Raw genomic sequence first — 57671 nt, 5'->3', positions numbered from 1 at the left:
TGCCGATAATTTCTTCAATTTCAGCACTCACACGAACAGGATCCGCTTGTGGCAAATCAATTTTGTTCAACACGGCCATCACTTCAAGCCCTTGCTCGATTGCCGTATAACAGTTAGCAACCGACTGAGCCTCTACACCTTGCGCGGCATCAACCACCAGCAAAGCACCTTCACAGGCAGCCAACGAACGAGATACTTCATAAGAAAAATCCACGTGTCCCGGCGTATCGATAAAATTCAACTGGTAAGTTTGGCCGTCTTTCGCGTGATAATCCAGCGTCACACTTTGAGCCTTGATAGTAATGCCACGCTCACGTTCGATGTCCATGGAATCGAGAACCTGTGCAGACATTTCTCGCTCACTCAAACCTTCACAAGTTTGAATAAAACGGTCTGCTAAAGTCGATTTACCGTGGTCGATATGAGCGATGATACTGAAATTGCGTATATGCTTGAGATTGTTAGACATTTTTTACTCTGATAAAGGATTTCATTCAAAATCTGTACTTTTTTGAATGCAATGCTAAGAAAACGATGAAACGAATGCGAGGCATTATACAGAGTGTCTAGGGGAGTTGATAGTATTCTAGGCCAGCTTACAATCGTATTGCCTTAGACATAAAACATGGCGGTTTGATGTCTACTTATTCTTAATAACCAAACCGTTTAACCATATTTAAGGTAAAACGATTCCTCTTTCTTTTAAAATACGTTCAACTGTATCAACCGTAGCTTGCGTGTGGGCATCAATTTCTAGGTTTATCCTATCGCCAACAGATAAAATACCAAACGTTGTCAATCTAAGTGTTTCAGGAATTAAGGAGACTTCAATCCAGTCATCACCGATATTACTGATGGTTAAACTTGAGCCATTTAGCCCAACATACCCCTTATTGAACAAGTAACGTCGTGCGTCCACCTCGTTCTGGCGGTCAGTTGTAAAACGAATATGAACACTTTCTTCAACTTTCTCGATTCGAGATACAGAAACCGTAGTCATAATATGGCCAGACATAACATGACCACCCACCTCATCACCCATTTTAGCGGCACGCTCAAAATTTACTGAGTCACCAGCCTGAAGAAGACCAATATTCGTCAGTTCTAACGTCATATCAATTACATCAAATGTCAGCACGTCGTGGCCGATCTCAGAAACAGTCAGACAAACACCATTAATAGCGACACTCGCACCTAATTGCTGGCCTAACATCACACCTGCAGGGAACACGACCTCAAGACGTTTATTACGACCAATTTGATGCGCCGCCTGCACACTTGCCGTTCCCTGAACAATACCTGTAAACATAAAACGCCCTATCACCTATACAATTTATACTAGTTAATAAATGTACACTAAATCAAAAAACGAAGAAGAAATGAACATTCATGACCAAAGCCCTATATACCCTAGGCTTGCAAACGTTATCATAATTTCACCAATAGGGTTATCCACAGGTTACGTGGATAACCACAGCCTTAAGAAACAACTCAAAACACACCAAAATATATGGTTACTACCGGAAGCGTAATAAATGGATCGATTTACATAGCACTCTTCTCAAAAGCTCAAAAACATATTTATTCTGGTAACAAATCCGCACGACTACGACTATCCCAATAATGCATGCCATCAACCAGCGCTTTATCTGTAAAACCATCATTACTCATACCCTGTAGAGCAAGGGCGATTTGGTTCTTAACGGAGGGAATATTACAAGGCGAGTTTTTAGACATAGTTAAATACAAACCTTCGCTACTAATATATGGCGAAGCGGGAACAATCTTATCTGACAACTCCAAAATAGTTGCGTAAGCATGGGCTGGATTTTTTTCATACAAAACATAATCTACTCGATCCACCGCCAACATACGTAAAGCCTGAGACAAACTGGCCACTGATAATATATTCAGATTGCTTTTAGCATATTGGTCAAACTCTTGACCAAAGCTGTTGTTAATAACCGTTATGCCCCATCGCCCTTCTAAGTCTTCTTTTTTACTAAACTCAAATTGCTTGTCTTTTTGCTGCCAAACCACACTTGTTGTATGCAACATAACAGGGGTGAAATAATCCATATAGTTAGCACGTTCATTGGTGTAAAAAGCGCCAGCCATTAAATCAACACGACCATTTTCCACTTCAATTTGAGCCCGTGACCAAGGACCAACATGGATAAGTTTGATAGGTATACCAATACGTCGACTAACTTCATCGATGATAAGGCGATTTACGCCACTGAGCTCTTTTGAATCAGGAGCTTCACGCCATAAAAAAGGAGGATACTCAGAGTTACCAGTCGCCGTAATAGCAGTACAGGTAGAAATAGAAGCCTGTCTATTATTTACCTCTCCAAACGCAATACCAGTATAAAAAAGACCCGTTATAAGGCAAAAAAATATGTTGGTATGCAGTCGCATTCTGTACCACTCCTTACAAATTAAAAGCTATATAGTTTCTTAAAAAGGCCAAAAACAAGAAGAACTGTCTTTCGGTTCAGTGCCTAAAATAAAGGCTAACGGTGTTTTATCATTACAACGATCAGCTGCAATTTCAAATTTATCATCCAACACGTTAAAACGTGCAGCGCCGCTAGGCAAACTGTCTGGCAAAGATCTAGGGTTCACGTTTTTAGTGAAATCAATCCACACTTTCAGAGCCCCACTACTCCCCGTTATGCTTAACGGAACATTGTCGTCATCGCCAAGCCATACTGTCGTGGAGTAATCTCCTGTTATACCAATATACCAACTGTCTTTCTGTTGGTTTGTTGTACCTGTTTTTGCAGCGAAATTAAGCCCTGGAAACGCCGCTTGCGCCGCTCTAGCGGTGCCTATTTTTGGGGTTTTCGTCATGCCATCTAATGTCACAGCAAGTACAGCATCAGTGAAAGGTACTTCATTTTTCTGATCAAAGCGCTTCATCAAATGATCGTCTTGATCCATTACGGCAAGCACAACGCCCAATTCACTGCTCTTCCCTTGAGAAGCAATAGGCTGGAAGAGTCGAGACACTTCAAAAGGTGATAATTCCAAGGCCCCCAATGCCATCGCCGGATGCATTGTGAAAGGCCTCTTCACCCCTAATTGTCGCAAGGTGTCGCCAATTCGATCAAAGCCGACTTGTTGCGCCAAATTTACCGTCGCTAAATTATAAGATTTCGCCATAGCTTCATACAAATGAACAACACCATGGGTTTTACGATCGTAGTTTTCTGGTTCCCAAATTTGTCCGCCAACATCAAACCGCAAGCGTTTATCTTCAATTTTGGACCACCAGGTATAGCGCCCTGTTGCTAACGCGGATAAATACAGAGGTGGCTTAACCAATGAGCCAATCGGCCTAACCGCACCTAGAGCACGATTAAAACCAGTGTAATACTCACCACTGGAACCAACAATGGCACGAACCTGCGCTGATTCTCGATCAGTAACCACCATTGCACCTTGTAAGCCTTTTAATTTCGGGTCACGTTTTTCCAAAGCATTCACCTGACGTTGCATAGCTAAACTTGCGGCTCGCTGGGCACGAATATCGACGCCGGTATAAATCCGTAAATTTTTCGTAGCCAATGTAGTCTCGTCAAAATCTCGCGACAATTGCATTGCCACAAGGTCGAGATAATCCCCGTAAACCGAACGCTCTTTTTGTTTATTCGCCAGACGAATGGGTTGTTTTATCAAACTATTGTAATCGTTCTCTGATAAGCGCCCTTGGCTCTTCAATACACCTAATACTGTATTACGGCGTGCTTTCGCACGATTAGGAGAACGCTCCGGATTATAAAGAGACGGACCTTTTACCATACCAACCAGAAGCGCGAATTCATCGATATTCAATTCATTAAGAGGACGTCCAAAGAAATGCTGACTGGCCGCAGCGAAACCGTGTAAAGCACTGCTGCCTAGTTGAGCCAAATACACTTCGTTCATATAAGCAGTAATAATGGCTTCTTTGGAGTAATGATATTCAAGTAACAAACTCATAACAACTTCGGTTAGCTTTCGCGTGTAGGTTCGCTCAGAGCTCAAAAACATATTTTTAACCAGTTGCTGAGTCAAAGTTGAACCACCCTGACGACGTGAACCGTGAGTAAAATTAACAACTACAGCACGAGCAATACCAGTTAAAGAGATTCCCCAATGCTCATAAAAGTCTTGGTCTTCCACAGAGACAAGAATATCAATGAGAGTACTAGGAATTTCTTCGTATCTTAGTATTTGTCGGCTTTCTGTATTACCACCGTATAAAAAGCCAATACGTTGAGGCTCAATTCTAGCCTCTTCAACTTCCGAGCCATTCAACGTTTTAATAACGAGATAACCGTTCTGAAAAGAAAATATTCGTCTTTCACTTTCATGAAAACCTAAATGATCGACATAAGAACGTAGATGCGCGCTAACCTTAGTTTGACTTCGGGCTGCCCAACCAACATTTTGACTATTACGACCAAACCGATAACCGGTTTCTTCCAATAGATTTTCTAAATCTTGTTTTTTCCAAGGGGCGCCACTTTTAAGAATGACAGGAGCACTATAGACTTCCGAAGGCACTTGCCATTTTTGCCCTTCAAAACGACTTACGACCTGAGAATTCAACCACCAGACCCAGACAGAAAAAGGAATACTGGCAATTAAGGAAAAAATAAGTCCCCATTTAAAAAATCCACGAAACATCCTCCTAACAAATGAAGATTTAGGTGTTTTTTTCTTTCTGGTCGGGGACTTACGTGTAGATTTTGCTGGAGTTTTCTTAGCCATAGCGGTGAAGTATAAGGAGCTTCCGATATGCAAGCAACGTTATAAAAAGAACTAACTCAATTCTTGCATATTGACTCATGCATCCTAGCGCTTTAGAGTCCTTTCCTAACGGAAAGTTTATTTTACTGACACTTTCCTTAATTTAACTCATACAGTCGGCAACAAAATTGTGAATATACATCGCTAAATTGTAACCTCTTCAAGTTACTTTCTAGTCAGATGATTAAGAATAAGCATCAATTTCATTGAAATAAACAACATTAATTATAATAAAAGTGCGGTACTCACGTGTTTAATAAGCATTTAATACCTAATACGCAAAGCCTTTTAGAAGGCCAAGCACTTAACATCAAAGTAGAAGAATACGATTTTTTGGTTACCAAACAACAAGGCCAAATTATTGCTTACGAAAATAATTGCCCTCATCAAAACAAACCACTTAACGACGAGTACGATATGCCACTGGATGCTGAAGGCGATTACTTAAAATGCCATCATCATGGCGCGCTCTTTTCACCACAAGATGGCTCCTGTATTACCGGCCCTTGTCAGGGAAGCCACCTTAAAAAGGCAATAGTAGGTATGGAACAAGGCAATTGTTATCTGTTATTTGCCTAGTTTTCACTAAATTAGTTGTTACATATATGAAGCGTGGGCTAAATAAAAGAGCATGATAAACAAGGCACTTTTAATCGTTATGCAATCTATTAAAAACATAAAGATAATTGCCTTATTCTCCTCTTCTTTATGGCTCTTCGCCCTACCTTCAAAATCACTCGCAGACACGTTACACCTTGCTGTAGCGTCTAATTTCATCGCCCCCATTCAACACCTGTCTAAAGTATTCGAAAAGGAAACTGGTCATACGATAACCCTTTCTTTTGGTTCTTCTGGCAAACTCTTCGCGCAAATCAAACACGGCGCACCATACGATATTTTTCTCTCCGCGGATCTAATAAAACCACAAACTTTAATTGATGATCAGGTCGCAAAACCTGAAAGCTTGGTTATCTACGCGAAAGGCCAATTAGCGCTTTGGTCTAGAACAACTAAGCCTTTAGATTCTTTAGAAGAAACATTGTTGAGTACAAAACGCATCGCCATCGCCAACCCTAAGTTAGCACCCTACGGAAAAGCCGCTGAGGAAAGCCTGCGTCATTTATCTTTATGGGATAAGGTTCAGCACAAATTGGTACGAGGCGAAAACATAGGTCAAACGTATCAGTTTGTTTACTCAAAAAACGCTGACGTCGGATTCGTTGCGCTGTCTCAAGTGCAATCTCAAGTGAAAGAAAATCAAACTGAAGGCCAGATAATAAAAATCCCAAGTTCATTTTATAGCGATATTAACCAGGCAGCAGTTGCCCTAAACAGAACTGACAAGGCAGTATTAGCCGAATCCTTTATGACTTTTTTAATGCGAGTTGACACCCAAGCTCAAATAGCTCAATTTGGCTATATAACAGTACAAAACTAGGCAAAAACTCAATGCAATTAAGTCCAGAAGACATCGATGCCATATGGCTGACATTAAAGCTTGCGAGCTTAGTCACCCTATTATTGCTCTTTGTTAGTACTCCGATTGCTTGGTGGCTTGCTCGTACACAGTCTTGGTTAAAAGGCCCAATCAACGCGATTGTTGCTATGCCGCTGGTTTTACCACCAACTGTATTGGGTTTTTATTTACTGATTTTTTTAGGCCCACAAGGTCCGATTGGAAAACTCTTTGATGAGCTTGGCTTTTCACCACTGCCTTTTAGCTTTTCCGGCTTGGTCGTTGCATCTATGCTGTATTCATTGCCTTTCGTTGTTCAGCCCATTCAAAATGCATTTTCAGCAATGGGAAACAGCCCGTTAGAAGCCGCAGCGACTCTGCGCTCATCACCATTAGATAGATTTCTTTATGTGGCTATTCCTCTAGCAAAACCAGGGTACATCAGTGCTACTGTATTAGGCTTTGCTCATACTGTTGGAGAATTTGGCGTGGTGTTAATGATGGGTGGAAATATACCCAATGAAACACGGGTTATTTCAGTGCAAATATACGATCACGTTGAAGCTCTCGAATATGATCAAGCACATTCTCTTTCGTTACTTATGGTTGCTTTTGCCTTTATTGTTCTCGCCTTTTTATACAGTGTTCAAAGGCGACAAAAGAACCAATCGGTAACCGGTAGCTTGCTATGAGAAACATAACCGAAGTGAAAAAAAACACTTTATCTAATGCATTAAACATCTCAATCTCACAGCAAACTTTAGGGCAATCTAACTTTTCTTTGAGCCTTGACATTCAAATTCCAAACTCTGGTGTAACCGCTTTATTCGGGCCATCAGGCTCAGGTAAAACCACTCTATTACGCTGCATAGCAGGATTGGATAAACACCTACAAAGCAACATAAGCTTAAATGGGGAAGTATGGCAAAGCGATTCTATTTCGCTCCCTTCTCATCGCCGACCAATTGGTTATGTATTCCAAGAAGCAAATTTATTCCCTCATCTAACCGCAGGCGAAAATCTGGACTTCGCCATCAAGCGAGCGGACAAAACACAGGCGGTTATTTCTTATTCTGATGTTGTCAGTTTGATGGAGATTGAACCACTTTTATCTCAGTACCCAACACAACTGTCTGGCGGAGAACGTCAACGAATCGCCATAGCCAGAGCACTATTAATCCAGCCAAAATTACTCTTGATGGACGAACCTTTGGCAGCATTAGATGAGACGCTAAAACAAGAAATCCTGCCTTATTTAGAACAACTTTGCCACAGCGCTAACATTCCTATCATTTACGTTAGCCATTCACTTGATGAGGTCATTCGCTTAGCCGATCACATGATTGTCTTAGACAAAGGAAGCGTTATTGAAGAAGGTGAAACTCAAGCTTTACTCGGTAAACTCAGTACGTCATTCGCTCGACACCAAGATGCCAGCGTCGTAGTTTCAGGTATCGTGGTAAAACAAGAAAATGAATGGGGGTTATCATGGCTAGAGATTGGCAATCAAACAATTGGATTTAAACAAGGAAAAGAAACATTAGGCGATACCCTGCGTTTAAGAATCCAATCAAAAGACGTTAGCTTATCTTTAAGTGAGCAAGAAGGTTCAAGTATTTTGAATCGCCTCCAAGTCATCATCGACGATATGGAGCAAGATCCAAAAGACCCAGGCATGATGATGGTTAGGCTTCTAGCAGATAAGACGCCTATTCTTGCTAAAATCACCACTTTATCAGCGCATAAACTAAAACTCTCGAAAGGTCAAAAAGTCATCGCTCAAATCAAATCTGTCGCACTTTTACGCTAAACTTCTTGTGCCAGTTGATGTAAGAATTCTTGCATGACACCTTCCCGCCTCTTTCCTTCTATTCTGGCTGACGAAGTATTCAAGCTCTGAGCAATACGAAATAATTTATTATAAAAATGATCTATCGAATACAAGGCATCATCAGGTTCACGCACTTCACAAAATGGATCTTCAAGTGAATATAAAGCCCGATTAAGCGCGCCACTAACTTGCATACAACGTGCAATACCTACGGCACCCAATGCATCTAAACGATCCGCATCTTGTACTATTTTTGCTTCCAAGCTTTCAGGCACTATATTCGCACTAAAGCTGTGAGCTCGAATGGCATGATGAATCGCTTGATGATATTCAGCTGGATAATTAATCGAAGCTAAAAAATCAACAGCTTTATCCCCTGCCATAGTCGAGGCCAAATGGCGATCTGGATGATTCTTTGGCAAAGACACACAATCATGTAACCACGCAGCGGGTACCACAACGGCTAGCTCAGCACCTTCTTCTATCGCTAATTGGTTGGCTACTTTCACCACACGCGTGATATGGCTAATATCGTGAGCTGCATCAGCATGACCTTGAGTTTCTAAGAAATCGCGACAACGCATTTCAAACTCAGATAAAAAATCAAAAGACATTATTCTTTAGCTTCCACTTAATTTAGGTTTTGCTATAAACCTTGGTTAACTTTGTAAAAAGTAAGTCTAACTTAAAGCTTACTCATGCTGCATTAAATGGCGCTGGTATTGCATTCGCTTGGGACTGGCATGTGGATGAACTACTTAAAAGCGGCCAGCTGATTGCGCTAACTCAACCAATTGACTGCGATAAGAATGGTTTTTTCTCACCCAAAACAAAGTTAATCAACATAACATTCATGCTGCTAACTTTATAAGTTGGGTAGAAAAGTTCGCAAAAAAGTAAACCAAAAAAACATATCGAGCTAAAAGCGATTCTGAATAAAAGCAGATAAAAACAAAAAACACACCAAGTCTCATGTATAATTTTTCAGCTCAAGCACTAGCTAATTAAGCACATCCTAATTGAGTAAGATCCAAAACTAGCGCAAATTAACAAACTGATATGATCAATTTATGCACCAAACTAAACAAAACCAGCTAAACCATATGTTAACGCTACGAATTGTAGAGCTGACGATTATCACCTTAATATGTGCCATTTTCATCAGGCCACTATTGTCCGAAGTCCATAGTTATTTCTTTTGGATAGAATTAATCGATTTAAGCTTGGCGACCATTTTCTATTTTGTTATTCGAGCGGGGTTCTTAGATAAATGGAAAGTCACAATATCGTTAATTTCTTCCAACCTTCTGATACTTCCACTTCTTGCTATATCGGGAGGCGTAAACAGCCCATTGGCTTTTTTCTTGCCATTAATGCCTATTATGGCAGCGTTAATTGGAGGCAGAATAGAGTCTCTCGTTATCGGTATCATTCTGATTTCAGCCATTGTCTTAGCCACTATATTTGGCAATGTGATTATGGATCTAAACGACCATGTATATTCTAATGAAAAAACCATCAGTCGTAGCTTTTGGTTAATTATCACCATTGTCTTTAGTATGTTTTTCGGTCGTTTTTTCCTGCAAAAATTCACTGAGCTTACAGACCAGTTAAAAGATGAAAACCTTCAAGACCCTTTGACCAACTTACTTAACCGTCGAGGACTGAGCTATCATCTCGAAAAAGAACTGAATAAAGCAGACATAAATTCACCAGTAGCCTTGCTACTTATCGATATCGATTATTTTAAAAATATTAATGATGTATACGGTCACGATATAGGTGATCTATGCTTAACGGAAGTCGCTGTCATACTTAAAGCAGCGCTGAGAAAAAATGACATCATTGCTCGATTTGGCGGCGAAGAATTTATTATCATCCTCCCAAATACGCCTAAAACAGAAGCAATAACGATCGCAGAAGTATTGAGGAATAAGGTGTCTCAAGAGACTTATAGTGAATTTAAACTACCTTTGACCATCACTTTAGGGGTTACCGAATCAAAACGAGAAAATGATACTACGTTAAAAATAATCAAGCGCGCTGATAAAGCCCTTTACAAAGGGAAAGACAAAGGCCGTAACCGCGTAGAGATTTCAGAAAACTAGTTCACTACAAAATGAACAGTGAACTACTCCCTTTGTAAGAGCACCAGTCTTAATAAAAGACACAAAAAAGAATGCCGAAGCATTCTTTTTTTAAAACCTGTGATTCTCTAAACCTAGTGCTTAATCTAATAATTACACTTTAAATTTATCGCTAATGCTTTTAATCACTTGGGCCTGTTCTTCTAGTAACAGCATTTGCTCTGCTGTCTGATTAGATTCATCACCAATATTTTCAGCTAGTACGGCGATTCCAACTACATTTTTAGCGATATCGCTCGCTACTTGAGATTGCTGATAGGCTGCGGTAGAAACCTGAACATTCATTTGAGTCAAATTATTAATTGAGTCCGTGCTTGAATGAATAATCTCACTAATTTTCGCCATAGCATTTTCAACCATTTCACGTCGTTGCATTGACCCCTGCATATCATCCGTCGCTTTAGTCGCACTTTGCTGAAGCTTCTCTAACACTTCTTTAATCTCAACCGTACTTTCTTGACTACGTTGAGCTAAACCACGCACTTCGTCTGCTACAACAGCAAAACCACGACCTTGTTCACCCGCTCTAGCGGCTTCGATTGCAGCATTAAGTGCTAATAAATTAGTCTGTTCAAAGATCCCTTGAATAACCCCAACGGCAACATTGATCTCATCAACATTTCCACCAAGAACATGAATAGACTGCTCTACTGTATTCAATACAGAGCTCAGCTCGTTCAATTCAACACGAGACAGTTGCACTTGTTTTAATACTTCTTGGATCTCTAGTTCCGTACTTTCAGCAGATCGCTTTGTTGATTCTGCATTACCAGCGATTTCATTTGAGTTCGCTTTCATTTCCTCAATCGCACTCGCAACCAAGTTTGTCTCATTAATTTGTCGATCAGATGATTCAAGAAGCGTCACACGCTGTTGATTCGACTTCGCAGAAATAGAAAGAAGATCACTACTCGAACGCTTCAAATAACTAATGTCAACGGCCATTGAATCTAAAAACGTATTAAAGTCCGTCGCAATGTTATTTAAAATATCAATCGAACTATTAGGTAATTTCTTAGTTAAATCTCCTTGACCACTGGCTAAGTTTTTCACAGCCGCACCTAACGTCATTAATGGGTTTAAGACTGAACGAGAAGACATTAAAACAATCAGCGTCAGCACTACAAACACAAACGCTAAAATAGTTAAAGCAGTTAATTGAATAGTGGACTGGATATCATCCATAGAAGACGAGATTTCTGCGACAATTTTATCTGTGCTATCAATATAGAAGCCGGTACCAATCACCAAGTTCCATTTTTGAACATAAACCCCATAGCCGTATTTCATACTCGACTCAGTTTCGCCAGGTTTAGGAAAATAGAACTGACTGAAGCCGTCACCTTTTGTCGCAGAAGTAATAATATCTTGTATCAGTAAATTCCCTTCTGTGTCCTTCAAATCAAAAAGGTTAATGTTCGTTTTAGCACCAGCACCATGCATCAGTCTTAAGCCATCAGTAGCATACGCATACAAATAGCCTTCGCCACCATCAAACTTATAGGTGTTCAATATAGCCATGGCCTCTTGCAAACCTTCTGTACCTGGTTTATTGATTTGCGGTTGAATAATACTGATCGCAGAATCAAGAACGGTTACTAGGCGATTTTTTTCTGTCTCTATTGTTGCCTGCTCAACAAGATTAGTAATACCATTATTTATTGTTTTCAGCGTCTGCATTTGAGTGAATGCGCTGATAATGGCAATAAATAGAAAGGGACTAAACGCAAGCAAATAGATCCTTAACTTAAGAGACTTGAACATAAAATTTTCCTTGCTGAAGTATAGATACAAACTCTTTAGAGTCGAATTTGTATCTATAAAATAAACTTTATTTTTCGTTTGCTTATAAAACAAACAATAATGGCTTAATAAGTTCGAAAAGGTACCAGAAGGGAAATTAAAATCCATAAAAATCAACAAAAAAATCAATAAAGATTACTTCAACCTTCAATCTCTACGACACAGGTTCACACAACTGAGTATTTACCTTCAAATATAACTTGATTAAGTACCGTTAAAAAAACCCACAGAGGGGAAGCTTGAAGTGACCCTCAATAGTTGGACTATCCAATTACTGGGGGTCACTTCAGCTGCTGGTCTTTTTTCATTTCAAACATTGATCTAGTTTGAACAGGTGGTTATTGCTAGCCAATATTAACCAGCGAACTGATTCATTGTATTGTCCTTACCTGACGCTTTAAGAGCATGTGCACCAGAGAAGTACTCTTTATGGTCATCGCCCATGTTAGAACCTGACATATCTTGGTGCTTCACACAGGCTAAACCTTGTCGAATCTCTTTACGCTGAACCTCTAGCACGTAACCCAACATACCTTGCTTACCAAAATAGTCTTTCGCTAAATTGTCTGTCGACAAGGCCGCAGTATGATACGTCGGTAACGTAATCAAATGATGGAAGATACCAGCTTGCGCAGCTGCGTCTTTTTGGAAGCGACGGATCTGTTCATCTGCTTCAGTAGACAAATCTGTCTCATCATAGTCTTGAGACATTAGTTTTTCACGTTGGTACGCTGATACATCTTTGCCTTCTGCCAACCATGCATCAAATATTTGCTGGCGAAAGTTCAACGTCCAGTTAAAAGAGGGGCTGTTGTTGTAAACCAATTTGGCATTTGGCACCACATCACGAATGCGATTAACAATCGATGCAATCTGCCCAATATGTGGTTTCTCTGTTTCAATCCACAAAAGATCCGCACCATGTTGCAAAGACGTAATGCAATCCAATACCACACGATCTTCACCAGTATTTGGTTTAAAGCGAACCAAGCCATTTGGTAAACGAGTCGGCTTAATAAGCTGCTCACCTTGTTTGATTGCCATATCACCCGACTTCATATCTTCTAAAGAAGTAACCTCTTCGCCATCGATAAAAGAATTGTACTGTTCCGCCAAATCTCCTTCCGTTTGTGACACTGGAATTTTTTGAGTTAAACCAGCCCCCAAGGAATCAGTACGCGCTACGATGATCCCATCGTCCACACCCAACTCTAAAAAGGCATAACGTACCGCGTTAATTTTCGCCAAGAAGTCTTCATGAGGTACTGTTACCTTGCCGTCTTGATGACCACATTGTTTAGCATCGGATACTTGGTTTTCTAACTGGATACAACACGCGCCTGCTTCAATCATTTTCTTCGCGAGTAAATAAGTCGCTTCTTCATTACCAAACCCGGCATCAATATCGGCAATGATAGGCACTACATGCGTTTCGAACTCATCTACTTTTTGTTGTGCTGCTTGCTCACGTACTTGATCTCCAATTTCTCTCGCATCGTCCATCTCTTTAAACAAATGCTGTAACTCACGAGCATCGGCTTGTTTTAAGAAGGTATACAGCTCTTCAATCAAAGATGGCACTGAGGTTTTCTCATGCATAGATTGATCTGGTAATGGCCCAAACTCAGAGCGCATCGCCGCCACCATCCAACCTGACAAATAAAGGTAGCGGCTTCGTGTTGTACCAAAATGTTTCTTAATTGAAATCATTTTCTGTTGCCCAATAAAACCATGCCAGCAGCCTAAAGACTGTGTGTAATTAGCAGGGTCTTTATCATAACTCGCCATATCTTCACGCATTATTTTTGCTGTGTATTTGGCAATATCCAAGCCTGTATTAAAGCGATTCTGCAGTTGCATTCTCGTCACATACTCAGGATTCATCGCAGCCCAAGTTGGGCCTTGCTGCTGTAGTATTTGATTTGCTTGTTGCATTTTATTTTTATAAGTTTGCATGATATTCCTCACTTTTTTAAGGTCATTTTTATTAATTACAGATTTGTTAAGTCGTTTTATTTAGCATCACGAATTAAGTGCTTTCACATTCATACGGTAAGCGTGTAATAAAGGCTCGGTATAACCGTTCGGTTGATCTTGCCCTTTGAAAATCAAATCTTGAGCGGCTTTAAAAGCAAAGCTTGGCTCTTCGTTTTTACCTAAAACGTTTGGCATCATTGGTCGATAACCTTGAGTTCCTTTATTTTGCTCATCCACCACAATCGCCATACGCTGCATCACGTCATCCACTTGTGTTTTGGTACAAACTCCATGAAGCAACCAATTGCTTAAATGCTGACTCGAAATACGTAAAGTGGCGCGATCTTCCATCAGGCCAACATTGTTGATGTCAGGTACTTTTGAACAGCCAACCCCCGCCTCTACCCAGCGCACTACATACCCCAGCAGACCTTGAACGTTATTTTCAATTTCTTTTTCAATAACTGGGTTTGATAAGGTCAACGTATTGGGAATAATAGGAATACTTAGTAGATCCTTTAAGCTTGATTTAGGGCGTGATTTAATTCGCTCCTGAACCTCGAATACATTCACTTGGTGATAATGCAAAGCATGTAAGGTTGCCGCTGTTGGTGAAGGCACCCAAGCCGTATTCGCACCGGCTTTGGGGTGAGCGATTTTCGCTTCCATCATGGCAGCCATTTCATCGGGCATCGCCCACATGCCTTTGCCAATTTGCGCCTTACCTTGCAAACCACATTGCAAGCCGATATCAACGTTGCGATTTTCATACGCTTGAATCCAAGGCTGGGTTTTAATCTGATCTTTTGGCAAAAATGCGCCCGCCTGCATACTGGTATGTATCTCATCACCTGTTCGATCTAAAAAACCGGTATTAATAAAGAACACGCGCTCTTTTGCCTGACGAATACACTCTTTCAAGTTCACCGTTGTACGGCGCTCTTCATCCATAATGCCGATCTTGATGGTGTTTTTTGGTAAGTCCAGCATTTGCTCTACACGTCCAAACAACTGGCAACTAAACGCCACTTCATCAGGGCCGTGCATTTTGGGTTTAACGATATAAATACTGCCTGTTCGGCTATTTCGGCAATTTCGGTTGTTGGGTGTAGACTTCAAATCCAGAGCGCCAATCAAGGTCGTCACCACCGCATCCATAATGCCTTCAGGCACAAAGTTACCAAGCGAATCCTTCACCAAATCACATTCCATCAAATGCCCAACATTACGAATCAATAACAATGAACGGCCATGTAAGCGATATTCTTCTCCGTCTAAACTGGTAAAACTGCGATCTGGGTTCATTCTTCGTGTCTGACGTTGACCGTCTTTTTCGAAGCTGGCTTCCAATGAGCCTTGCATCAAACCAAGCCAATTGCGATACACTTCAATTTTGTCTTCTGCATCCACAGCGGCGACAGAGTCTTCACAATCAACAATGGTGCTTAGTGCCGACTCAATAATAATGTCACTAATATTCGCTTTGTCTTTTGTGCCATTTGTGTTGTTACGATCAAACTGTATTTCTACATGTAAACCGTTGTTATTTAGTAAAACCGCTTCTGGTTCGCTACGTTGGCCATTCACTGCCACCAGTTTAGAAGGCTTTTTCAAACCGGATTGGCTGCCATCATCAAAAAATGCCAACAAATGACGGTAATAAACCACATAGCTACTAACATCTTGATGTGAGCCATTTTCTAAAGGAAACACCTCATCCAAAAAAGCCTTTGCTTTATGAATAACCTGTTCACCACGCGTTTCGTTGTATCCATTTCCTGTAGCTAACTCTCCAACCTTAGGAATCACATCCGTTCCGTAGAAAGCATCGTACAAACTGCCCCAACGAGCATTTGCGGCATTCAAAGCAAAACGCGCATTCTTCACTGGAACCACCAATTGTGGCCCAGCTAAAGTGGCAATTTCAGCATCAACATTCTCAGTCGTAATAGAGAAGTCTTCGCCTTCTTTTACCAAGTAACCAATCTCTCGTAAAAAAGATTCATAGCTTTGCACATCGATTGGCTGGCCTTTTCTCGCCAAGTGCCATTGGTCAATCTGTTGCTGCATGACATCTCGGGTTGCCAATAACTGACGATTCACTGGTGCTAAATCCGCTATTAATGTTTCAAGATCACACCAAAAAGTAGTCGGCTCAATATCATGAAGTGGTAACACTTCATCATTCATGAAGTTATAAAACGCTGGATGAATCAGGTTATTATTTTTAGATAAGGGCATTGTCATTTTACTTTCCTTCTTAGTGAGCTTTTCTCATCTTCATCGTGTGGCATTTGGTATTCACTACTTTCTTTCGTGATTCCGTTTGCTTGATTTATAGTCTATGCGTTACTAGAATAAAATTTCACAATAAAAATTATACAGTGTAAATTTTACAAAAATGAAAAATAAAAATAACCTAAACCGCAAAGCCCATTTTTTGGGCACAAAGATCCGCAACCTCCGTAAACGCAACCGTTTAACGATGGAAGACCTGTCATCAAGATGCATAAAAGTCGATGCGGAGTCCGCACCTTCTGTGTCTTATTTATCGATGATTGAACGGGGAAAACGCATTCCTAGTGAAGACGTTTTGGAAGTTATCGCCAACGTTTTTCAAAAAGAAATGGATTGGTTCCTTGATGATATTCCCGAAGAAGACGCCATTACACCGTCAAAAGGTTCTGGTGGTGGCATTAGTGGTATGGCATTAGAACCCAATTTTTTATTCTCTAAAGACATACTCCAAATCGCCATTCCTGAAATGCTGTCACAAACAGGAACCAGCGGTCGTCAATTTGCTCATTTACTGATTCGCGCTCATCAAGAACACAACCAAAACCATTTCCCTGACCTTGAACGCGCCGCGGAAGATGTTGGACACAAACGTTTACCATTAAGCCTTGACGACATTGTCGCCATCACAAAACAAATGGGTCTACAGATAAAGTGGTTCCGTAAAACGCCTTTGTCTGTTTTAGAAAGTATGGGGATTGATGAAAGTCACGTGGTCACCTCTTTCTTTGATCCACCAAGCACGATTTACATCAACCAGATCATGAAAACTCAACCGCAGCGTTTGAAATACAATTTGGCCGTTCATATTGGTCACGCGGTATTACACGACAAAGACGGTATGAAAAATGTGCTCGTTACGGGACGCAACGAAATATCACCACTGCAAGCTCGTAATTCAAAAATGCAGTCATCAGGTATGGATGCCCAAGATATTTTGTACGCATGGCGAGATTTCGAGTGCAGTTTTTTTGCTGGCGCTTTGCTCTGTCCAAAAGTGCCTTTTCGACAAATGCTAGACCGCAATGGTTACGAAATTAATACAGCGAAATTAGCAGGTGTATCAGAATCCGTCGCTATGCGTCGTATGACCGCCGCCTCGCCTTATCCTCATTGGCATTATTTTGATGCCTACGCACCGGGGAAATTGAAAGCCGTTTATCGAGGCAACGGGATTCCTTTGCCTTGGGGAAACATGAATTTAGTGGAAGACCCTTGTCAGCATTGGGCCGTTTTTCGCATGATAAGTGAACCAACCACAGGAACCTCTGCTCAGATATCGATTCTTAACGTTGCCGATGAACCTCGCATCTACGCTTGTGAATCTATTAAGGTTCAAGATCTTGCTGGGAACAGTCATGTACTTTGTTCTGGTATTGATCTCAATCCAGCCATAGACGCACAGGGCAAAGACGCCATTTCTATTGCAAATGATTTGAAGCAAGCTTGCGTCAGTCATAATGGCTCTTCTCGAATTCCTAAAAGTATTCAGAAAGATCTCATGAGCGTGGCAAAAATCCTCAATATCAACTGGGTTGAACGTGGTATTGAAAATGACGCCAGACTTATCTGTTCACGGGGAGCAGTTTGCCCAAGAACGCCAAGTTGTTACAAGCAATGTGAAGGGAGCTAATTCGGTCTATTTTGCAAGACTTCCATGTAAATAAAAACCGTCATGACCATTCTTTGACATGAAATTGCCATTTATACGTAATCAGGCCTATCGAAATACATCTACACGTATTAAAATCTGCTCAAATCCCCAACCCCTCGTTAAGGATCTTCAATGACTTTGTCGACCAGTCAGTCAACTAATGTCGTAGTTGTTAGTAACTCTTCCGATAATCCATTTGCCATCGATATTGCTTATGCAATGGGCCAATTCGATGACATCGCTGATTTGATCAGCATGAAGCAATTTATGAACTCTGAATTTTGCCCTCGGTTTATTTCCGACGAGGCAGATTTTGACAACATTGGACGCAAGCTTAAAGGCAAGTCTGTCATTATTGTCAGTACTGGCAGTCATGTAAAAAGCCGCCAAGAATTAGCCATGTCGAATTTCATCATCGCTCGTGCGGCGAAGGAAAACGGTGCAGCTCGTGTGATTCTTGTGGAACCTGATTTGTTTTACAGTGCACAGGATCGTGGCCCCCATAAAGATTTAGGCCAGACCAGTTTTGAACGTGATGTCAAAGATATTAAAAAATTCGACGGTCAACCTTTTACCGCCAAACTTTATGCTCAGATGCTAAAGCTGTCTGGTGTAGATACCGTAATGACAATTCACAACCATTCTGATTCGGTACAAAAAATCTTTACCGAAGTCTTCGAAGGCGACTTTCATAATCTAATTCCTTATGAGATTTACGCTCATTATTTGTTAAATTCAGATATTTTGCATTACGGAAAAGACGGTGAAGGCCTTGTGCTTTGTGCGCCTGACAAAGGTGCGCGAGATTTCGTTAAAGAAATGTACAAAGCGCTTGGGCTGAGCAAAGCAAAATTCATCATGCTCGATAAAGAGCGAACAAATGAACGTAAAGTAGAAATTACTCTACACAAAGAAAGTGAGCACACATTTGATGGCTTAGACGGCGCGAGTATTGTCTTGTTTGATGATATGGTTCGTACGGGTTCTACGGTCGTTAAATCTTGTCAGTTTTTACGCCAGATTAACCCAGAACGAATGGTATTTGCGGTATCGCATTTTTATGCCAGCGATGAAGGTCGTGAACGTATGGCGCACCCTGCTTTGGGTGAAATTTTAACACTGAACACATTACCAACGATTTTGAACCGTGATGAACAAGGTCGTTTGCGTAAGAAGATGGTGGTATTAAAGGTTGAGAAATGGCTTGCTCAAGAGCTGTGCAATATTCTTGATTTACCTCATAACCAAGACGCCAATCCATATAAAATTGATATGTCGTCCAAAAACCCTCGTTTTACACGTAAAATTTGGTTCAGTGAAGAGTTAAGCGAGCTGCAAGGAAAATAGCATTTTGAAGTCAGGTGAACCGCTTTCACCTGACTTCAATTCTATTACTTATCGTGATTTTAACGATTGCTCGTTAAGCGCGAAACGCCAATAATAAAATGTCTTTGATTTTTCGATCAATCTCAACACCCGCCGTTTCAAAATCATTTCTTACAACTTTATAAAGGAAAGGCTGTACGCCACGTAGTTTTTTGATTGCCTGTGGATCTTCTGCCAACAATACAGCCGTATAAGAGAAAGCATCATAATATGGGAAAGCTTGCTCTTTTAGCGCATTCAAATAAGAGTCGACGGTTTCTTCACCAAATACCTGTCGGATCGCTGTAATCGCACCAAACACGGCTGCACCTTCATATAACGCCGTTGTCTTTACATCACTAGCGCCCACTGGATACAAGCCTCGAACCATTTCTTGAATCACATCAACAAACAACATCACATCATTAGTGAAACTTCGTGATGGCATTTGGATAGTGTATCGATACGGCTCATCCGCGTGCGAAAAGAGAACGGTTGGTTTGGCAATATCGTCTAATACATCAAAACCGTCAAACTTAGCTTCGACTACGGCTTCACCAAAAAGAAACTCAACTGCAGGTAGCCAAGCTGTACGTAATTTTTCTAATTTTTCGATCTGTGTAGATTGAGTGTCTGCCACAACCTTTTCCTTATTCATTCTAATAACGGAGCGCTTGATTCATGATCAAAAGCACTTTTTACTTTAGCCTTTTCAATAAGCAGAACCTTACCATAATGCCGAAGTTCAAGCAGGAAAAACGTTAGATTAACAACACATAATTCAATTGTCCTTATATAGATATGGTAGAATTTCGGCTTATTCCAGCCGCAAGAGCGGTGGTTTAGGAAGGCTTTCGTTTATTAAGGTCTTTTCAAACTCATTTTTTAGGAGATAAACCATGCGTCTAAATACGCTTAAAATGGGCTTGGTTGCACTTATTGCTACCATACCCACACTTGCTTTTGCTCATCCAGGACACGAACATGCTTCCGGCTTCATGACAGGCTTCATGCACCCAATGCTTGGCTTAGATCATTTACTGGCGATGTTGGCGGTAGGTCTTTGGGGCGCAAGTCTTGGCGGTCGTGCATTATGGGCTGTTCCAACGGCATTTGTCGCCACTATGCTATTCGGCGGCGGGTTAGTTCTTTCTAGCATTCATGTCCCTTTCATTGAACAAGGTATCACCTTGTCAGTGATTATGATTGGCATGCTATTAGTCAGTGCTACTCGTCTCCCTGTTGTGGCTTCTGCAAGTATTGCAGGCTTGTTTGCGTTATTTCATGGTGCGGCGCATGGCGTAGAAATTCCGTTACATACAAGTGGAATAGAATATGGATTAGGCTTCGCGACAGCTACTCTGGCTTTGCATGTTGTTGGCCTAGGTTTTGGTACAGCGATGGTCCGCCTCCAAACACCAATCCTTACTCGTGCTACTGGTAGCGCTATTGCTCTTGCTGGCATATTTCTCGCCGTTGCATAGAACACATGTATTAACCGCGCCTTTCTAAGTTTAGTATCTTTATTAAACAGTCAAACCTTTAATGGCTTGTACGGAAAGTGCTGCGGTTTTCTCTTTTCCTAACATTACATTTCCCCCTATCCTAAAACGCCATTTACAAAACCAGCGATTAAGTTCCAAGACACACCACAACAATTTACAAAAAATGAAACATAGATATTCCTTTTATGGCTATCATATATTGATCATCATTAGGATAATTTTTAAGGGAAAACGGATTGAATAACGAGAAGCTTAAACAACCCTCAGCAGCCATTGCATCCTCGATTGCTTTTTTAGTAATTGCGCTTTTAGGCGGCTATTGGACAGTATCAACAAGTGACTCAATCGTTAATCAACAACAATCTATTTTAAAAGACCTATCTCGAACCCAAGCTTCTGTTTTAGAACGCCGGCTTTCTGCTGCAGTCTCTTCAGCACGTTTCTTATCGTATGAGGTGGAGCATCGTAAAGATAGCGATGAATGGTTTGATGATTATTCAAGTAACCTTATTAAGTCGATCTCCGACGTTGAAGGCCTACAACTTGCACCTGATGGGATTATTACTCGTATCTATCCTCTAGAAAAAAGTAAGATCGCAATTGGGTTTAATATTTTAGCTGAAAGTCAATATCAGGAAGAAGTCTTAAGGTCGATTAAAGAAAACAAGCTTATTGCTGTTGGGCCAGTGAAACTATTGCAAGGTGATGAGGCTATTATTGCTCGCGTCCCAGTTTTTTTAAATTCAGGCACTCAAAGAGAAATTTTTTGGGGATTTGCCTCAGCATTTATTTATTTAGACAGCCTAATAGAATCAACTAAACTAAAAGAACTTGAGCGACAAGGTTACCAATACCGCCTTTCAAAAATAAAAGACAACAACGTCACTGTTCTTTCAAGCTCTGACATTCCTCTAACCAAAATCAAGGCAACCACTGAATTAGTCTTACCAGTAGGCACTTGGACACTTGAAATAAGTAAAACCTTAGGTCCCCAATTAACTCAGCGACAGCTCATGGGCTATGGCATCAGTATCATTGTGGCATTTTTACTCTCCCTTGCTTTATATGCCATTTTAATACAACCACAAAGACTAAGAATTTTAGTTACAGAGAAAACCATAGAATTACAAGAACTAGCTTATCTAGATCCTTTAACAGGTTTACCAAACCGTAGATACTTACAAGATAAGCTACTCCTTATCCTGCAAAAAAACATGAAGAATAAACGTTTATCTGCTTTCATTTATTTTGATTTAGATAATTTCAAACGCATTAACGACACCATTGGCCATGATATTGGTGACAAAGTATTGGTGTTGGTCGCAGAAAAACTCAATCGATTAAAAGGCCCTTCAGATAAGGTTGTTCGTTTAGGTGGCGATGAATTTGGTATTTTATTAGACGACATCAATCATCCTGACGATGTAGCTGCATATGCAGACAAAGTCCTAAAAAGCGTCCAAAATCCATTCAAAATAAATGCCCAAGATTTCATACTAAGTACTTCACTAGGCATTGCAATGATCCCAGAGCATGGCGATGATTTAGTAACCATTATGCAAAACGCAGACATGGCTTTATATCAAGCAAAGCACCAAGGTAAAAATCAGTTTTCCTTTTACACAGAGAAAATGAAAATCAACACTTATGAGTTAATCAAGGAAGAAGAAGACTTAGCTAAAGCCATCAAAAACAATGAATTCGAACTCTATTACCAACCTCAATTTGATCTACATACCAACCAAGTGTTCGGTGCTGAAGCCTTAATTCGTTGGAACCACCCTGAAAAAGGACTCACTTTCCCAGATCACTTTATTCCATTGGCTGAAAATACAGGGAAAATTATCGAACTAGGTCACTGGATTGTCGAAAGCGGTATTTCCTATTTAGGTAAACGAAAAAAACAAGGCATGCCTGAAATCATGCTGCATATTAATTTATCCTCTAAGCAGCTTTCTGATCCGACGTTTGTTTCCTTCGTTCAAAAATTGCTTTTGAAATACGATGTTCCAGCAACATCACTTGGTTTTGAGATCACTGAAACATCTATTTTAGAAGACGTTGAATTAGCCAAAAAAATGCTGCAAACATTCCAAAATATGGGGATATGCATCGCTATTGATGACTTTGGAACCGGTTATTCGTCTCTTGCTCAATTAAAAAACTTACCTGTCACTCTATTAAAAATTGATCGTAGTTTCGTGATGGATTTAGAAGAGGATGAAGATGATAGAAAAATCATTGAGGCGATTATTGCAATGGCCCACAAACTTAATATTAAGGTACTGGCAGAAGGTATAGAAACCAGAGAACAATGGATAATGCTAGAGTCCTTTAACTGTGACTTTGGACAAGGCTACTATGTGAGTAAAGCTGTGACAGCTGATAAATTTAACAGAGGCCTGCCTATTACTCATCACGATATTTAACTTATCTTGCTAAGATTAGGATAAAATATTTTTTAGAAAACGAACAAAAAGCCCCAAGTTGAATTACTTCAACTTGGGGCTTTTTACTGTGAATTATGCTACTTAGGATAAATGAACCCAAGAACAAATTAAGATGCTAGACAGATAGCTCTACCATGGTTTTGTGCTTCTACTAACTCTTTATGTAGACTACAAATAGCTTTTTCATAGTCTTCTTCATCAACAACAAATTGCATATCAACCTGACGCATAGATTGGTGCATAGCCAATACGTTAACGCCTTGTTCTGCAATTGCTTTAACTGCTTTAGCAAGCATACCTGTTGTTTTCATATCGCTACCAATAGCAGACACAATAGCCACTTTACGTTGTGTTATTTCAGCGTCTCCGAAACTTTCGTGTAACACTTTCATAACACGCTTCAACGTTTTTAAGTTAATCGCTAAATAATGCGTAATAGTGTTGGCATTAATATCTTTAGCAATAATATGAGCATTAAACTGATTCAGTACTTTTAGAATACCAACATCAAATTTATCGATTTCACCTGCCATATCTTGGTCAAACAGTTCAACCGCAAAAACACCTCGACAACCCGCAATGATCTCAACACAAGGCGCGTCACTCACATAATCGCCAGTAATCAAGGTACCTGTATGCTCTGGTTCAAAGGTATTTTTCACACGTAATGAGATACCACTTTGACGCAAACCTTTGGCGGCTTTCGGGTGAATGGCTTCCATACCAAGATTTGCTAATTGATCAGCCACATCGTAGTTCGTTCGGCCAATTGGTACCGCCTTACTTTCACCAACCAAACGAGGGTCAGCACTGCTCAGGTGGAATTCTTTATGAATCACAGCTTCACGAGATTCCGTTAACACGGCGATACGACTAAAGGTCATTTCGCTGTAACCACGATCAAACGTCGACATCAAGCCAGTCTCACTGTGAGCATAACCGGTTGCAATTGGTAGCTCTTTGCTTAAATCAATGTCTTTAAATGCATCTAGAATTCGTTCATCAAGCGACATATGACTTGGGCTATTCCACCCTGTCAAATCAACAAAAACAGCGTTTACGCCATCACGCTCTAAAAGGTGAGCGGTATTCCATGCACTATGCGCTTCACCAAGACTGGCCAGCATTTCTCGTACGGTAGCGAGGTGCTCGCTAATCGAAAAATGTCCGTGCTGACAAAGGCGATGTAAGTCTTCTAAGCATTCTTGCGCTTCTTGTAGGCGACTATTTAAAAATGCATTGGCTTTATCTCGCAGTTCGCCAGCTTCAAATAAGGTATTGTTAATTTCCAACATGGCATTACGCACGTCGGTGAGTGCGGCAAACCAGTTGTTTTGCTTACGCTCTTGTGCGAACAAAGCAAAAACACCCGCATCGCCCGTTTTTTTGTGTTCTAGTAATTTATCCGTCATGCCTGCATAAGCTGAAACAACAAAAATACGTTGGTACAAATTACCAGCTTGAGTCGGTTTAAAAATTATATTATCTCTAATTGAACGGTAGTCACTCATGGACGTGCCGCCAATTTTTTCAACTGTGTGTTGTCCCATTATTTTTCCAATTCACTAGGGGTTGAAAGCAAACTTCAACCAGAGTCATAAAACTGCCGCTATATTGTCATAAGGTTGCGGAAATTTTAAGCATTAATCACCTTTTTAAGTATTCAAATCATCTCATAACCGCCATTAACTAAGGTTATAGCGATCTATTTTAAATAATTCTCAACTTAAATAGGTCTAGGAAAAATGGTTGAAAAAAACGCTTCATGAAGAAGCGTCTTTTTCGACCATAATTAAGTACGTGATTTATTCTAAAATCTCGTAAGCACCTTCTGAATTATGTACTTCTTTACCCGTAATTGGCGGATTAAATACGCACGCTAATTTCAACTCTTTAAAGGCTCTTAGCGTATGTGCATCATGCTTATCTAAAACATACACAACGCCAGGTTTAATTTGGTGTTTTTCACCTGTTTCTCGGCTTTCTACTTCACCTTCGCCTGACATGCAGTACACAGATTCAAGATGATTCTGATAATGCATATCGAAATCTTTGCCTTCATAGATTGTCGTAATATGAAAAGAAAAACCCATATTGTCTTCTTTCAATAAAAGGCGTGTACTTTCCCAGTTACCGTCAGGCGATACAACACGGCGCTCTGTTTTTTCACATTCTGCTAAATCACGTGCAAACATAAATGCTCCTTACTTTGTCTTAAAGTTCTTATTTATATAGCAATGTCATAGTTTTCGTCGAAGTAACTTCTGGCTTCAGGCATATCGTCTTCCTTAGCACATACTTCACGAATTGCTTTTTCTAGAATGTCGATACCATGTTTAAGGTCTTCATCACTGATAATCAAAGGACAAAGAAACTTAACTACTTGATCATCTGCACCAGAAGTCTCAATCATCAGGCCGTTTTGGAAACATTTCTTGGTAATTTTATTCGCCAATTCGCCACTCACACAGTTAATACCGCGCATCATTCCTCGGCCTTGCACGATAAAGTTACCTTCACCGAATTCATTCACTATGCTTTGTGTGCGCTGATGAATGTATTCACCTTTGCGTTTAATTTCTTTTTCAAAAGCATCATCTTGCCAATAGGTTTCAATAGCGGCTTTGGCTGTCACGAACGCTAAGTTGTTGCCACGAAAAGTACCGTTATGCTCACCGGGTTTCCATGTATCTAACTCTGGACGCATCAAAACAACTGCAAATGGTAATCCGTAACCACTCAATGATTTAGACATGGTGACAATATCTGGCGTAATGCCTGCATCTTCAAAGCTAAAGAAAGTCCCTGTTCGTCCGCAACCTGCTTGAATATCATCCACAATCAATAACACACCATGCTTCTGACAAACGGCCTCTAAATTTTTCAACCAACCAAAGCCCGCAACATTGATACCACCTTCACCTTGAACGGTTTCAACAATAACGGCCGCTGGTGTATCAACACCACTGCTTGAATCAGACAAAACTTTGTCTAAATACTCAGTCGTTTCAATACCTTCACCTAGATAACCATCAAACGGCATAGTAGAAACACCAGCACCTAAACTTGTTCCCGCCGCTCCACGGTGATGTGAGTTACCCGTAATAGACAACGCAGCCAAGCTACAGCCATGAAAACCATTGGTAAAACTGATGATGTTTTCACGGCCTGTTACGTTACGCGCCAATTTAAGAGCCGCTTCTACTGCGTTCGTACCAGTTGGTCCAGTGAACTGCATCATATATTGAAGACCACGAGGCTGAAGAATGTGTTTCTTAAACGCTTCCAGAAACTCCCCTTTTGCTTTTGTATGCATGTCCAAACCGTGAGTAATGCCATCTTCTAAAATATATTCAACCAGCTTTTCTTTGAAAATGGGGTTGTTATGACCATAGTTTAACGTTCCTGCACCAGCTAAAAAGTCTAGGTATTGATTACCTTCTTCATCGTATAAATGCGCGCCAAGTGCTCGATGAAAGACACGTGGGAAAGAGCGTGCGTAAGATTGTACTTCTGATTCAATTTCATCAAAAATTTTCATGTTTTTGTCATCCTTTAAAAATAAATTTAGAACTGAGGAGTGAAAGATGCGTCTTTTATTAAAAGAACGCGTTCAGCTGTTCACTGAGAAAGGGCCGATTCGAACAAGAAACTCTGTGTCATGCTTGTTTTGAAAGTGCTGCTGTTTATCAAACATTATCGACTCTTCTAAAGAGGTGCCAAGCTGCTCGGCAAGGCTTCTAAACAAGGCCCAAGAACCTTGATTGGATTGTGTAATGCTGGTTTCGATATAGTGCACATTTGAACAAATAGATCGTTCAAGAAGCTGAGACACCATTTTTTTGGCTAAGCCTTGACCGCGAGCTTTTTCACTCACCGCGACCTGCCAAACGAATAAGGTATCCACTTTATTTGGAAGGATATAACCAGACACAAAACCAACTAACTCACCGTCTTCTAAACTGGCAGCAATGGATGTTTCATCAAAATGGCTGGCTTGAAGGAGATTACAGTAAACAGAGTTCGTATCTAAAGGAGGACAAGACGCCACCAACTGGTGCACCGCCATTCCATCGATTGAACTAGGTTTATTAAAGGTGATTTTTTCTGCACTCATGCTTATACCCATTAGAAAACAAAGTATTAATATTTATCGAAATCAGTTTTATTACTCAAAAATAATCAAAAAATGCCATTTCAAATGGTTATTACCATTGGCTTTATCAAAATAGACAATATGATTTGATGTCTAAACATTATATCCGAAAGTATTTTTATGTCCATATATTTATTTAGAACTCTAACCTTTTAGGTTTTATATTCACTATTCACAAGATGTAATACAGCCCTCATAAAAAAACACGATGAGAACAATTTCGCCTAAAATGCCTTTTTTTGTTGCATATAAGCGACGAAATTCGGAAAATCCTGCCCCTATTCGAAGTTTTGCTTATTTTTGTTAATGCTTTCTGCTTAATAAAAAGAATACCCATGCGTTTTTGCGTTCTGAAAGGCGCAATTATTGCCATGAAATGACTTCGATCGCTGTATATTTTTTGCTTCTAATAACTATTCGTTTTCAATAATTTAGAGATGACTATGACAAATAAAACATCTGTTCACGGTTCGTGGGCGAGCCGCTGGATATTCATTTTGGCAGCAACAGGTTCTGCTGTCGGTTTAGGTAATATCTGGAAATTTCCTTACATTACTGGCGAGAATGGTGGTGGCGCATTTGTATTGGTTTACTTGGCATGTATTTTACTTGTCGGTATTCCAATTATGATGGCAGAAGTCCTTATTGGTCGCCGTGCTCGAAAAAACCCTATTAATGCATTAACAGATATCGCAGAAGAGTCTGACGCCTCTAAAGCTTGGGGTTGGATTGGTGTTATGGGAATGCTTTCAGGCGTTCTAATTTTCTCTTTCTATTCTGTTGTTGGTGGCTGGGTTCTTCATTACATTAAAATCATGCTAACTGGCGAAATGTTGGGCGTAAGCGCTGAACAAGCTGGAGATTCGTTTGGCGCACTATTGGGCGATGCAAAAACACTATTAGGCTGGCATACGCTTTTCAGCATTATGACTATTGCTGTTGTGGCTGGCGGTATCAATAAAGGTATCGAAACAGCGACTCGCATCATGATGCCAGCATTATTTGTCTTGCTGCTGATCTTGCTTGGTTACGCCATGTCTACTGATGGTTTCGCACAAGGTTGGGACTTCATGTTCCACGTTGATTTCGATGCTCTAACTTGGAATGTCGCACTTGTCGCTCTAGGCCACTCTTTCTTTACCTTGTCATTAGGTATGGGAACCATCATGGCATACGGTTCCTACATGACGAAGAAAGCGTCTATTGGTAAAACCGTATTAACAATCGGTGCATTAGACACACTGGTTGCCTTGGTGGCTGGTTTGGCTATTTTCCCAATCATCTTCTCAAACGGATTGAACCCAGGTGCAGGTCCAGGCTTGATGTTCATTTCTTTGCCTGTTGCTTTCGGTCAAATGCCATTTGGTCAATTGTTCGGATCTTTATTCTTCATCCTTGTCGGTGTTGCTGCATGGACATCTGCCATTTCGTTGTTAGAGCCAACCGTTGCGTTTTTGATCGAAAAATTCAAAATGAAGCGCATCACAGCATCAATCACATTAGGTGCTGTCGTTTGGGCTTTAGGTATTGCTTGCCTAGGTTCATTCAACTTCTTGTCTGATGTAACCTTCTTCGGCAAAAATACGTTTGATTTCTTAGACTACATCACAGCCAACATCATGTTGCCATTAGGCGGCATCTTGATTGCTTTATTCGCAGGCTGGGTTGTAAAAGACAAGTTCGCACAAGATGAATTGCAGTTGTCTGGTTCTATTTACAAGCTATGGAATATATCAATGAAGTTTACAGCGCCGATTGCCGTTGCTGTTGTTCTATACTTCTTACTTTTCCCAATGTCGTAATTCTGAATAGTTACCCTCACCCACTAACGCCATGCGTTAGTGGGTTTCTTCGAAGACTATAACCATTCACCTTGATCCTCTCACTATCGTAAAAACGATAACGACAAAATTACATAGATCTTAGTGCGTAACTCTCGCCTGCCGATTGAAAAGTTTTTGTTATAGCCGCTTCAGCATCTGATTGCTGTAATTTATTCCAAAAAATTTCGTGGAAATAGTAAGCAACCGTATTAATTGCGGGCTCAACAACGGCAACTAAACCACCGACAATGATGCTGCCTGTAATTAAGTAAGCAACAGAAAACGCAATAGAAAAGTGCATGATGGCAAAAGTAATAGTCTTAGTCATTTGGATTTCCTCGTTTAATTTAATAAAGATATTAGAGGATATGAGACTATAATCAAAATATATTATAGATATATATCTGATAGTTTTTTTATTTTACAAGTTGAACTTTATAAACGCTGACACACCTTCCAACGCTTCTGAATACACTTTAACCTGACTTTGGGTTGTTATATTCAGTTCATAAGCGGCCAACCAAAAACCGGCACCCACTGCAATAACAGGTTTATTCCATTGCTGCATTTGCGATATTAAATCAGCCGCTTTCGATGCCAATTCGTTTTCGCAAAATACCAGCACTGACTCTACATTAATACCCGTCACAAGAGCTGACCAGTCATCACTTTGTTGAGCATTTGGCACCACTCGACAGGATATCCCTTTGTCTAGCAAAATAGCCGCCGCCATATAACACCAAAGCGCTCGTTGAGACATCAATCCAGCAATCAAAACGTTAGAAGAATGCTTTTGTTGAGATTTTAGACTGTTCGTTCGCGCAACCAAACATGACAACACAACTGACTCACAAAATGCTAATGACGCACCTTTCCCTAATTGTTCAAAACTCGGTAGCAACCAATCACGTACTGCAATGTCCGCAGGATACTGGGAAAAAATTTGCTGATACAGCTGCTCTATCTTTTCTTCTTGGAATGCTTGTGAAGCTTTTACTAAAGACACTTGCCATTCCAACCATTCATTAGATGGCGCGACGCCATCAAAAGCGACGCCTTGATCCAACAAAGCACGAACCTTACTGACCGCAACACCTTGCTGAATCCAACGTAATATTCCTTCTACTCGCTGCACATCACCTTGATCATAAAGACGATGTCCTTTGTTGGTTCGTTTTGGCTTCAACAAACCATAACGACGTTCCCAAGCACGCAAGGTAACCGAGTTAACACCAGTTTTTAAAGATAGCTCTCGAATAGGAAAATAAGATGAACTGTCTAAGACAAGCGCTTCATCTAATAGATCTAACGTTTCTAAACTAACTGTTTCTTTATTCTGGTTTAACTGACTCATATTGATTTCCAATAAATCACGATTTAAAAAAAGCCTAAATTCACACAATCAACACATTGTGACCTAAACTTATAAAACAGACAAAACTTATACAAATATATTTTTGTATAAGTTACTTGCTTTTATTGTACAACTTTATATATTGTATAAGAAGTTAATCAGAACAGAAAAATCAGAACCATCAAAAGCCCAGTAAAAAGCATCATCGTTCAACGGTCTAACTTTTGTAGTCAGCAACTTGTTTTTTGGAGAAGAGAAAATGCCATTATTTCATACACCAGATCAGCTAGAACAAAAAATCCCAGTTGGAATCAGCGCGTGTTTGCTAGGCGAAAACGTTCGCTTTAATGGTGGACACAGCCATTCAGACTATTGCGACAAGGTATTGACTGACTATTTTGACTATCAAAAATTCTGCCCAGAAGTGGCCGCTGGATTTGGCACCCCTCGCCCAACCTTACGCTTAGAAGGCGATCCGACTGATCCAAGAATGGTCTTCACAAAACAAACAGACAAAAATGTCTCTGACGTTTTCATGTCTGCATCTGATACTTACTTAAAAAAACTTTCTCACCTTGATGGCTACATTGTTATGAAAAACTCACCAAGCTGCGGATTAGAAAGAATTAAGGTGTACCAGGAAAACGGACACCCTCACATGCAAAGAAGTGCAGGCTTATTCACCAAAGAATTACAGCGACGCTATCCGTTATTGCCAATCGAAGAAGATGGTCGCTTAAATGACCCAAAACTGAGAGAAAATTTCTTGCTGAGAGTTTTCACGCATAATGATTTTCGTCACAGTGTTGGTGAATCAATAAAAATGAAAGACCTGATTGCGTTCCATAGCCGCTACAAATACATGGTGATGGCACACTCTCAACCAGTATACCGTCAGCTTGGCCGCTTGCTTTCTGGTAATGATCCAAGACCAATAGGTGAATTAAGAGACGCATACTTTGAAATATTAATGACGACATTGTCCAAACCAGCACAACGTAAAAACCACTGCAATGTCTTAATGCATTTGATTGGCTACCTAAAACATGCGGTCGATGTTTCAGTACGAAAAGATATTATCAATGTGGTCGAACAATATCGTCGCGGCGAGGTGAATCTCGCCACACCAATGACGTTACTACAACACTATTTAAAACATTACGGCAGTGAATACATTAATGAGCAAAGTTATTTTACTCCGTATCCAACGCCATTAGGTATTCGTAACACAGTTTAGGACTCAAAAATCCAATGCAAATAGAACATCTTGTATGGCTAAGAAATGATCTTCGCGCCTTAGATAATCCTGCTCTTTACCATGCATCCCAACAAGGGAAAGTCGCTGTGGTGGTCGCAGTAACACCGCAGCAATGGACTGAGCATAATGAATCAGATGCAAAAACAGGTTTGCGGGCAGGGTTGATTCAAGCCCTTGCTAATAGCTTAGCTGCGCTTGGTATTCCGTTACACCTTATTCACGCGAACTGTTTTTCAGAATTACCGAATGAGATAACCGCTTTCTGTTTAAAGCACGACATTAAACATTTCTGGTTCAACCGTGATTTACCCATACACGAACAACAAAGAGACCGATCGGTCTCTATAGCATTAAAACATCATAATATTGATGTGCATATTGAACATGCTGACTTGATCGTTCCTCAAGCCGTCCTAAGTCAACAAGGCACGCCTTTTAAAGTCTTTACGCCTTTCTTTAAACGCTGGGTAACATTACTCGCTCAACAGGAACTAACGCCGTTACCAGCACCTGAACCACAAGCAGAGCCCATTGATCCAATCTTGCTTAATTTAGATTGGAGTAAGCCTTTTAGGGAAGATTTATGGCCTGCAGACCAAGACACAGCCAAACAGCGTCTTTGGCAATTCTGTCACCATAAAGAACGTCACTATCAAACAGGCAGAGACTACCCAATACAGCCAGCCACCAGCACGATTTCCCCTTATCTTGCATTAGGTTCATTAGGACCAAGACAATGCTTGGAAGCTATTATTTACACTTGTGACCAAAAAGAAAGAAATTGGCAAGACAGCATTTGGCTAAAAGAATTAGCATGGCGTGACTTTTATCGACAACTGATGGAGCATTTCCCTTCATTATCAATGAATCAACCATTCAAACCGAATACTAATTTATTGCGCTGGCGTAATAATCAGGACGAATTTCATGCTTGGTGTGAAGGGAGAACAGGCTTCCCGATTGTTGATGCAGCTATGAGACAACTCAATCAAACCGGTTGGATGCATAATCGCCTTAGAATGATCACGGCGAGCTTCTTTACCAAGTTGCTTTTTTCTGATTGGCGAAAAGGCGAGGCGTATTTTATGAGTAAGTTAATTGATGGTGAATTTGCAGCCAACAATGGCGGTTGGCAATGGAGTGCATCGACAGGTTGCGATGCCGCACCATACTTTCGAGTTTTTAACCCAACCAGACAATCTGAAACATACGATAAAGCAGGGGATTTTATTCGCCGATTCGTACCTGAACTGGCTGAGTTAGATGCGAAGTCCATACATAGTCCAAGCTCAGAACAAAGAAAACGATGCAATTACCCAGAGCCTATCATTGATTACAAGCCAGCAAGATTGGCAGCTATCGATGCATTCCACGAACTAAAAATGCTCTAGTCACAGCATTAACAAAAGCTCTCGTACTAGAGCTTATCTTCATAGAGAATTCAACTGACTCACTTTCTAATGGTATAGAGTTTGTCTATACTTTGAGCTGTAATAAAGTAAAACTTAGCTTTTATCAGCTCTGACAACACTATATAATTCGGAAAATTTTTTAGGTCTATTTATCTTTATGTCTGATCCACAGCACTTACACGACGTTTTAGTTCATCTACGACGCATTATTCGAGCAACAGACCTGCAATCAAAACGTGTTGTAAAAGCCTGCGGCTTAACCATACCTCAAATTATGGTACTTAGATCCATTGAAGAACTGGGTGATGTTACCGTACGTCGTATCTCAGACAGCGTATCATTAAGTCAGGCTACAGTGACAACCATCCTAAATCGCTTAGAAGACAGAAAGTACGTAGAGCGTGTAAGAGCACAGAAAGACAAACGTATCGTTAATGCACGCCTTACCGAATCTGGTATTAACATACTCAAAACAACGCCACCTTTATTACACGAAAAATTTATAGGCGAATTTGAGTCATTAGAAGGCTGGGAACAAACGCAAGTTTTGTCCTCGTTACAACGTATTGCTGTCATGATGGATGCAGAATCATTAGACGCAGCGCCTTTGTTATATATCAACCCGCCTAATGCTGAATCAATTATTTAAACCTAGATAAATACTTAAAAAGCCCTAAAAATCGTAACAAATTTTTAGGGCTTTTTTGTTTCTATTGATGTGGCCTATTCGCTCATTATTCAGAACTACATTCTTTACACTTTTCGCTATTCTCTCGCACTAAAACACCATTCTTCTCTAAGTATATTATCTATCAAAAACGTCATGACAATACCAGTCAGCTCAACAAAACAGGCTATCTCAGTAACTTAACGTAACACTAATCATACAAATAAATTTGATGCATAAACATTAGATCTATAAACTAAATATAGTTTGATCATTAATTATTATAATATTTATAACATTCAAAGGAACCAAACTATGTACTTAAAGACACTTTCTGCAGTAACTGTCATGCTTTCTGCTACGTCAGCTTTTGCTGCAAACGACAACTGTGGCGATCTAACAATCGCTGACATGAGCTGGAACTCTGCAACACTCATCGCCAATATTGATAGTTTTATCCTTACTGAAGGTTATGGCTGTAATGTTGAACTTGTTCCTGGTGATACGAATGCAACAGGCGCTTCCATTATTGAAAGAGGCGAGCCTGATATTGCACCAGAACTATGGTCAAATTCTATGGCGGAAGCAATAAAAAAAGGTGTAGCAGACAAACGCATACGCGTTGCTGGACAATCTTTATCTGATGGTGGTGAGGAAGGCTTTTGGATTCCTAAATACTTAGTTGATGAAAATCCTTCTCTTGTTTCCATGAAAGAAATACTAAAACACCCTGAGCTATTTAAACACCCAGAAGATGACTCTCTAGGTGCTTTATATAGCTGCCCAGCAGGTTGGAATTGCCAAATATCTACAGACCATTTATATGAAGCATTTAATATGGAAGAGCACGGATTTGATTTGATTGATCCAGGTTCCGGTGCAGGTCTTTCTGGCTCTATCGCCAAAGCTTACGAACGTAAAGAAGGTTGGTTAGGCTATTATTGGGCCCCAACTGCTGTTTTGGGTAAATATGAAATGGTAAAAGTAGACTTTGGTTCTGGTGTTGATTTAGAGCATTACCAAACTTGTCTTACTCAAGAATATTGTGAGAATCCAAAGCCTAGCATGTACCCACCAGCACCTGTTGATACAGTAACGACTGAAGTATTGGCAAGTGAAAAACCAGCTGTTTATGACTATCTAACTAAACGTTCATTCACTAATGAAAAAATGAATACGTTATTAGCTTGGATGGAAGACAATCAAGCTCAAGGCGACTTTGCTGCAGAATACTTTCTAGAGAACAATGAAGTAATTTGGTCTACTTGGGTATCAGCAGACGCTGCAACAAAGATAAAAGCAGCGCTTAACTAACAGCGCATCTGTACTAAAAGCACTAGAGCCTCAACTTTACGGCAATAGTGCTTTACTCTCCTTAATAAAAAAACAAGGTTCAAATAAAAATGGCAGATAGCTCTTGGTTTACTAGCTTTCCACAGTTAGATAGGAAAGACCTAACTGTCTTCAAAAAGACATTAGATGGCGCCTATCGTGAATTTTCTCGTAACTACGGTGAATTAATTGAGGGGTTCTTTGACCCATTACTTACCTTTTTAATTTGGTTCGAAAAACTACTTCTAGCCTCTCCTTGGTGGCTGACCATGGCGATCATTGTTGCTATTGTATATAGCGCAACCCGTTCATGGAAACTCTGTACAGGCGTACTCGCATCATTAATTGCTATTGGCATTTTTGGTATGTGGGACGACACTATGCGAACCTTAAGTATTATTACCGTTTGTACCTTACTTTCCATTGTTATTGGTGTGCCTACTGGCATTTTAATGTCTCGCTCCAACAGAATGCAGTCCATCATAACGCCTATTCTCGACGTCATGCAGACCATGCCCGCTTTTGTCTACCTAATACCTGTCGTTATGTTATTAGGTATTGGTAAAATCCCTGGCGTTATCGCCGTTATCATTTACGCTGTTCCTCCCGTTATTCGTCTAACCAATTTAGGTATTCGTTTAGTCGATAAAGAAATCATGGAAGCGGCAACTTCATTTGGAGCAACGGACACACAAAAACTATTTGGTGTTCAGTTACCTTTGGCTATGCCAACCATTATGGCAGGCATAAACCAAACCATTATGATGGCGTTGGCCATGGTTGTTGTCGCCTCTATGATTGGCGTTAAAGGCCTAGGACAACCCGTTCTAAAATCGATTACTAATCAATATTTCACTTTAGGTTTATTGAATGGACTAGCCATTGTCGCCCTTGCGATTATTTTTGACAGAGTCTCTCAGGCTTACGCCAAACGCTCACAAAAACACCTAGGAAATCGTCATGACTAGTACGAATATAAACAATCAAGTGGCGAAGCCTCTTATTGAAATCAATGGCTTATATAAAGTTTTTGGCCCTAAAGAAAAAAGTATTTTACCGCTACTAGAAACTGGCAAAAACAAACAAGATGTATTGGCAGAAACAGGTCACACTGTTGGTTTACGCGACATTAATCTAGACGTACAGCAAGGTGAAATCTTTGTTATTATGGGGCTTTCAGGCTCTGGAAAATCTACGCTAATTCGGCATTTCAACCGTTTAATTGATCCAACAGCAGGTCAGATTAAAGTTGAAGGTGAAGACATTATGAAACTGTCTAAAAACGAGTTAATCGAATTTAGACGTCACAAAATGTCGATGGTTTTCCAAAACTTTGGTCTTATGCCACACAGAACTGTTTTAGAGAATGTTGCTTACGGCTTACAGATTCAAAAAGTACCAAAAAAAGAGCGATCTGAGAAAGCTGTAACATGGCTGGAAACAGTCGGGCTAGCGGGTTACGAAGAACAATATCCTGGCCAACTTTCAGGTGGTCAACAACAGCGTGTTGGTTTGGCTAGAGCTTTATGTACAGACGCGGAAATTCTATTGATGGATGAAGCTTTTTCTGCACTTGATCCACTTATTCGTAGTGAAATGCAAGGTCAGCTTCTTGAGCTGCAAGAAAAATTGCATAAAACCATTATTTTTATCACCCATGATTTAGATGAAGCCTTACGTATCGGTGACCGTATTGCGATTTTGAATGACGGTGTAGTATCACAAATAGGCACACCTGTAGATATCTTGCTTAATCCAGCAGACGACTACGTAGAAGCGTTTGTTAAAGATGTAAATCGTGCTCGTGCCGTACCCGTTAAAACCATCATGAAACAGTCGGTTCCAATTATAAAATCCGCCAACCTAGCAGAAGCGATTGCGAAGCTACCTAAACAAGGTTATGCCTTTTACCAAAATGAGTCTGGTTTCCATGGCCTTCTAACTCGTAAGAAATTGGAAGCGGCTATTAAACTACGTCCAGAAGGCAATATAGTACCTGAAGATGTAACAGAAATTCCTAATTTAATGCCTGATATGCTTTTGCAAGAAGCCCTGTCTGACTCATTAACATCTGATTACTCTCTTCCTGTATTAGATGAAGAAGGTCGATATGTCGGTGATCTTAGCTCAGAAAGTCTTGCTGAAACTCTTGAATACACACCTGAATAAGGTATAGGTATAGGTATAGCTCTAGTTTCGATGTAAAAAACCGTATTTATTTGTTAAATGAATACGGTTTTTTATTGGTGTAAATAAATAACAAAATGCGTTTATTTAAGATCAAGTACATCTTGCATGTCGTACATACCAGCCGCTTTACCTTCAAGCCAACTTGCTGCACGCACAGCGCCTTTAGCAAAGGTCATACGGCTGCTCGCTTTGTGAGTAATTTCAATTCGCTCGCCTTCTGTCGCGAACCAAACTGTGTGCTCACCAACAACGTCACCAGCACGAATGGTTTCAAAACCAATCTCTTTTTGCGTACGAGCACCTGTTTGTCCTTCGCGGCCATATACAGCACACTCTTTTAAATCTCGACCTAATGCTTCAGCAACCACTTCTCCCATACGCAAAGCCGTACCAGAAGGGGAATCTACTTTATGACGGTGATGCGCTTCAACAATTTCTACATCATAATCGTCACCTAAAATCTCTGCAGCCGTCGCAAGCAACTTAAGCGTCAAGTTCACACCCACACTCATGTTTGGTGCAAAAACCACAGGAGAATCCATAGCGGTCTGATTTAATGATGCTTTCTCATCATCACTCAATCCTGTCGTACCAACAACAATGGCTTTTTGATGTTTCGCACAAAATGCCGCGTTTTCTAACGTCAACGCCGGCGTTGTAAAATCAATCAGAACATCAAAGTCATTAACACAATCGGCTAAGTTTGCTACAGCAGCAACACCTAGCTTTCCAACGCCTGCTATTTCGCCCGCATCAGCACCAATCAAGCTGCTTCCAGGTTTTAAAATAGCCGCACCTAAAGAAACACCTTCTGCTGCCTGAACGGCTGTAATTAGAAATTTACCCATGCGCCCTGATGCGCCAATCACTGCTACTCGCATTTTGCTTACTTCCTCAATATTGTCTGCGCAAACCATAGCAAAAAAAACCTCGAATCTCAGCACTAAAACAAAATAACCCAAGGTAGGACACAAAAAAGGAGCCGAGGCTCCTGATTTTGATTTATTGCAATGATCTATGTGTCAGAAATTTTATTAACTTAATTTTTATGCTTTAAAATATTTCATCCGGCGCTAATTCCTCAGCGCTAAAGAAATCAAATTCAATCACACCATCGCTTGGTATTTCATCTAAGTCATCTCGTATTGCTGGGCGTGACATATCATTTTGTTTAATAACGATTTCTACTCGTCGATTCGTCCCACGATTACTCGCGCTGTTATTCGATACAAGTGGTCGAGTATCAGCGTAACCCGTTACCGAAAATCGACTTTGATCTAGCTGACCGGTAGCAAATAGTTCTTCTGCCACAGAAATAGAACGAGCAGAAGATAGCTGCCAATTAGAGCTAAACTGTTGACTTCTAATAGGTACATTATCCGTATGCCCTTCCACAGCAATCGTCCCTTGAATACCAACAAGTACATCACGAATCAGATCAATCACTGGAATAAAGTCATAATTTAATTCTGCTGAACCTGACTCAAATGAACCTTGATCTTTTATACGGATCGTAATGGTGTCTTCTTGCGTTTCAATTTCTACCGTCCCTTTCGAAATTTCTTCCCTTAAAAGCGACGCTATTTGCTGTGCATCCGCTTCTGTTTCTTGAATTCTTTGCTCTCTTTCAAGGTCTGCATTAGATTTATCAACAAAAGTTACCGGTGAAGGTGAACCCGAATCATCTCGTTCTTTTAATTCTGCATCGGCAGGTTTACACAGAACTTCCAGGGTATGTTCCGGTGTACTGTCTACCTTTTGCTTTACTTCATTAATAGGCGTTGGTTCTGGTCGACCAGGGCTAAACTCTTGAGCAATAATTGAGGTCCCCATAGGAATGGTGTCTGCTTCAACTTCTCGTTGAACACCAAATGCCATTTTTAAAGAACCTGCTAGCTGTTTGAATTTGATGACATCCATCTCTGCAAATGACAACAAAAGCACAAAGAAACACAACAATAGCGACATGAGATCCGCAAAGGTTCCCATGTAGGCAGGCAAACCCTCTATACATTCTGGGCAATCTGATTCTTCTTCATCACTCATTCTGTAATCCGTTTACAAATAACATTATTTACAACCAATACTATTCACGTTCGGTTCGCTTACTTTCTGCCAGATAGGTTTTCAACGCCCCATCCAATACTCGAGGATTTTGTCCGGACTGAATAGCAAGCAAAGCATCTAAAATCATTTTTTGGCATAACAACTCTTCATCTGCACGAGTGCTTAATTTTGCGTGAAGAGGTAAACACACCATATTAGCGAGCATCGCACCATAAAGCGTTGTCAAAAGCGCAATTGCCATAGCGGGACCAATTGAGCTTGGATCAGATAGATTCGCCAACATTTGAACCAAACCAACCAAGGTTCCTATCATCCCCATCGCGGGAGCAATATCACCAAAAGCTTTAAAAATTTTTGAGCCTTTAATATGACGAATATAAGACTGGTTCATTTCTTTGCTAAGCTGACCTTTTACAACCGTTCCATCATGACCATCTACCAACATTTGAATGCCTGATGATAAAAAAGGATGACTCACCTCTTTCCCTTCTAAAGACAGTAAACCACCTTTACGAGCTTCATCAGACAACCCATAAATCTCATCGATCAAAGTGTCTAAAGGAATACTTTTAAACATAAAGGCTTTCGCCGCGACTTTCCCCGCGCCAAGAAACTGACTTAACGGATATTGCATCAAAACAACAAAAGAAGAGCCTACAATGACAATAAGTATTGACGTAGTATCAACAAACATTCCTGCCGCGCCGCCTAAAGCAATAGCAGCACTAACAACTATAAAAGATCCAACAAGTCCTATTAACGTTGCGATATCCACACACGTCTCCTAACAAAAAAGCTATAATGCAACTTATATAAGAATGTGATTCTATACGAAAAAAAGACTAAGAATGACATCTTCTTACGTATTTTTTGTAATTTTCATTAACGCGCCCTCGAACAACGCGTGGTTTTCTGTTAAAAAATGTGGATTTAAATAAGAGTAGTAATTATGTCCCGAAAAACTAGTGTTCGTCATTTTGAAGAAAACCTCGGAGAACTAGACACAATTGTCACTCAACTTGAGTCAAACCAGCTATCCCTTGAAGAAGCACTAAAAGCATTTGAAAAAGGTGTTAAGCTAAGCCAAGAATGTCAGTCCGTTCTCACCCAAGCAGAACAAAAAGTTCAAATCTTGCTTGAAAAACAAGATGGTGAGCACTTAGAAACTTTTGATCCGGAATCCAATTCGTGACTTTAGACGATTTTTCTCAATACGCTCGTCGTCGAGTAGACCAGTACCTTACACAGGGTTTAAGTCAATACGCACCAGCTGCACATCTGCAAGAAGCTATGTCATATAGCTTATTTAATGGTGGTAAACGCGTCCGCCCAATGCTGACTTATGCGGCAGCGTCTTTGTTTGGCGAAGCCAACGAGTTAACCGATGCAAGCGCTGCGGCAATCGAATCAATCCATGCTTACTCCTTGATTCATGATGACCTTCCAGCTATGGACGATGACGACTTACGCCGTGGAAAACCAACCTGTCATATACAATATGACGAAGCCACAGCAATACTTGCAGGGGATGCACTTCAAACCTTTGCCTTTGAATTGTTGAGCCAACAAAAACACAATAAAACGACCATTCAATTGCAACTCATTCAAGAGCTAGTCCAAGCTTCTGGCCGTCACGGTATGGTGACAGGACAAATGATTGATCTCGCTAACGTGGGCAAAAATATTGATATCCATGCTCTTGAACAAATGCATCAACATAAAACCGGCGCATTAATCCGAGCGAGTGTTCGTATGGGCGCCATCAGTACTGGGGCTCATACAGAACAAGATCTTTCTGCCTTAGACGCTTATGCCAATGCGATTGGCTTGGCATTTCAAGTTCAGGACGACATTATTGATATTACCAGTGACACAACGACGCTTGGTAAAACTCAATTTTCAGACGAAGATGCTAATAAACCCACCTATCCCAAACTGCTTGGTTTAGACGGCGCGAAGGACCTTGCACAAAGCCTACATAGCCAAGCAATTGATTCTATTTCAACTTTTGGTATGACGGCCCAACCTTTAGTTAACCTTGCGAACTATATTATTGGTCGCAACCACTGATATACTTAACGGCTTTTTCTAAATACTCTTTTTTAAAATTAACTGAATGTGACCAAACCTGTGCCAATGTTTGATGAGATACCAACTGCGCGACCAATAACAGAATTATTAGATCAGGTGAATTCTCCTGCTGACTTACGCGCCTTGAAAAAAGAACAACTACCAATACTTGTCCGTGAATTACGAGAATTCATGCTGTATAGCGTTGGACAAACTGGCGGCCACTTTGGGGCAGGCTTAGGCGTGGTCGAGCTGACTATCGCTCTTCATTACATCTACAACACGCCTGAAGATCGTATCGTTTGGGATGTTGGCCATCAAGCTTATCCTCACAAAATACTGACAGGTCGCCGTGAAGCGTTATTAAATATCCGCCAGGAAAACGGTATTTCTGGTTTTCCTAAGCGTGATGAAAGTGAATACGATACATTTGGCGTGGGTCACTCAAGCACTTCTATTGGCGCAGCGTTAGGCATGTCATTAGCTGCTCAACAACTAAATACAGGTCGTAAAGCCGTCGCTGTCATTGGCGACGGGGCCATGTCTGCAGGTATGGCATTTGAAGCGTTAAATCACGCAGGTGATGTAAAGGCCGATATGCTGGTTATTTTAAATGATAATGAAATGTCTATTTCTAAACCTGTCGGCGCGCTTTCAAGTTATTTTGCCCGAATTTGGGCCAGTAAAACCTACGACCATATTCGTAAAGGCGGGCAAAAAGTTTTCTCTGGATTACCTTCTGCATTAGAACTTGCTCGTAAAGCTGAAGAACACATGAAAGGTATGGTATCGCCAGGCATGATGTTTGAAGAACTTGGTTTCAATTATATTGGCCCCATCGATGGCCATGACATTGATCACTTACTCACCACCATAGCCAATCTCAAAGACCGTTCTGGTCCTCAGTTTCTTCATATTATTACGAAGAAAGGCAAAGGTTTTGAACCCGCTGAAGGCGACCCTATTGGCTATCACGCCATTAATAAAATAGAGCCCGACCCAAAACCCAATAACACAAAAAAATCACTGCCTAAATATTCCAGTATTTTTGGAAAATGGGTGTGCGATGCCGCTGAGCAAGATGAAAAGCTCGCAGCGATTACTCCTGCCATGAAAGAAGGCTCCGATCTAATTGAGTTTGCTGAACGCTTTCCAAAAAGATATTTCGATGTTGCCATTGCTGAACAGCATGCAGTGACATTAGCTGCGGGGATGGCCTGTGATGGTCTAAAACCGGTTGTTGCGATTTATTCGACTTTTTTACAACGTGCTTATGATCAATTAATTCATGATGTGGCTCTGCAAAACTTAGACGTCTTGTTTGCCATCGATCGTGCTGGTTTAGTTGGTGAAGATGGTCCAACACATGCCGGTGTTTATGATTTAAGTTATTTGCGCTGCATACCAAACATGGTGGTTATGGCACCGTCTGACGAAGATGAATGCCGTAAAATGCTGCAAACAGGATACGAATACAAAGGCCCTGCTGCTGTTCGTTATCCACGCGGAACTGGACGCGGTATCGACATTGATCCTGCTTTATCGACGCTTGAAATAGGTAAATCTCGCACTCTACGAACAGGACAATCAGGCATTGTGATTTGTGGCTTTGGTCGTCCAACTTACGATGCGTTACAAGCTGCAAATAATATGGATGCAACTTTGCTGGATATGCGTTTTGTCAAACCTATTGATGAAGCCGCGTTACTGACTCAGAAAGATGCTAAATTAATTGTGACAGTAGAAGAAAATGCCATCATGGGCGGCGCAGGCTCTGCCGTAAGTGAATTTTACAACGCAAACAATATTCAAGTTCCAATCCTTCATATTGGCCTACCAGACCAGTACGAAGATCACGCTAGCCATAGCGCCATGCTCAAACGTGTAGGTCTAGACGCGGATGGTATTCAATCCGCTATTGAAAAAAAGTTAGCCTCTCTAAAGCTAACCTAATATAAAAACGTAGAGATGAAAAACCTTATTGATCATTATAATTAATAAGGTTTTTTAGTTTAATTTACCCTTCAAACGTTTTAATAAAGGCTCGAACACGAGCGGCATTTACGCCACGGTCGCCTCGCCCAATACGTGACACACTGCGAATATCGATTCGACTGACATCCCCTACTGGCGTAACCACAACAACGACATCATCAACAAAGCCATAAACCGAAGTACGAGCTGTTGCTTCATAACGTAAGTTTTCTACATCTTGTGCAACCAGTTCCCAGCCCATAATATCAGCAACGCGCAATGCTTCATTAAACGCTTCTGCAGCAGACAGTCCGGATTCAATTGGTGCAATGTCTGAATACGCTTTATTTTGCAAGACTGCGACTTCAGGACCACCATAAACGAGCGTATTCCTAGCACCTACTCGATTATCATCCAAGATAAGAAACTCAGGAGGCGTTACCGTATTCGTTGAAATATCATGGATAGGAGGAAGGCGTACTGGTGGGTTAATTTTTCCATACAAAGTTGGCGCTAACATAGCCAAACCAATCAACGCGGTTAAGCTTGACTTGATGACTCCACAAGAATTTCTCGCTATTTTTTGCTGTACGAAACCTAATACACCAAGGCCAAGTAAACCATAAGCAATCAGATTCATATAGGTTCGAACCAAGCCAAAACCAACAATAGGCTGCCAGAAACCCAATTTAGCACCGAACATCATTGTAGTGACAATCACAACTGCAATAACAGCAATCACAAGTAAACTCGTTCCCAAATGGGAAGATCTGTTATTTTCCATGTACATTCCAACCTTTATTAATGGGTTCTATAAAACACATCATCAACAACCTTACTTAAAAGGTTTTGTGTTTTTCTTAACCTTGTAACAACTTAAGCAGAACGCGGTGCGAACATTATAATTGCCATCCCTAAAAGCGCGACACCAGAACCGACAAGATCCCAAGTACTCGGACGAATCCCATCGATTAACCACAACCACATTATTGCGACAAAAATGTAAACACCACCGTAGGACGCATAGACTCTTCCCGCTGCCGCTGGATGTAAGGTAAGCAACCAAGCAAATGCAATCAAACTTAAACAGGCTGGTACTAACAACCAAATAGATTTGTCCTCACGCAGCCAAAGATAAGGCAAATAGCAGCCCAGTATTTCAGTCACTGCGGTAAGCATGAACAAACCAATGACCTTTATCTCAGGCACGACACATCTCCATCAAGGTTATCAAAAAGCAAACTAAGCTATGCAATAGATTCTACATGATGGCAATCATAAAAAGAGGTTTATCTAAAAAGGAATGGATGAGTAGATCTAAATAAAAGAAATGATTTTAAAATGAGGATTTTCAACACAGATTTCTAGTGTCCAAATCGAAGTCAGTACAACCAAACTATCAGAGCTTTCTGTCTTCACCTTGATACACTCTTCGCCATTCGCATTGCGCTGAGTATCTAATGCTTTGCAGTTGAGTACCTCTCCAGATTTGAACGTTAGCTTAATCGGATAAAAATACATACACACGATTTCGATCGCGTCATATTGAGCACAACTAATCAAAGGTTCACCATATCGGTTAAAAATAGAAAAAACGTCTAAAACACTAACGCGGTTTATATTGAGTCGGACAGTATCCTCTAATTACATCAGACGATCTAAGCATCAAGTGTTTGGTTTTACGACCATTGACCCGTGCTCGCCATAACCTAAAACTACTGGATTTCAGGCTTCGACGCATCAATTTAATCACCGCCTGCTCATTCAAACTAAATTGCAACTCAATGGCTTCAAAGGGCGTTCTGTCTTCCCACGCCATTTCTAAGATTCTTGATTGCTCGTGGCTATTAAACTGCATACTACTTCTCCCATTTTGGTCATGCCGCAGAAGTATTACGTGTAGATGTTCACTTTAGATCAATCTAAATATAGCTCAGCCAAAATAGGTCGATGTTCAAGAAACTAGATTTAACCCTTGAGCACTTTAGGTTCTAAGATAGGTTTGCCATTATCGTGGAAAAAGGCTGACGGTTTTTGCAGGCCTTTGATTTTCCAATGAATCAAATTAAAAACAATTTTAGACATAACACCAAATTGTGAGGCTTGTTGATCTAGAGGCACAATTTTTTTGGAAAATTTAGTTTGAAGGTAACCTAGATTTTCACTCAATTCAGCATCATCGATTGACGCCTTATCCACGAAAGTGTGAATCAAGCCGATAAAAGGAATACCCGCTTTCATCGTATTGCCAATAGGCGTATTACAACATTTAGCATACCAACGATACATACCTTTTTGACTCAAACGTACACACGCGATGTGCTCATTGCCTGTTGTGATTTTGACGTAAGATACAGGAATTTGAAATATTTCCGTTGCACCATAGTCATCTAGCACTATGTTTTCTTGCTTTAAAAACTGAGCAAAGGATTGGCAATCATTACAACAACACATGATCCTTGTTCCTGTTTTGGCATTCATATCCGCTGTTGTGCCGCGAACTGTACCACACGAACAAACCAGTTGTAATTTAGCCATTTGATTCGTCTCTGACGTAAAAAACAGAAAGCGATGATAGGTTATTTTCACGTACCATCGCTTTCTTTGAAGTAATCGTTATTTCGCTACCGCCGCTGAAGACAGTGCTTTTAATACATTTGATACTTTGTCGATAACCGCATCACAACCTTGAATATTATGACGTTCTTTAAGGTATTGCTGATTGTTATAAGAAAGCCATACTTTTTGGTCAGCATCCTCTGAGATTAGTACTTTTTGTGGAAGGTCAATGGCAACATCTTGTGCACATTGCATAAGTGGCGTTCCAACTTTCGGATTACCAAAAATAATCACTTGGGTCGGCCTTAATTCTAAACCAACACTCTGGGCATTCTTCTGATGATCAACTCGAGCAAAGACATTCAAGCCCTTACTCTTCGCAATGGATTCAAATCGATCGGCAGTTTCTTGCACCGAATATTGGCTTTCATATTTCAACAGGCTTTCTGCTGCGTTAAGTGAAAAAGAGGCGCATAAAACCGCAGCGCTAAGCGAAATTAACTTGACCATAAAGTACATCCTTTATATTAGTAATAATGATTTAAATGATATTTTCCAAACGCCTTGAACTCAAATGACATCAGGGCTCGTTATTCCTGAATTTAGATGTAAATTCTACTAGGCCCATATCGCTAAGCATTTAACGTATAAAATCCAGCCTGAAAGAGCAAATATTGCCATCGATAACAGGCCGTTTTTCCAAGAACCAAAACGAATATGACCGTAAATAACGGTTGCAGAAATAGCACACAAAATCCAAACACCTATTACGCCAACATAGTTCGGAAGCCATAAAGTAATCGCACCAAATAACTCAAACGCTCCAAAAACAGTAACCATATTTCGGTTTAGCCCAAATTGACGAAAAAATGCCAGTTGTGCGTTATATCTCGTTTTTGGCCAACCAAAAATTTTTATACAGCTGGAAGCCATGAAAAATAATGTCAACTCTAAGATCAATACGACCAAAATAACTGTATTCATTTTTTACCTTTCTTATATTTATTGATTATTATAATTTTCATAAACGATAGATCTGTTATTTAGCGTGTTACTGAGTATTTATCACCTTTTGAAGACCCAAGATCAATAACAACCGTTTGCCCACCAAAGCCATGAAGATTACATTTGGCTCTCACTATTACCATAGTTACATCGCTAGGAATTTGAACGCCACATAAACTGCGAGTAAAAGGTTGCTCGTTATCATGGGGATGAAACAAAACTCTTTCCCCTAATACCTCACCCTGTTGACTCACTACCTGCCAAGTATCTGCATAATGCTGCCAACCTTCATCGTTATGACGAACTTGCGTATCGAAGCACCAGCTTCCATTTGAGGTCTGCGAGGCTTTTACATAAGTCACCTGGGCGTATTCTAACGAATCAGAAAAAGAGTCAGTGCCATAAGCCATTGAAGAAAATAAGATCGTTATAAGCCAGTACTTAATCATAACCGTCTTCCATTTAGTTATAAAAATAAATCAAGAATATCTAATAGAGTAAAAATTATCGCCCTAAACATAAAAAAGCACACCTAAAATACTACTTCTAGATGTGCTCTTCCATTTCTTTATTCTGACGTATTATTTTACAACAAAGTAATTAATATCCTGTTTCAATTTACCAGACAATTGTTCAAGTGAAACCGCTTCTTCAGAGTTACTCTTCAATGAAAGACTACTTTCTTTCGCCATGTTCGCCACTTCTTCAACGCTTTTTGTAATCTCTTCTACAGTAGCAACTTGCCTAGACGTCGCTTGCACCACTTCCAGAACTTTTTCTAATGAGTCATTTGCTTGGGTTTGAATATCACTCAATAATTGATTCGCTTCATTAGTTAAAAGTAACCCATTTTCCACTTGAGGTACCGTTGCTTCCATCGCTTTCACAGACGCACGCGTATCTTCTTGAACCTGCTGGATCATTTTTTCAATATCGCCTGTCGCTTCACCCGTTCGCTTAGCAAGCTGCCTTACTTCATCAGCAACCACAGCGAAACCTCGACCATATTCACCAGCTCGTGCTGCTTCAATTGCTGCGTTCAAGGCAAGTAAATTCGTTTGATCAGAAATACTGTAAATAACATTAACGATATCGCCGATCTCACTGGTACGTTCTTGCAATACATTAACCTGCTCAACCGTTGCTTTCACCGTCGTCGAGATTTTTTCAATTTCACTCGCCACTTTCTGCACTGCAGTTCGCCCTTTTAAAGAGAGTTCCGCTGTTATTTTAGAGTTACTTTCTGTTTGATGTACTCTATCTGCCACAGAATTAATACTGTGACTCATTTCAGTCAAGCTGCTCACCGCTGAACTGGTATAAACAACTTGCGTCTCAGCTGCCACCAAGGCTTGCTGAGAACCAGATGCAACAATAGAAGAGCGATGTGACAATTCATCCGAGGAACTAATGATACCGTTAACCGTTTTTACGAGTTTGGCCTGCATAATTTGTACTGAAGACATCATGCTATCATCACAACAAGAATCAACTTTCCCAGTTAAATTTCCCTGAGCAATTTTAGCGATTACTTTTGCGGCTTCTTGTGGCTCGCCGCCAACAGAGTTTCGTATCCTTATACTGATAAAATAAGCGAGCGTAGAGCCAATAATGGTCGCGATAAGTGTTAGAGCGATCATCCTACCCGCAAAAGTACTCGCCACTTCACGTACTTCAATCGTTGTGGCTTGATTACTCTTTTCTTCTAAATCAATAAACTGATTAATTGTCGCAAGCCATTCTATAAATGCAGGTTTAGCATCATTCAACAATACAAGCGTTGCAGCCTCTAAGTTATTAGACGATCGATCTTTGATAATTTGCTCAATCAATGGCAAGGTTTTCTGCTCAATATTTTTGATTCTATTGTAGATAGCCATTTCTTCAGAAGACATGGATATTTTGGTTGGAGTAAGCAATAGCGCAGATTCTTGATAGAACTTATCCAGTGCTCTAATTTCTTTTACCGTGTCGTTAAGCTCTTTCTGGTTACGAGAAAAAACAACATCTCGAATGGCAATCGCTCGATCATGAACACTGCCGCGAAAATTAATGGCGTAACGCTGTTTCACCGAATTAACATCATTTATTTGTGTGATCGAATTATCAATGAAATTAACACGGTGGATACCGATACTTGTTAGAATCAGCATCATTAATAGAATACTGCCAAATCCTATGGCTAAACGCAGGTTAATTGTCATAATTTATAATCCATAGGTATTTTGATATGAAAAGTTCAATGTGAATAATACAGGCGATAATAGCGAATTATTGTGTTGTTTAGTTAAAGACATGGAAACCAATTCTACGGATGAAATAAATAATCGATTTCACCTACAAGCTAAGACACAATGACCACTATCCAATCAGCTTATCACTGCGCACTTTAAATTCAGCAGACAGATAAAAAACACTGCTTTTATCTGTCTGAAAATATCCCTCTTCTTGAAAATATGATGAAAAAAGGATTTCAATTATTAATCTTTGAACTAACCTTTCAACACACTTTTCAGTGCCGTAGTTAACGCAGCCATTTCTTCATCAGTACCAATCGTAATACGGAGGTGATTACCAATTCGTGGCTTTTTACCAAAGTAACGAACCAGAATGCCGTTATCTTTTAGAGCAACGTAAAGAGTTTCTGCGTCTTTCTCTGGGTGCATGGCAAACACGAAGTTTGTTGAAGAAGGCACGATATTGAAACCTAGCGCCTCTAATTCAATAATACTTTTCTCGCGGGTTGCTATGGTTTTTTCACAGATCTCTTTTAGATATGTCTCATCTTCTACTGCCGCTGCCGCACCAGCAAGTGCAATACGATCGATTGGGTAAGAGTTGAACGAGTTTTTCAATCGCTCTAAACCTTCAATTAAATCAGGATGACCCAATGCATAACCCACTCGAATCCCAGCCAAAGCACGAGATTTAGACAAGGTCTGGACAACCAATAAGTTTGGATATTGATTAACTAAAGACGCTGTACTTTGTGCACCAAAGTCTACATAAGCTTCATCCACCAGCACCACAACATTTGGATTGGCATTTAAGATATATTCGATGTCTGTTAATGGTAACGCTTTGCCAGTCGGAGCATTTGGATTGGTCACCACAACACCAGAAACGTCTAAATCCTGATAATCTGTTGGAACAATATCAAAGCTCTCATCAAGAGGAATCAACTGTGGATCAATGCCATACAAACCCGCATACACTTTATAAAAACTGTACGTAATATCAGCAAAAGCTAATGGTTTGCCGCCAGCAAAGTAACCCATAAACGCCAAAGCCAATACTTCATCAGAGCCATTACCAACGAAGACTTGATCGGCATTCAAAGAGTAACTTTTCGCCAAGGCGTTTTTTAATGCCGTGCCATTTGGATCTGGATACAATCGTAAACGCTCGCCCACTTCCGCCGCCATTGCCGTTAAGGCTTTTGGAGACGGTGCGTATGGGCTTTCGTTTGTATTTAATTTTATGTACTTTTTATCTTGTGGTTGTTCGCCCGGCACATAAGGGTCAAGCGAAGCAATTTTATCTGTCCAAAAACGACTCATGGAATACTCCATTACATTTCCTAAAGGGGCCAGAGCCCTTTAAAAAGTAAATATGGGATAAAGCAAATATTGTCAGTAAGTTAAAGGGCTCTGACCCCTTTAACCGTCCCCTTTCGTCTGTAGAATAAAATAAGGCCTCATCTGAGGCCTTATTGATTCATTCACTCACTATGAGCAGGCCGAAATTAATCCTGAGGTTTCATATGTGGGAACAATAAAACATCACGAATTGATGGCGCATCAGTGAACAACATGACCAAGCGATCGATACCAATACCTTCACCTGCAGTCGGTGGTAAACCGTATTCTAAGGCGTTGATGTAGTCTGCATCGTAATGCATCGCTTCATCATCACCAGCGTCTTTTTCAGCCACTTGACGCTTGAATCGTTCTGCTTGGTCTTCTGGATCGTTAAGCTCCGAGAAACCATTAGCAATTTCACGTCCACCAACGAAGAATTCAAAACGGTCTGTAATGAAATCATTGTGATCATTACGACGAGCCAATGGCGACACTTCTGCTGGGTATTCTGTAATGAAAGTCGGTTGATCAAGCTTGTGCTCAGCCGTTTCTTCAAAGATTTCCGTCCAAAGTTTGCCTAAGCCCCAAATCGGTTTCACGTCGATATGGAGTTTTTTCGCTACTGCAGTCGCTTTCTCTAACGTACTTAAATCATCTTCGGTTAAGTCTTCGTTGTAGTGCAAGATCGACTCAAGCATGGTCATACGAACAAACGGTGCGCCAAAGTCGTATTCAGAACCTTGGTAAGTCACCGTTGTTGTGTTCAATACTTTTTCCGCCACATCACGCAACATCGCTTCCGTAAGATCCATAAGATCTTTGTAATCAGCGTACGCTTGGTAGAATTCAATCATTGTAAATTCTGGATTGTGGCGCGTTGACGTACCTTCGTTACGGAAGTTACGGTTGATTTCGAATACTCGTTCGAAGCCACCCACAACCAAACGCTTCAAGTAAAGCTCAGGCGCAATTCGCAAGTACATGCTCATATCCATCGCATTGTGATGCGTAACGAAAGGACGCGCTGTGGCACCGCCTGGAATCGTTTGTAGCATTGGCGTTTCTACTTCCATGAAACGACGGTCTTCTAAGAAGCGGCGAATCGTAGAGATGATTTTAGAACGCATTTGAAACGTGTTACGAGACTCATCATTTACAATCAAATCCACATAGCGCTGGCGATAACGCATTTCCATATCAGACAAACCATGATGCTTGTCTGGCAATGGGCGCAATGATTTTGTCAGTAATTGCGCTTCTTGCATATCAACATACAAGTCGCCTTTACCCGATTTGTGCACAGGACCAGTAATACCAATGATATCGCCTAAGTCCCAGGTCTTTTGCTCTGCAAGCAATTCAGGAGACAAGGTTTTACGGTTTACATACGCCTGAATTTGTCCTGTCATGTCCTGTAGTAACATGAAAGAACCGCGATTACGTACGATACGGCCCGCAATGCTGACTTTATGATCTTTTTCTACCAATTCTGGCTTTTCAAATTCACCGAACTCAGCTTGCAAATCGGCCGCATAAGCATTTGGACGAAAGTCATTCGGGTACGCATTACGTTCTTCACGAATACTCGCCAGTTTTACACGACGCTCCGCTACTAATCGGTTGTCATCAGATTGTGTCGATTCTGTGTTATTTTCGTTAGCCATGATTTTGCTATCTGCTCTTAATAATTTTTCTAAATGGGAACGGCGCTTTATAGGCCCTGCTTTAAACTTGCAACAATAAACTGGTCTAAGTTGCCATCCAGCACGGCACCCGTGTTGGAACTTTCAACACCCGTACGCAAATCTTTAATACGTGATGAATCCAATACGTAAGAGCGAATCTGACTGCCCCAACCAATATCGGATTTATTGTCTTCTACCGCTTGCGCCGCTTCATTACGTTTCATCATTTCAAATTCGTATAACTTAGCGCGCAGTTGTTTCATCGCAAAATCACGGTTAGCGTGCTGAGAACGCTGATTTTGACATTGCACGACAATGTTCGTTGGTACGTGAGTAATACGTACCGCAGAATCTGTGGTATTTACGTGTTGACCACCAGCACCCGATGAACGATACGTATCAGTTCTAATATCTGCAGGATTGATTTCAATCTCAACGTTATCGTCAATCTCAGGGGAAACAAACACAGATGCAAAAGACGTGTGTCGGCGACTGCCTGAATCAAATGGCGATTTACGTACTAAACGATGCACGCCTGTTTCGGTACGTAACCAACCAAAGGCGTAATCACCTTCAAAGCGAATAGTCGCGGATTTAATACCTGCCACATCACCAGCAGAGACCTCCATTAATTCGACTTTGAAGCCTTTGTCTTCGCCCCAACGTAGGTACATGCGTAAAATCATGCTAGCCCAATCTTGCGCTTCCGTACCACCAGAGCCAGACTGAATATCTAAGAAAGCACTGCTTTCATCCATGTCTTTGGAAAACATACGACGAAATTCCAACTTAGCTAACAGAGCATCTAGCTCTTCTAGCTCAAGCTGAACCGCTTCTACTGAATCTTCATCGTCATCTTCAACGGCGATATCGAGTAATTCCTTGGAATCACTGACACCAGATTCCAAACTGTCCAATGTTTCAACAACAGCTTCTAGTGAGGCTCGCTCTTTGCCTAGCTTTTGAGCGTACTCTGCGTCATTCCAAATATCTGGATCTTCAAGTTCTCGGTTAACTTCTTCTAAGCGCTCTTTCTTTGAATCGTAGTCAAAGATACCCCCGTAGGGTTAAAGCACGGGCAGAAAGGTCTTTTATCTTTGAAAGTATCGGGTTTATTTCCATATTGGCGTCAATTTGCTATAAACAGTGTGGATAAAATGAATTCTGAATTGTAACGAATTTACTCGCAGCATAAAATGCCATTCGCTACTCAATGATGGAAAAACAGACCATTTTTTGTGGACCTTGCTATCAAATGGAGTCTATATGGATAAGCCAACCGTGTCAGTAGTCATACTGGGACAAACTTATAAAATAAATTGCCCTCAAGGGCACGAAGCGGATTTGAAAGAATCTGCTCAATATTTAAACGATCAAATGAATGATATCCAATCTGGTGGAAAAAACATTCCACTTGAAAAGCTCGCGGTACTAGCGGCATTGAATATTACTCACGATATGCTTTCGAGCAAAAAATACGCTCGTGCGAACGAACAACAATTGCGAACGCTGACATCACAGCTTGATAACGCTTTGGCGCATCAAACAAAATTGGTTAATGAATAATCACTCGTCGTTTATTCCTTGATCTACTTTTTTGATTGCAAGCGCAGAACACGAATTTTCTTCATACAACTCAAAAAACGAATTGGAGCACTAAGTGATTTCTAAAATAAATTACTCTATACTTCAATCTGTTTCCTGGGTTGTTCGAAGCGGCTTAACGCCCTTGAGCCTATGAGTAATACCCCGGAAAGAGCCTGTTGGTTTGGTGTGCATGTCCGTGCGTCGGAAAGCCTAAAGAGTCACAGTTCTTTCCACCTTGAACCACTGGGTTCAAGGCCAATAGCCGAAACGGCAACTTGGGAAACGCCTTTATGCCTTCACATCTAAACTCTAGACAAACACTTCGTCGCCAACTACGCCAAGCCAGAAGAGACTTATCTGTTGATGAGCAACAAACTGCGGCCGAAAACTTACTCACCTGCTTTCAACAACATTTTTTAGGTGTTGATCATTCACCTAAAACGCCAATAAACAATGTGGCCTTGTACTTAGCGAATGATGGAGAGATATCCCCACATTTGTTATGTGAACATTTCTGGCAAAAAGGTATTAATACTTACCTTCCTGTTATCCAAAACAAGCAATTGGCGTTTGCCTTGTATTCTGAAGAAACCATTTGGCAAGAAAACATATACGGCATCAAAGAACCTATGACGAAAGAGTATCTTCCTAAAGAAGCCTTAGACATTGTTCTTCTCCCCTTGGTTGGGTTTGATACTGAAGGCGGTCGACTCGGAATGGGCGGGGGATTTTACGATAGAACGTTTGAAGGAAAGAAAACGACCGAAGCGCCTTTATTAATTGGTTTGGCACACGATTGTCAGCAAGTGAAATCATTACCTGTAGAAGGCTGGGATGTACCATTGCAAGCCTTCATCACGCCAACACAAGTAATCAAAGCTTAAATATCTATTTAGACGTTAGAAAACGAAGCTGTAGCCCATAGAGAAGAATAAACCACTATTACCGGCATCGTTTTCTGGCGCATAAGCAAGATCAATCTCCAAACGCCTAGACAGAGTCGCTCCGACTGTATAATAAGTCAGTTCATTACCCACTAAATTTTTTCTGATGCCTGCCCGTATACCTGGAATAAGAATGTAGTCACTAAAAAGCGAAAGAGAGACCACACTCCATTGGTATTCATCCCCCAAAGGGTCTTTTATCGGATTCAGATCATAAGAGGCTGCCAGAGAAAAATGTTGGTCTTTGCTTTTTATGGCTGCATCAACTGTAACTTGCGCTTCCATTTTATAGGTTTCATTTAAGGAAATTTTCCCAGCACTAGCAAAGCTTACTGCTGCATTACAGTTAACTAAATCATCTGCCGTTAACCCTGTACAATTTCCTATTTCTTCATAATCAAATGTTGGTTCATTAACATTAGCAACCATCATGCCTAATTGGTAATTACGCCCGACCAACATAGCACCTAAGTCTAAGGAAAAACCATGCGCTGTATTATCTCTACTGATAAAGAAATCACCATAAGAAACGCTAGGGTCATCACCACCCTCTAAAACAGTTATCTTTTGACCCAGAGCCAGTTTATGAAAATTTATGCGCCCCCCAACAAGAATGGCTTCTGTTGGTGTCCTTGATAACATTTCGCTGTAGCCAAGACTAAATCGATAGTCTGATGCTCTCTGAATGTAAGAGGCAGTGTCTGTATCAATATCATCAAGATTAGAAACGCCACTCTCTAAATCTGTATAGTTTGCGACCGTTCTTAAATCGTTTAACCCTGTAATGGTTATATCGTCTGCTAATATAGCAGCACGCCCTACAATGGAAGCACTCGCATCAAGTGTGAAAACACTACGTCGTCTCGTCTTGTAAATAATAGGGGCAAAAGGAGCTTGTAGAGTCGTTGCAAATTTTGCATATATGGGCTCCGCAATTGCTGCAACAGAACCACTAGCATCACCTAAAGAAGTTTCTAAACTGTCGACTGTTGCATCAATATTAGCCTCAATATAAGCATCCATAGCAGCTTCAGCATCTTGTGCAGTACCGCCACCAGAAGCAACTGCACTACCCTCTGCGGCCGTTGCAGTAACAAAATCATCTAAAGTGGAGACGAAATCATTTTCAAGTATCGTTGTAAGGTCATCGATTTTGTCATTAATACCATTTACACCACCCCCTTCTACTGCAATACCAAGGGGCCCAACAAAACCGACTCGAAAGCCCTGAAGATTTGCCATTAGATAACTAGAAGCAGGGTTACCTGATGCCGTAGATAAAGCGTGACGATTTCCATAGCCACCTAAGACAATACTGGAACCAATAGGCTGGTAGAGATACATAGACGACATAGCTGTCGAACTGAATACACCAAGTCCTATCATTGCCAAATACTTTTTCATACTTTTATTATTTCTCTCAAGTTTCTGCCACCTAGCGCCCTAAGCTTTCTATCTACACAAAAAAGCCGACAATCTATAAGATCATCGGCTGCCTTTGCAGAACCTTTACATTTTTAGAAGGCAGTAGCGTAACCTAAAGAAAAGTACAAACTACGAGGTGTTTCTTCACCATCTTCGTCTTCAACGGTATCAAGTGAAACAGCAACATCTAAATTAAGGCGTTTAAGAATAGTTAAACCTGCAGACGCATAGCTTAATTCAGAACCCGCCATATTTTGACGGAAGCCAACTCGGATGCCAGGTAAAAAATGCGAATCACCATAGTAAGACAAAGACGCTGCCGCCCATTGGTATTCATCGCCTACCGCATCTGCCACAGGGTTAGCATCGTAAGACATACCCAGCGTCAACTGTTTTCCACTCGTCGAAATGGCTGCATCAATGGTGGTTTGCATTTCCATTGTGTAAGTATCACTAGCAGTTATACCGTAGGAATCCGATGCTGTATTCGTCACAATATCTGCACTATCAAATTCTGGTTGGTTAATATTTGCAAAGGTTAAACCCACTTGATAATTATGGGACACCCATACCGCCCCTAAATCCAAGCCAACATTTGTACTGCTTACAGCATCATCAGATATAGAATCTGACGCTTCATCAAACGCATCATCATCCTCTAATTTCGCTAATGCACGACCTAAAGAGATTTGGTGAAGATTCGCTTTCACACCACCAACTAACATCCCGTGAGAATTTTCCCATAAGGATCGGCTGTAACCAAAGCCAATATTCAAATCAGTGGCCGTTTGAGCATAAATAGAAGAGTCTGTTGTTAGTCCATCACTACTGGTATTCACTTCGACATCGTCAGCTAGTAAACTTGCTTTCGTCACAGCAGAGATACTGGCATCAAGCACAAAAGCCCCACCATCATCTGTACGATATATCACCGGCATTAATGGTACTTGTAAACTTGCCGAAAGTTTAACGTATGCAGAATCACCAATTTGATCCAGTATTACGTTAGCTTGATTTTTATTCACCGTAGCATTAGATGATGTAGTGTTATCGATCAAGTCTTCAATGTCTTCAATTTGATCTTCCAAGTCACTCACATCACCAAATTCAATACCGATACCAATTGGACCCACAATACCAAAACGAAAATTATCGTCATCGTCTTGGTTTACCATTAAGAATGGCGCTGCTGGGTTATGCAATGATGTATCCAATGCCCTTTGATTTGGTGCACTGCTCAAGGTAAAGCTAGAGCCAATTGGTTGGTTTACTGGCATCGCGGCCATCACAGCAGTACTT

54 protein-coding genes and 1 other RNA gene (2 of these 55 cut by a window edge) are annotated in these 57671 nt (G+C 40.6%); 23 read left to right on the top strand and 32 right to left on the bottom strand.

Annotation, left to right across the window (positions count from 1 at the left end; genetic code table 11):
- The 4 genes from lepA to MUS1_RS09345 form a co-directional block, all read right to left on the bottom strand.
- On the bottom strand, positions 1-469 hold the 5' portion of the coding sequence (gene lepA / locus MUS1_RS09360; RefSeq protein WP_036161729.1) for a translation elongation factor 4. Its footprint begins 1334 nt before the window's first position; 469 of the gene's 1803 nt are visible here — the first part of the coding sequence; the start codon lies at positions 467-469; its stop codon lies off the left edge, out of view.
- A gap of 207 nt (positions 470-676) precedes the next feature.
- Positions 677-1309 carry a riboflavin synthase gene (locus MUS1_RS09355; protein WP_036161727.1) on the bottom strand — a complete coding sequence of 211 codons (633 nt, stop codon included), beginning with the start codon at positions 1307-1309 and terminating at the stop codon, positions 677-679.
- A gap of 272 nt (positions 1310-1581) precedes the next feature.
- Complete coding sequence (locus MUS1_RS09350) at positions 1582-2421, bottom strand: substrate-binding periplasmic protein (protein WP_036161724.1); 840 nt, start codon at positions 2419-2421, stop codon at positions 1582-1584.
- A 39-nt stretch (positions 2422-2460) separates the two neighbouring features.
- Positions 2461-4677, bottom strand: a complete 2217-nt coding sequence (locus MUS1_RS09345) for a transglycosylase domain-containing protein (RefSeq protein ID WP_245595788.1) — start codon at positions 4675-4677, stop codon at positions 2461-2463.
- A gap of 372 nt (positions 4678-5049) precedes the next feature.
- Between MUS1_RS09345 and MUS1_RS09340 the strand changes: the two genes are divergently transcribed.
- The 4 genes from MUS1_RS09340 to modC all read left to right on the top strand — a co-directional run bounded on the left by MUS1_RS09340 (position 5050) and on the right by modC (position 8066).
- On the top strand, positions 5050-5379 hold the full coding sequence (locus tag MUS1_RS09340; RefSeq protein ID WP_036161720.1) for a Rieske (2Fe-2S) protein: 330 nt from the start codon (positions 5050-5052) through the stop codon (positions 5377-5379).
- Positions 5380-5458: 79 nt separating this feature from the next.
- Positions 5459-6238, top strand: coding sequence for a molybdate ABC transporter substrate-binding protein (gene modA, locus MUS1_RS09335; protein ID WP_051436195.1), 780 nt, complete (start codon positions 5459-5461; stop codon positions 6236-6238).
- Positions 6239-6249: 11 nt separating this feature from the next.
- Complete coding sequence (gene modB, locus MUS1_RS09330; protein WP_036161716.1) at positions 6250-6948, top strand: molybdate ABC transporter permease subunit; 699 nt, start codon at positions 6250-6252, stop codon at positions 6946-6948.
- The gene (gene modC, locus MUS1_RS09325) at positions 6945-8066 is read left to right on the top strand and encodes a molybdenum ABC transporter ATP-binding protein (RefSeq protein WP_084035596.1); all 1122 of its coding nucleotides are present in this window, start codon (positions 6945-6947) and stop codon (positions 8064-8066) included. Before modB ends, modC begins: the two co-directional genes overlap by 4 nt.
- Here modC and MUS1_RS09320 read toward each other — a convergent pair.
- The gene (locus MUS1_RS09320) at positions 8063-8701 is read right to left on the bottom strand and encodes an HD domain-containing protein (protein ID WP_211236453.1); all 639 of its coding nucleotides are present in this window, start codon (positions 8699-8701) and stop codon (positions 8063-8065) included. The two genes, modC and MUS1_RS09320, sit on opposite strands and share 4 nt — an antisense overlap.
- Before the next feature lie 41 nt (positions 8702-8742).
- Between MUS1_RS09320 and MUS1_RS09315 the strand changes: the two genes are divergently transcribed.
- Both MUS1_RS09315 and MUS1_RS09310 read left to right on the top strand, forming a co-directional pair.
- Positions 8743-8958, top strand: a complete 216-nt coding sequence (locus MUS1_RS09315; protein WP_036161713.1) for a hypothetical protein — start codon at positions 8743-8745, stop codon at positions 8956-8958.
- Between the two features lie 301 nt (positions 8959-9259).
- Entirely contained in the window at positions 9260-10195 is a 936-nt protein-coding gene (locus MUS1_RS09310) for a GGDEF domain-containing protein (protein WP_245595787.1), read from the top strand.
- 132 nt (positions 10196-10327) lie between these two features.
- Here the strand turns inward: MUS1_RS09310 and MUS1_RS09305 are convergent, their stop codons facing one another.
- The 3 genes from MUS1_RS09305 to MUS1_RS09295 all read right to left on the bottom strand — a co-directional run bounded on the left by MUS1_RS09305 (position 10328) and on the right by MUS1_RS09295 (position 16261).
- Positions 10328-11998, bottom strand: coding sequence for a methyl-accepting chemotaxis protein (locus MUS1_RS09305; RefSeq protein ID WP_036161698.1), 1671 nt, complete (start codon positions 11996-11998; stop codon positions 10328-10330).
- A gap of 393 nt (positions 11999-12391) precedes the next feature.
- Positions 12392-13993, bottom strand: a complete 1602-nt coding sequence (locus MUS1_RS09300) for an isocitrate lyase (RefSeq protein ID WP_036161695.1) — start codon at positions 13991-13993, stop codon at positions 12392-12394.
- Between the two features lie 66 nt (positions 13994-14059).
- Positions 14060-16261: a malate synthase G gene (locus MUS1_RS09295; RefSeq protein ID WP_211236452.1), complete on the bottom strand. Its 2202-nt coding sequence runs from the start codon at positions 16259-16261 to the stop codon at positions 14060-14062.
- A gap of 193 nt (positions 16262-16454) precedes the next feature.
- Here MUS1_RS09295 and MUS1_RS09290 point away from each other — a divergent pair, with 193 nt between their 5' ends.
- Together MUS1_RS09290 and MUS1_RS09285 are read left to right on the top strand one after the other, a co-directional pair.
- Entirely contained in the window at positions 16455-17942 is a 1488-nt protein-coding gene (locus MUS1_RS09290; protein ID WP_245595786.1) for a DUF3612 domain-containing protein, read from the top strand.
- A 153-nt stretch (positions 17943-18095) separates the two neighbouring features.
- The gene (locus tag MUS1_RS09285; RefSeq protein WP_036161691.1) at positions 18096-19310 is read left to right on the top strand and encodes a phosphoribosyltransferase family protein; all 1215 of its coding nucleotides are present in this window, start codon (positions 18096-18098) and stop codon (positions 19308-19310) included.
- 73 nt (positions 19311-19383) lie between these two features.
- Here MUS1_RS09285 and MUS1_RS09280 read toward each other — a convergent pair whose 3' ends face one another.
- Entirely contained in the window at positions 19384-19968 is a 585-nt protein-coding gene (locus MUS1_RS09280; protein WP_036161690.1) for a hypothetical protein, read from the bottom strand.
- Positions 19969-20227: 259 nt separating this feature from the next.
- Between MUS1_RS09280 and MUS1_RS09275 the strand changes: the two genes are divergently transcribed.
- On the top strand, positions 20228-20812 hold the full coding sequence (locus MUS1_RS09275; RefSeq protein WP_036161688.1) for a HupE/UreJ family protein: 585 nt from the start codon (positions 20228-20230) through the stop codon (positions 20810-20812).
- A 257-nt stretch (positions 20813-21069) separates the two neighbouring features.
- Complete coding sequence (locus MUS1_RS09270) at positions 21070-23262, top strand: bifunctional diguanylate cyclase/phosphodiesterase (protein WP_036161686.1); 2193 nt, start codon at positions 21070-21072, stop codon at positions 23260-23262.
- 128 nt (positions 23263-23390) lie between these two features.
- Here MUS1_RS09270 and MUS1_RS09265 read toward each other — a convergent pair whose 3' ends face one another.
- The 4 genes from MUS1_RS09265 to ectA form a co-directional block, all read right to left on the bottom strand.
- Positions 23391-24833: an aspartate kinase gene (locus MUS1_RS09265; protein ID WP_036161684.1), complete on the bottom strand. Its 1443-nt coding sequence runs from the start codon at positions 24831-24833 to the stop codon at positions 23391-23393.
- A gap of 255 nt (positions 24834-25088) precedes the next feature.
- Complete coding sequence (locus MUS1_RS09260) at positions 25089-25478, bottom strand: ectoine synthase (protein WP_036161683.1); 390 nt, start codon at positions 25476-25478, stop codon at positions 25089-25091.
- A 32-nt stretch (positions 25479-25510) separates the two neighbouring features.
- Positions 25511-26824 carry a diaminobutyrate--2-oxoglutarate transaminase gene (gene ectB, locus MUS1_RS09255; RefSeq protein WP_036161678.1) on the bottom strand — a complete coding sequence of 438 codons (1314 nt, stop codon included), beginning with the start codon at positions 26822-26824 and terminating at the stop codon, positions 25511-25513.
- 72 nt (positions 26825-26896) lie between these two features.
- Complete coding sequence (ectA, locus tag MUS1_RS09250; RefSeq protein ID WP_084035594.1) at positions 26897-27400, bottom strand: diaminobutyrate acetyltransferase; 504 nt, start codon at positions 27398-27400, stop codon at positions 26897-26899.
- A gap of 482 nt (positions 27401-27882) precedes the next feature.
- Here ectA and MUS1_RS09245 point away from each other — a divergent pair, with 482 nt between their 5' ends.
- The gene (locus tag MUS1_RS09245) at positions 27883-29241 is read left to right on the top strand and encodes a sodium-dependent transporter (RefSeq protein WP_036161676.1); all 1359 of its coding nucleotides are present in this window, start codon (positions 27883-27885) and stop codon (positions 29239-29241) included.
- A gap of 109 nt (positions 29242-29350) precedes the next feature.
- On the opposite strand, the gene MUS1_RS09240 is transcribed toward MUS1_RS09245, so the two are convergent.
- Complete coding sequence (locus tag MUS1_RS09240) at positions 29351-29590, bottom strand: DUF2061 domain-containing protein (protein ID WP_036161674.1); 240 nt, start codon at positions 29588-29590, stop codon at positions 29351-29353.
- Positions 29591-29683: 93 nt separating this feature from the next.
- Positions 29684-30616 carry a MerR family transcriptional regulator gene (locus MUS1_RS09235; protein ID WP_036161673.1) on the bottom strand — a complete coding sequence of 311 codons (933 nt, stop codon included), beginning with the start codon at positions 30614-30616 and terminating at the stop codon, positions 29684-29686.
- A gap of 259 nt (positions 30617-30875) precedes the next feature.
- On the opposite strand from MUS1_RS09235, the gene MUS1_RS09230 reads away from it, so the two are divergent.
- From MUS1_RS09230 to MUS1_RS09205, 6 genes are all read left to right on the top strand, one after another.
- Positions 30876-31853, top strand: a complete 978-nt coding sequence (locus MUS1_RS09230; protein WP_051436193.1) for a YbgA family protein — start codon at positions 30876-30878, stop codon at positions 31851-31853.
- 14 nt (positions 31854-31867) lie between these two features.
- A complete protein-coding gene (gene phrB / locus MUS1_RS09225) occupies positions 31868-33265 on the top strand; it encodes a deoxyribodipyrimidine photo-lyase (RefSeq protein WP_036161671.1) in 1398 nt (465 codons plus the stop codon).
- Between the two features lie 178 nt (positions 33266-33443).
- Positions 33444-33935 (top strand): MarR family winged helix-turn-helix transcriptional regulator, encoded by a 492-nt coding sequence (locus MUS1_RS09220; RefSeq protein ID WP_036161670.1) that lies wholly within the window; start codon positions 33444-33446, stop codon positions 33933-33935.
- A 333-nt stretch (positions 33936-34268) separates the two neighbouring features.
- The gene (locus MUS1_RS09215) at positions 34269-35267 is read left to right on the top strand and encodes an ABC transporter substrate-binding protein (protein ID WP_036161668.1); all 999 of its coding nucleotides are present in this window, start codon (positions 34269-34271) and stop codon (positions 35265-35267) included.
- An 89-nt stretch (positions 35268-35356) separates the two neighbouring features.
- On the top strand, positions 35357-36253 hold the full coding sequence (locus MUS1_RS09210; protein WP_036161664.1) for an ABC transporter permease: 897 nt from the start codon (positions 35357-35359) through the stop codon (positions 36251-36253).
- Positions 36246-37454 carry a quaternary amine ABC transporter ATP-binding protein gene (locus MUS1_RS09205; protein WP_211236451.1) on the top strand — a complete coding sequence of 403 codons (1209 nt, stop codon included), beginning with the start codon at positions 36246-36248 and terminating at the stop codon, positions 37452-37454. The genes MUS1_RS09210 and MUS1_RS09205 overlap by 8 nt, the downstream gene beginning before the upstream one ends.
- A gap of 101 nt (positions 37455-37555) precedes the next feature.
- Here the strand turns inward: MUS1_RS09205 and dapB are convergent, their stop codons facing one another.
- From dapB to pomA, 3 genes are all read right to left on the bottom strand, one after another.
- Positions 37556-38356 carry a 4-hydroxy-tetrahydrodipicolinate reductase gene (gene dapB, locus MUS1_RS09200; protein ID WP_036161661.1) on the bottom strand — a complete coding sequence of 267 codons (801 nt, stop codon included), beginning with the start codon at positions 38354-38356 and terminating at the stop codon, positions 37556-37558.
- A 172-nt stretch (positions 38357-38528) separates the two neighbouring features.
- Positions 38529-39521 (bottom strand): flagellar motor protein MotB, encoded by a 993-nt coding sequence (locus MUS1_RS09195; protein WP_036161658.1) that lies wholly within the window; start codon positions 39519-39521, stop codon positions 38529-38531.
- 40 nt (positions 39522-39561) lie between these two features.
- Entirely contained in the window at positions 39562-40317 is a 756-nt protein-coding gene (gene pomA, locus MUS1_RS09190; protein ID WP_036161655.1) for a flagellar motor protein PomA, read from the bottom strand.
- A 174-nt stretch (positions 40318-40491) separates the two neighbouring features.
- Here pomA and MUS1_RS09185 point away from each other — a divergent pair, with 174 nt between their 5' ends.
- The 3 genes from MUS1_RS09185 to dxs all read left to right on the top strand — a co-directional run bounded on the left by MUS1_RS09185 (position 40492) and on the right by dxs (position 43565).
- Positions 40492-40734, top strand: a complete 243-nt coding sequence (locus MUS1_RS09185; RefSeq protein ID WP_036161651.1) for an exodeoxyribonuclease VII small subunit — start codon at positions 40492-40494, stop codon at positions 40732-40734.
- A complete protein-coding gene (gene ispA, locus MUS1_RS09180) occupies positions 40731-41612 on the top strand; it encodes a (2E,6E)-farnesyl diphosphate synthase (RefSeq protein ID WP_036161648.1) in 882 nt (293 codons plus the stop codon). The genes MUS1_RS09185 and ispA overlap by 4 nt, the downstream gene beginning before the upstream one ends.
- 66 nt (positions 41613-41678) lie before the next feature.
- Positions 41679-43565 carry a 1-deoxy-D-xylulose-5-phosphate synthase gene (gene dxs, locus MUS1_RS09175; protein WP_036161973.1) on the top strand — a complete coding sequence of 629 codons (1887 nt, stop codon included), beginning with the start codon at positions 41679-41681 and terminating at the stop codon, positions 43563-43565.
- 64 nt (positions 43566-43629) lie between these two features.
- Here the strand turns inward: dxs and MUS1_RS09170 are convergent, their stop codons facing one another.
- The 12 genes from MUS1_RS09170 to prfB form a co-directional block, all read right to left on the bottom strand.
- Positions 43630-44370 carry a DUF1499 domain-containing protein gene (locus MUS1_RS09170; RefSeq protein WP_036161645.1) on the bottom strand — a complete coding sequence of 247 codons (741 nt, stop codon included), beginning with the start codon at positions 44368-44370 and terminating at the stop codon, positions 43630-43632.
- A gap of 92 nt (positions 44371-44462) precedes the next feature.
- Entirely contained in the window at positions 44463-44795 is a 333-nt protein-coding gene (locus MUS1_RS09165) for a YnfA family protein (RefSeq protein ID WP_036161643.1), read from the bottom strand.
- Between the two features lie 108 nt (positions 44796-44903).
- Positions 44904-45149, bottom strand: coding sequence for a Rho-binding antiterminator (locus tag MUS1_RS09160; protein ID WP_036161641.1), 246 nt, complete (start codon positions 45147-45149; stop codon positions 44904-44906).
- Between the two features lie 43 nt (positions 45150-45192).
- A complete protein-coding gene (locus MUS1_RS09155) occupies positions 45193-45444 on the bottom strand; it encodes a TIGR03643 family protein (RefSeq protein WP_036161639.1) in 252 nt (83 codons plus the stop codon).
- Positions 45445-45554: 110 nt separating this feature from the next.
- On the bottom strand, positions 45555-46124 hold the full coding sequence (locus MUS1_RS09150; protein WP_036161970.1) for a DUF6151 family protein: 570 nt from the start codon (positions 46122-46124) through the stop codon (positions 45555-45557).
- Between the two features lie 78 nt (positions 46125-46202).
- Positions 46203-46655 (bottom strand): DUF302 domain-containing protein, encoded by a 453-nt coding sequence (locus MUS1_RS09145; RefSeq protein ID WP_036161637.1) that lies wholly within the window; start codon positions 46653-46655, stop codon positions 46203-46205.
- 108 nt (positions 46656-46763) lie between these two features.
- Positions 46764-47129, bottom strand: coding sequence for a DoxX family protein (locus MUS1_RS09140; protein WP_051436192.1), 366 nt, complete (start codon positions 47127-47129; stop codon positions 46764-46766).
- 59 nt (positions 47130-47188) lie between these two features.
- Complete coding sequence (locus MUS1_RS09135; protein ID WP_156924880.1) at positions 47189-47599, bottom strand: hypothetical protein; 411 nt, start codon at positions 47597-47599, stop codon at positions 47189-47191.
- A gap of 132 nt (positions 47600-47731) precedes the next feature.
- Positions 47732-49354, bottom strand: coding sequence for a methyl-accepting chemotaxis protein (locus MUS1_RS09130; protein WP_036161636.1), 1623 nt, complete (start codon positions 49352-49354; stop codon positions 47732-47734).
- Positions 49355-49642: 288 nt separating this feature from the next.
- Positions 49643-50710, bottom strand: coding sequence for a histidinol-phosphate transaminase (gene hisC / locus MUS1_RS09125; protein ID WP_036161632.1), 1068 nt, complete (start codon positions 50708-50710; stop codon positions 49643-49645).
- A 185-nt stretch (positions 50711-50895) separates the two neighbouring features.
- Complete coding sequence (gene lysS / locus MUS1_RS09120; protein ID WP_036161630.1) at positions 50896-52395, bottom strand: lysine--tRNA ligase; 1500 nt, start codon at positions 52393-52395, stop codon at positions 50896-50898.
- A 47-nt stretch (positions 52396-52442) separates the two neighbouring features.
- Positions 52443-53538 (bottom strand): peptide chain release factor 2 gene (prfB, locus tag MUS1_RS09115; RefSeq protein WP_156924879.1). Its coding sequence is split into 2 segments (ribosomal slippage): positions 52443-53465 and positions 53467-53538, totalling 1095 coding nucleotides; the frame shifts between segments, so codons are not numbered across the junction.
- Positions 53539-53682: 144 nt separating this feature from the next.
- Here prfB and MUS1_RS09110 point away from each other — a divergent pair.
- The 3 genes from MUS1_RS09110 (at position 53683) to MUS1_RS09105 (ending at position 54887) form a co-directional block, all read left to right on the top strand.
- Positions 53683-53982: a cell division protein ZapA gene (locus MUS1_RS09110; RefSeq protein ID WP_036161623.1), complete on the top strand. Its 300-nt coding sequence runs from the start codon at positions 53683-53685 to the stop codon at positions 53980-53982.
- A 129-nt stretch (positions 53983-54111) separates the two neighbouring features.
- Positions 54112-54289, top strand: a non-coding RNA gene (gene ssrS / locus MUS1_RS15930) — 6S RNA.
- A 4-nt stretch (positions 54290-54293) separates the two neighbouring features.
- Positions 54294-54887: a 5-formyltetrahydrofolate cyclo-ligase gene (locus MUS1_RS09105; protein WP_036161620.1), complete on the top strand. Its 594-nt coding sequence runs from the start codon at positions 54294-54296 to the stop codon at positions 54885-54887.
- Positions 54888-54902: 15 nt separating this feature from the next.
- On the opposite strand, the gene traF (MUS1_RS09100) is transcribed toward MUS1_RS09105, so the two are convergent.
- Positions 54903-56351, bottom strand: coding sequence for a conjugal transfer protein TraF (gene traF / locus MUS1_RS09100; protein ID WP_036161617.1), 1449 nt, complete (start codon positions 56349-56351; stop codon positions 54903-54905).
- A 113-nt stretch (positions 56352-56464) separates the two neighbouring features.
- Positions 56465-57671 carry the 3' portion of a conjugal transfer protein TraF gene (gene traF, locus MUS1_RS09095; RefSeq protein ID WP_036161615.1) on the bottom strand. 35 nt of this gene lie beyond the right edge of the window, so only the last 1207 of its 1242 coding nucleotides appear in the window; the start codon falls outside the window, past its right edge; it ends in the stop codon at positions 56465-56467.

The sequence above is a fragment of the Marinomonas ushuaiensis DSM 15871 genome, assembly GCF_000521805.1.
GTDB lineage: Bacteria > Pseudomonadota > Gammaproteobacteria > Pseudomonadales > Marinomonadaceae > Marinomonas > Marinomonas ushuaiensis.
This window is presented reverse-complemented; position numbering and strand designations above follow the sequence as displayed.

Excerpts from the sequence above, each read along its gene's own strand:
- MUS1_RS09355 (WP_036161727.1), bottom strand. The coding sequence starts at position 1,309 with ATGTTTACAGGTATTGTTCAGGGAACGGCAAGTGTGCAGGCGGCGCAT.
- MUS1_RS09350 (WP_036161724.1), bottom strand. The coding sequence starts at position 2,421 with ATGCGACTGCATACCAACATATTTTTTTGCCTTATAACGGGTCTTTTT.
- MUS1_RS09345 (WP_245595788.1), bottom strand. The coding sequence starts at position 4,677 with ATGTTTCGTGGATTTTTTAAATGGGGACTTATTTTTTCCTTAATTGCC.
- modA (WP_051436195.1), top strand. The coding sequence starts at position 5,459 with ATGCAATCTATTAAAAACATAAAGATAATTGCCTTATTCTCCTCTTCT.
- modB (WP_036161716.1), top strand. The coding sequence starts at position 6,250 with ATGCAATTAAGTCCAGAAGACATCGATGCCATATGGCTGACATTAAAG.
- modC (WP_084035596.1), top strand. The coding sequence starts at position 6,945 with ATGAGAAACATAACCGAAGTGAAAAAAAACACTTTATCTAATGCATTA.
- MUS1_RS09320 (WP_211236453.1), bottom strand. The coding sequence starts at position 8,701 with ATGTCTTTTGATTTTTTATCTGAGTTTGAAATGCGTTGTCGCGATTTC.
- MUS1_RS09305 (WP_036161698.1), bottom strand. The coding sequence starts at position 11,998 with ATGTTCAAGTCTCTTAAGTTAAGGATCTATTTGCTTGCGTTTAGTCCC.
- MUS1_RS09300 (WP_036161695.1), bottom strand. The coding sequence starts at position 13,993 with ATGCAAACTTATAAAAATAAAATGCAACAAGCAAATCAAATACTACAG.
- MUS1_RS09295 (WP_211236452.1), bottom strand. The coding sequence starts at position 16,261 with ATGACAATGCCCTTATCTAAAAATAATAACCTGATTCATCCAGCGTTT.
- MUS1_RS09285 (WP_036161691.1), top strand. The coding sequence starts at position 18,096 with ATGACTTTGTCGACCAGTCAGTCAACTAATGTCGTAGTTGTTAGTAAC.
- MUS1_RS09275 (WP_036161688.1), top strand. The coding sequence starts at position 20,228 with ATGCGTCTAAATACGCTTAAAATGGGCTTGGTTGCACTTATTGCTACC.
- MUS1_RS09265 (WP_036161684.1), bottom strand. The coding sequence starts at position 24,833 with ATGGGACAACACACAGTTGAAAAAATTGGCGGCACGTCCATGAGTGAC.
- MUS1_RS09260 (WP_036161683.1), bottom strand. The coding sequence starts at position 25,478 with ATGTTTGCACGTGATTTAGCAGAATGTGAAAAAACAGAGCGCCGTGTT.
- ectB (WP_036161678.1), bottom strand. The coding sequence starts at position 26,824 with ATGAAAATTTTTGATGAAATTGAATCAGAAGTACAATCTTACGCACGC.
- ectA (WP_084035594.1), bottom strand. The coding sequence starts at position 27,400 with ATGAGTGCAGAAAAAATCACCTTTAATAAACCTAGTTCAATCGATGGA.
- MUS1_RS09245 (WP_036161676.1), top strand. The coding sequence starts at position 27,883 with ATGACAAATAAAACATCTGTTCACGGTTCGTGGGCGAGCCGCTGGATA.
- MUS1_RS09240 (WP_036161674.1), bottom strand. The coding sequence starts at position 29,590 with ATGACTAAGACTATTACTTTTGCCATCATGCACTTTTCTATTGCGTTT.
- MUS1_RS09235 (WP_036161673.1), bottom strand. The coding sequence starts at position 30,616 with ATGAGTCAGTTAAACCAGAATAAAGAAACAGTTAGTTTAGAAACGTTA.
- MUS1_RS09230 (WP_051436193.1), top strand. The coding sequence starts at position 30,876 with ATGCCATTATTTCATACACCAGATCAGCTAGAACAAAAAATCCCAGTT.
- phrB (WP_036161671.1), top strand. The coding sequence starts at position 31,868 with ATGCAAATAGAACATCTTGTATGGCTAAGAAATGATCTTCGCGCCTTA.
- MUS1_RS09220 (WP_036161670.1), top strand. The coding sequence starts at position 33,444 with ATGTCTGATCCACAGCACTTACACGACGTTTTAGTTCATCTACGACGC.
- MUS1_RS09215 (WP_036161668.1), top strand. The coding sequence starts at position 34,269 with ATGTACTTAAAGACACTTTCTGCAGTAACTGTCATGCTTTCTGCTACG.
- MUS1_RS09210 (WP_036161664.1), top strand. The coding sequence starts at position 35,357 with ATGGCAGATAGCTCTTGGTTTACTAGCTTTCCACAGTTAGATAGGAAA.
- MUS1_RS09205 (WP_211236451.1), top strand. The coding sequence starts at position 36,246 with ATGACTAGTACGAATATAAACAATCAAGTGGCGAAGCCTCTTATTGAA.
- dapB (WP_036161661.1), bottom strand. The coding sequence starts at position 38,356 with ATGCGAGTAGCAGTGATTGGCGCATCAGGGCGCATGGGTAAATTTCTA.
- MUS1_RS09195 (WP_036161658.1), bottom strand. The coding sequence starts at position 39,521 with ATGAGTGATGAAGAAGAATCAGATTGCCCAGAATGTATAGAGGGTTTG.
- MUS1_RS09185 (WP_036161651.1), top strand. The coding sequence starts at position 40,492 with ATGTCCCGAAAAACTAGTGTTCGTCATTTTGAAGAAAACCTCGGAGAA.
- dxs (WP_036161973.1), top strand. The coding sequence starts at position 41,679 with ATGTTTGATGAGATACCAACTGCGCGACCAATAACAGAATTATTAGAT.
- MUS1_RS09170 (WP_036161645.1), bottom strand. The coding sequence starts at position 44,370 with ATGGAAAATAACAGATCTTCCCATTTGGGAACGAGTTTACTTGTGATT.
- MUS1_RS09155 (WP_036161639.1), bottom strand. The coding sequence starts at position 45,444 with ATGCAGTTTAATAGCCACGAGCAATCAAGAATCTTAGAAATGGCGTGG.
- MUS1_RS09150 (WP_036161970.1), bottom strand. The coding sequence starts at position 46,124 with ATGGCTAAATTACAACTGGTTTGTTCGTGTGGTACAGTTCGCGGCACA.
- MUS1_RS09145 (WP_036161637.1), bottom strand. The coding sequence starts at position 46,655 with ATGGTCAAGTTAATTTCGCTTAGCGCTGCGGTTTTATGCGCCTCTTTT.
- MUS1_RS09140 (WP_051436192.1), bottom strand. The coding sequence starts at position 47,129 with ATGAATACAGTTATTTTGGTCGTATTGATCTTAGAGTTGACATTATTT.
- MUS1_RS09135 (WP_156924880.1), bottom strand. The coding sequence starts at position 47,599 with ATGATTAAGTACTGGCTTATAACGATCTTATTTTCTTCAATGGCTTAT.
- MUS1_RS09130 (WP_036161636.1), bottom strand. The coding sequence starts at position 49,354 with ATGACAATTAACCTGCGTTTAGCCATAGGATTTGGCAGTATTCTATTA.
- hisC (WP_036161632.1), bottom strand. The coding sequence starts at position 50,710 with ATGAGTCGTTTTTGGACAGATAAAATTGCTTCGCTTGACCCTTATGTG.
- lysS (WP_036161630.1), bottom strand. The coding sequence starts at position 52,395 with ATGGCTAACGAAAATAACACAGAATCGACACAATCTGATGACAACCGA.
- MUS1_RS09110 (WP_036161623.1), top strand. The coding sequence starts at position 53,683 with ATGGATAAGCCAACCGTGTCAGTAGTCATACTGGGACAAACTTATAAA.
- MUS1_RS09105 (WP_036161620.1), top strand. The coding sequence starts at position 54,294 with ATGCCTTCACATCTAAACTCTAGACAAACACTTCGTCGCCAACTACGC.
- traF (WP_036161617.1), bottom strand. The coding sequence starts at position 56,351 with ATGAAAAAGTATTTGGCAATGATAGGACTTGGTGTATTCAGTTCGACA.